General features: G+C 50.0%; 47 protein-coding genes and 1 tRNA gene (1 of these 48 only partly in view). 41 read left to right on the top strand and 7 right to left on the bottom strand.

Translation table 11 applies throughout. The annotated features are described in order from the left end of the window. The 10 genes from LA337_19655 to hybG form a co-directional block, all read left to right on the top strand. Positions 1–1,378, top strand: partial view of a methyl-accepting chemotaxis protein gene (locus tag LA337_19655; protein ID UBI15354.1) — the 3' portion only. It extends 263 nt beyond the left edge of the window; 1,378 of the gene's 1,641 nt are visible here — the last part of the coding sequence; its start codon lies off the left edge, out of view; its stop codon occupies positions 1,376–1,378. A gap of 84 nt (positions 1,379–1,462) precedes the next feature. Beyond that, positions 1,463–1,750 carry a DUF2623 domain-containing protein gene (locus LA337_19650; protein ID UBI15353.1) on the top strand — a complete coding sequence of 96 codons (288 nt, stop codon included), beginning with the start codon at positions 1,463–1,465 and terminating at the stop codon, positions 1,748–1,750. A gap of 188 nt (positions 1,751–1,938) precedes the next feature. Next, the gene (hybO, locus tag LA337_19645) at positions 1,939–3,057 is read left to right on the top strand and encodes a hydrogenase 2 small subunit (protein UBI15352.1); all 1,119 of its coding nucleotides are present in this window, start codon (positions 1,939–1,941) and stop codon (positions 3,055–3,057) included. 2 nt (positions 3,058–3,059) lie between these two features. Beyond that, entirely contained in the window at positions 3,060–4,046 is a 987-nt protein-coding gene (gene hybA / locus LA337_19640; GenBank protein UBI15351.1) for a hydrogenase 2 operon protein HybA, read from the top strand. Further along, complete coding sequence (gene hybB / locus LA337_19635; GenBank protein UBI15350.1) at positions 4,036–5,214, top strand: Ni/Fe-hydrogenase cytochrome b subunit; 1,179 nt, start codon at positions 4,036–4,038, stop codon at positions 5,212–5,214. Before hybA ends, hybB begins: the two co-directional genes overlap by 11 nt. Next, positions 5,211–6,914 (top strand): hydrogenase 2 large subunit, encoded by a 1,704-nt coding sequence (gene hybC, locus LA337_19630; protein ID UBI15349.1) that lies wholly within the window; start codon positions 5,211–5,213, stop codon positions 6,912–6,914. The genes hybB and hybC overlap by 4 nt, the downstream gene beginning before the upstream one ends. Further along, a complete protein-coding gene (locus LA337_19625) occupies positions 6,914–7,408 on the top strand; it encodes a HyaD/HybD family hydrogenase maturation endopeptidase (GenBank protein ID UBI15348.1) in 495 nt (164 codons plus the stop codon). The genes hybC and LA337_19625 overlap by 1 nt, the downstream gene beginning before the upstream one ends. After that, positions 7,401–7,889: a hydrogenase-2 assembly chaperone gene (gene hybE, locus LA337_19620; GenBank protein UBI15347.1), complete on the top strand. Its 489-nt coding sequence runs from the start codon at positions 7,401–7,403 to the stop codon at positions 7,887–7,889. Before LA337_19625 ends, hybE begins: the two co-directional genes overlap by 8 nt. Continuing rightward, positions 7,882–8,223, top strand: coding sequence for a hydrogenase maturation nickel metallochaperone HypA (hypA, locus tag LA337_19615; protein UBI15346.1), 342 nt, complete (start codon positions 7,882–7,884; stop codon positions 8,221–8,223). The genes hybE and hypA overlap by 8 nt, the downstream gene beginning before the upstream one ends. A gap of 29 nt (positions 8,224–8,252) precedes the next feature. Beyond that, complete coding sequence (gene hybG, locus LA337_19610) at positions 8,253–8,501, top strand: hydrogenase maturation factor HybG (protein UBI15345.1); 249 nt, start codon at positions 8,253–8,255, stop codon at positions 8,499–8,501. An 88-nt stretch (positions 8,502–8,589) separates the two neighbouring features. Here hybG and yghU read toward each other — a convergent pair whose 3' ends face one another. Beyond that, entirely contained in the window at positions 8,590–9,456 is an 867-nt protein-coding gene (yghU, locus tag LA337_19605) for a glutathione-dependent disulfide-bond oxidoreductase (GenBank protein UBI15344.1), read from the bottom strand. 218 nt (positions 9,457–9,674) lie between these two features. Here yghU and LA337_19600 point away from each other — a divergent pair, with 218 nt between their 5' ends. The 28 genes from LA337_19600 (at position 9,675) to LA337_19465 (ending at position 48,673) form a co-directional block, all read left to right on the top strand. Then, positions 9,675–11,963, top strand: coding sequence for an FdhF/YdeP family oxidoreductase (locus LA337_19600; GenBank protein ID UBI15343.1), 2,289 nt, complete (start codon positions 9,675–9,677; stop codon positions 11,961–11,963). Between the two features lie 153 nt (positions 11,964–12,116). Next, the gene (gene gss, locus LA337_19595; GenBank protein ID UBI15342.1) at positions 12,117–13,979 is read left to right on the top strand and encodes a bifunctional glutathionylspermidine amidase/synthase; all 1,863 of its coding nucleotides are present in this window, start codon (positions 12,117–12,119) and stop codon (positions 13,977–13,979) included. 467 nt (positions 13,980–14,446) lie between these two features. Continuing rightward, positions 14,447–14,944, top strand: coding sequence for a type VI secretion system contractile sheath small subunit (gene tssB / locus LA337_19590; protein ID UBI15341.1), 498 nt, complete (start codon positions 14,447–14,449; stop codon positions 14,942–14,944). A 65-nt stretch (positions 14,945–15,009) separates the two neighbouring features. After that, positions 15,010–16,539, top strand: coding sequence for a type VI secretion system contractile sheath large subunit (gene tssC, locus LA337_19585; GenBank protein ID UBI15340.1), 1,530 nt, complete (start codon positions 15,010–15,012; stop codon positions 16,537–16,539). A gap of 23 nt (positions 16,540–16,562) precedes the next feature. Beyond that, positions 16,563–17,900 (top strand): type VI secretion system baseplate subunit TssK, encoded by a 1,338-nt coding sequence (gene tssK / locus LA337_19580; protein UBI15339.1) that lies wholly within the window; start codon positions 16,563–16,565, stop codon positions 17,898–17,900. 1 nt (position 17,901) lies between these two features. Beyond that, on the top strand, positions 17,902–18,543 hold the full coding sequence (gene tssL / locus LA337_19575; GenBank protein ID UBI15338.1) for a type VI secretion system protein TssL, short form: 642 nt from the start codon (positions 17,902–17,904) through the stop codon (positions 18,541–18,543). A 3-nt stretch (positions 18,544–18,546) separates the two neighbouring features. Beyond that, entirely contained in the window at positions 18,547–20,211 is a 1,665-nt protein-coding gene (locus tag LA337_19570) for an OmpA family protein (protein ID UBI15337.1), read from the top strand. Positions 20,212–20,227: 16 nt separating this feature from the next. Continuing rightward, positions 20,228–20,719 carry a type VI secretion system tube protein Hcp gene (hcp, locus tag LA337_19565; GenBank protein UBI15336.1) on the top strand — a complete coding sequence of 164 codons (492 nt, stop codon included), beginning with the start codon at positions 20,228–20,230 and terminating at the stop codon, positions 20,717–20,719. Positions 20,720–20,880: 161 nt separating this feature from the next. Continuing rightward, complete coding sequence (gene tssH, locus LA337_19560; GenBank protein UBI15335.1) at positions 20,881–23,505, top strand: type VI secretion system ATPase TssH; 2,625 nt, start codon at positions 20,881–20,883, stop codon at positions 23,503–23,505. After that, positions 23,498–24,190 carry a hypothetical protein gene (locus LA337_19555; GenBank protein UBI18517.1) on the top strand — a complete coding sequence of 231 codons (693 nt, stop codon included), beginning with the start codon at positions 23,498–23,500 and terminating at the stop codon, positions 24,188–24,190. Before tssH ends, LA337_19555 begins: the two co-directional genes overlap by 8 nt. Before the next feature lie 6 nt (positions 24,191–24,196). Next, positions 24,197–24,598: a hypothetical protein gene (locus LA337_19550; GenBank protein UBI15334.1), complete on the top strand. Its 402-nt coding sequence runs from the start codon at positions 24,197–24,199 to the stop codon at positions 24,596–24,598. A gap of 56 nt (positions 24,599–24,654) precedes the next feature. Further along, positions 24,655–27,048 (top strand): type VI secretion system tip protein VgrG, encoded by a 2,394-nt coding sequence (vgrG, locus tag LA337_19545; GenBank protein ID UBI15333.1) that lies wholly within the window; start codon positions 24,655–24,657, stop codon positions 27,046–27,048. Positions 27,049–27,061: 13 nt separating this feature from the next. After that, positions 27,062–28,030, top strand: coding sequence for a DUF4123 domain-containing protein (locus tag LA337_19540; GenBank protein UBI15332.1), 969 nt, complete (start codon positions 27,062–27,064; stop codon positions 28,028–28,030). Positions 28,031–28,068: 38 nt separating this feature from the next. Further along, positions 28,069–30,774: a hypothetical protein gene (locus LA337_19535; GenBank protein ID UBI15331.1), complete on the top strand. Its 2,706-nt coding sequence runs from the start codon at positions 28,069–28,071 to the stop codon at positions 30,772–30,774. 76 nt (positions 30,775–30,850) lie between these two features. Then, positions 30,851–31,885 (top strand): hypothetical protein, encoded by a 1,035-nt coding sequence (locus LA337_19530; GenBank protein ID UBI15330.1) that lies wholly within the window; start codon positions 30,851–30,853, stop codon positions 31,883–31,885. Between the two features lie 38 nt (positions 31,886–31,923). Next, positions 31,924–32,955 carry a hypothetical protein gene (locus tag LA337_19525; GenBank protein UBI15329.1) on the top strand — a complete coding sequence of 344 codons (1,032 nt, stop codon included), beginning with the start codon at positions 31,924–31,926 and terminating at the stop codon, positions 32,953–32,955. 38 nt (positions 32,956–32,993) lie between these two features. After that, positions 32,994–33,149 (top strand): hypothetical protein, encoded by a 156-nt coding sequence (locus tag LA337_19520; GenBank protein UBI15328.1) that lies wholly within the window; start codon positions 32,994–32,996, stop codon positions 33,147–33,149. Continuing rightward, positions 33,136–35,919: a hypothetical protein gene (locus LA337_19515; protein UBI15327.1), complete on the top strand. Its 2,784-nt coding sequence runs from the start codon at positions 33,136–33,138 to the stop codon at positions 35,917–35,919. The genes LA337_19520 and LA337_19515 overlap by 14 nt, the downstream gene beginning before the upstream one ends. 20 nt (positions 35,920–35,939) lie before the next feature. Further along, complete coding sequence (locus LA337_19510) at positions 35,940–36,956, top strand: hypothetical protein (GenBank protein ID UBI15326.1); 1,017 nt, start codon at positions 35,940–35,942, stop codon at positions 36,954–36,956. Between the two features lie 157 nt (positions 36,957–37,113). Continuing rightward, positions 37,114–37,380, top strand: coding sequence for a PAAR domain-containing protein (locus tag LA337_19505; protein ID UBI15325.1), 267 nt, complete (start codon positions 37,114–37,116; stop codon positions 37,378–37,380). Positions 37,381–37,386: 6 nt separating this feature from the next. Beyond that, positions 37,387–38,538 carry a hypothetical protein gene (locus LA337_19500; protein ID UBI15324.1) on the top strand — a complete coding sequence of 384 codons (1,152 nt, stop codon included), beginning with the start codon at positions 37,387–37,389 and terminating at the stop codon, positions 38,536–38,538. Positions 38,539–38,851: 313 nt separating this feature from the next. Next, positions 38,852–41,947 carry a type VI secretion protein VasK gene (locus LA337_19495; protein ID UBI15323.1) on the top strand — a complete coding sequence of 1,032 codons (3,096 nt, stop codon included), beginning with the start codon at positions 38,852–38,854 and terminating at the stop codon, positions 41,945–41,947. After that, complete coding sequence (gene tssA / locus LA337_19490; protein UBI15322.1) at positions 41,944–43,542, top strand: type VI secretion system protein TssA; 1,599 nt, start codon at positions 41,944–41,946, stop codon at positions 43,540–43,542. The genes LA337_19495 and tssA overlap by 4 nt, the downstream gene beginning before the upstream one ends. Positions 43,543–43,564: 22 nt before the next feature. Continuing rightward, entirely contained in the window at positions 43,565–45,331 is a 1,767-nt protein-coding gene (tssF, locus tag LA337_19485; GenBank protein UBI15321.1) for a type VI secretion system baseplate subunit TssF, read from the top strand. Continuing rightward, positions 45,292–46,380, top strand: a complete 1,089-nt coding sequence (tssG, locus tag LA337_19480) for a type VI secretion system baseplate subunit TssG (protein ID UBI15320.1) — start codon at positions 45,292–45,294, stop codon at positions 46,378–46,380. Before tssF ends, tssG begins: the two co-directional genes overlap by 40 nt. After that, complete coding sequence (tssJ, locus tag LA337_19475) at positions 46,355–46,888, top strand: type VI secretion system lipoprotein TssJ (GenBank protein UBI15319.1); 534 nt, start codon at positions 46,355–46,357, stop codon at positions 46,886–46,888. The genes tssG and tssJ overlap by 26 nt, the downstream gene beginning before the upstream one ends. After that, positions 46,888–47,331: a type VI secretion system baseplate subunit TssE gene (gene tssE / locus LA337_19470; protein ID UBI15318.1), complete on the top strand. Its 444-nt coding sequence runs from the start codon at positions 46,888–46,890 to the stop codon at positions 47,329–47,331. The genes tssJ and tssE overlap by 1 nt, the downstream gene beginning before the upstream one ends. 1 nt (position 47,332) lies before the next feature. Beyond that, complete coding sequence (locus tag LA337_19465) at positions 47,333–48,673, top strand: type VI secretion system ImpA family N-terminal domain-containing protein (GenBank protein ID UBI15317.1); 1,341 nt, start codon at positions 47,333–47,335, stop codon at positions 48,671–48,673. 214 nt (positions 48,674–48,887) lie between these two features. Here LA337_19465 and LA337_19460 read toward each other — a convergent pair. After that, positions 48,888–48,963 (bottom strand) — tRNA-Phe (locus LA337_19460). A gap of 105 nt (positions 48,964–49,068) precedes the next feature. Continuing rightward, complete coding sequence (locus tag LA337_19455) at positions 49,069–49,776, bottom strand: DUF554 domain-containing protein (protein UBI15316.1); 708 nt, start codon at positions 49,774–49,776, stop codon at positions 49,069–49,071. 468 nt (positions 49,777–50,244) lie between these two features. Between LA337_19455 and LA337_19450 the strand changes: the two genes are divergently transcribed. After that, positions 50,245–52,380, top strand: a complete 2,136-nt coding sequence (locus LA337_19450) for an ornithine decarboxylase (protein UBI15315.1) — start codon at positions 50,245–50,247, stop codon at positions 52,378–52,380. 57 nt (positions 52,381–52,437) lie between these two features. On the opposite strand, the gene LA337_19445 is transcribed toward LA337_19450, so the two are convergent. From LA337_19445 to mutY, 4 genes are all read right to left on the bottom strand, one after another. Next, positions 52,438–53,694, bottom strand: a complete 1,257-nt coding sequence (locus LA337_19445; protein UBI15314.1) for a nucleoside permease — start codon at positions 53,692–53,694, stop codon at positions 52,438–52,440. Between the two features lie 210 nt (positions 53,695–53,904). Then, the gene (gene mltC / locus LA337_19440; protein UBI15313.1) at positions 53,905–54,990 is read right to left on the bottom strand and encodes a membrane-bound lytic murein transglycosylase MltC; all 1,086 of its coding nucleotides are present in this window, start codon (positions 54,988–54,990) and stop codon (positions 53,905–53,907) included. An 86-nt stretch (positions 54,991–55,076) separates the two neighbouring features. Further along, positions 55,077–55,346 (bottom strand): oxidative damage protection protein, encoded by a 270-nt coding sequence (locus tag LA337_19435; protein UBI15312.1) that lies wholly within the window; start codon positions 55,344–55,346, stop codon positions 55,077–55,079. A gap of 27 nt (positions 55,347–55,373) precedes the next feature. Then, positions 55,374–56,426 carry an A/G-specific adenine glycosylase gene (gene mutY, locus LA337_19430; GenBank protein ID UBI15311.1) on the bottom strand — a complete coding sequence of 351 codons (1,053 nt, stop codon included), beginning with the start codon at positions 56,424–56,426 and terminating at the stop codon, positions 55,374–55,376. A 160-nt stretch (positions 56,427–56,586) separates the two neighbouring features. Here mutY and trmB point away from each other — a divergent pair, with 160 nt between their 5' ends. Then, positions 56,587–57,306, top strand: coding sequence for a tRNA (guanosine(46)-N7)-methyltransferase TrmB (gene trmB, locus LA337_19425; GenBank protein ID UBI15310.1), 720 nt, complete (start codon positions 56,587–56,589; stop codon positions 57,304–57,306). Further along, a complete protein-coding gene (locus LA337_19420) occupies positions 57,306–57,632 on the top strand; it encodes a YggL family protein (protein ID UBI15309.1) in 327 nt (108 codons plus the stop codon). The genes trmB and LA337_19420 overlap by 1 nt, the downstream gene beginning before the upstream one ends. The last annotated feature ends 39 nt before the right edge of the window (positions 57,633–57,671 follow it).

Here is a 57,671-nt window from a genome sequence, read left to right as displayed (position 1 = left end):
GCAGTCCCTGGAGAACATGAGCAAAAAACTCCAGGAGATGAAAACGTTGTCTCCAGGACCAATGGATCCGGAAGTGGCCGCGGCGGTACTGACGAAGTGGCAGGCGCTGCTGGACAACGGCGTGATCCCGCAAATGCAACTGGCGCAGCAGGGCACGCTTACGGCCTTTGCGGAGCATGCCAGCACCGTTACGCCAGCGCTGAGCCGGGAGTTTGGCGCCAGTGCAGAACGCTTTAACACCACGGCAGGCGAGCGGCTTGATACCACGCGCGTCATGGTTGATGGTAAAACGTCTATCATCCGGACGCTAATCATTACCGCCGTGATCCTCGGTATTGCTCTCCTGTTTTTCACTGACCGTTACCTCGTCGCCATGATGGTGAAGCCGTTGGGACGTATCCGCCAGCAGTTCCAGCAGATTGCACAGGGCGACCTCAGCCATCCAATTGAAGATTTTGGTCGTAACTGCGTGGGCCAACTGGTGCCGTTACTATGCGCGATGCAGGACAGCCTGCGCGAAGCCGTCAGTACCATCCGTTCAGGTAGTGACAACATCTGGCGAGGTGCTACGGAAATTTCCACCGGCAACAACGATCTCTCCTCGCGAACTGAAGAACAGGCCGCTGCGCTGGAAGAGACCGCTGCCAGCATGGAGCAACTGACCGCCACGGTAAAACTGAACGCTGAAAACGCGCGTGAAGCCAGCCAGCTTGCCGACACGGCGACAGAAACGGCAGGTAAAGGGAGCACCCTGGTTTCAGAAGTGGTTGAGACGATGGATGGCATTGCCGCCAGCTCTAAACAGATCGCGGAAATTACCTCTGTTATTAATAGCATCGCTTTCCAGACCAACATTCTGGCGCTGAACGCGGCAGTTGAAGCCGCCAGAGCAGGCGAACAGGGACGTGGTTTTGCCGTCGTTGCCGGTGAAGTGCGTAACCTTGCCAGCCGCAGCGCCGGGGCGGCGAAAGAGATTGAGACGCTGATTGGCGAGTCGTCGCGTCGCGTCGATCAGGGCGCTCGTCTGGTTAAAGAGACGGGATTAACCATGGAGGCGATTCTGCGCGGCGCCACCGAAGTGACCGTCATCATGAAACAAATTGCCTCTGCCTCGGAAGAGCAGAACAAAGGCATCTCGCAGGTGAGCGTAGCGATCACCCAAATGGACAGCGTAACGCAACAGAACGCGGCGTTGGTAGAGCAGGTTTCCGCCGCGGCTGTGGCGCTGGAACGACAAACGGAAGAACTGCAACGCTCGGTGCAACAGTTCCGCCTCTCAGCGAATGATGTGCAGTACGCCGCCGCTAATACCGCTTCCCCTTCAGCAGACAGCAAAACGTCTGCGGCAGCTAAAACGGATGAATGGGTGTCCTTTTAAGCTGACATAAAAAGTTCGTGATACCTCTGGTCTTTGCTTAAAAAATCGCTATATAATTTATTATATAGCGATTGGAGGTTATGCATGGACAACCATTTTGGAAAAGGCCTGATGGCCGGATTAAACGCGTCAAGCGCGGATAGCGCGCGCTCGGTAGCCAATTTTTGTGCTGATTATAAACGCGGCTTTGTACTGGGATTTTCTCATCGAATGTTTGAAAAAACGGGCGATCGACAGCTCAGCGCCTGGGAGGCGGGGATCCTCACGCGCCGCTATGGGCTGGATAAAGAGATGGTTATGGATTTCTTTAAAGAGAACCAGTCCAGTACAACAATTCGTTTTTTCATGGCTGGCTATCGTCTCGAAGCTTGATCCGAAAGGGGTATTATCTTGCTTTAATTAATTACACTATTGACCTACGCCTTCGTTTTGTTGCTCCGCCGAAGTATTATAATGCACATAACCATATAAAAAGTGTGGTAATGGCGCGCCGATCGCAATATGCAACATGCGAATGGTGCAAAATAAAAGCCAGGTCTTCGCAACGGAATAACTATAAAATGACTGGAGATAACTCTCTCATCAATTCGAACGGCATTAATCGCCGTGATTTCATGAAGCTTTGTGCAGCACTGGCCGCTACCATGGGGCTCAGTAGCAAAGCCGCCGCAGAAATGGCCGAATCAGTTTCTCGTCCTCAGCGCCCACCGGTTATCTGGATTGGGGCTCAGGAGTGTACGGGTTGTACTGAATCGCTACTTCGCGCGACACACCCTACAGTGGAAAACCTCGTTCTGGAGACCATCTCTCTGGAATACCATGAGGTGCTCTCCGCCGCCTTCGGCCATCAGGTTGAAGAGAATAAACATAACGCTCTGGAGAAGTACAAAGGGCAATATGTTTTGGTTGTAGATGGTTCTATCCCACTGAAAGACAATGGTATTTACTGCATGGTTGCCGGTGAGCCGATCGTGGATCACATTCGTCGGGCCGCAGAAGGCGCAGCCGCTATCATTGCTATCGGCTCTTGCGCCGCATGGGGTGGTGTTGCTGCTGCTGGCGTTAACCCAACGGGTGCCGTCGGCTTGCAGGAAGTTCTGCCAGGCAAAACCATCATCAACATCCCCGGCTGTCCGCCGAACCCGCACAACTTCCTCGCCACGGTCGCGCATATCATCACCTACGGTAAGCCGCCGAAACTGGATACCAAAAACCGTCCGACATTCGCCTATGGCCGTTTGATTCACGAACACTGCGAGCGTCGCCCGCACTTTGACGCAGGCCGTTTTGCGAAAGAGTTTGGCGATGAAGGTCACCGTGAAGGTTGGTGCCTCTACCATCTCGGCTGTAAAGGACCAGAAACCTACGGCAACTGCTCAACGCTGCAATTCTGCGATGTTGGAGGCGTATGGCCGGTGGCTATCGGTCACCCTTGCTATGGCTGTAACGAAGAAGGTATCGGTTTCCATAAAGGTATTCACCAGCTTGCTCATGTGGAAAACCAAACGCCGCGTTCCGAAAAACCTGACGTCAATATGAAAGAAGGCGGCAATGTTTCTGCCGGAGCGATTGGGTTGCTTGGTGGCGTAGTAGGACTGGTTGCCGGCGTCAGCGTGATGGCGGTTCGTGAACTGGGTCGTCAGCAGAAGAAAGATAACGCTGACTCACGGGGAGAATAACCGTGAACAGACGTAACTTTATTAAAGCAGCCTCCAGCGGGGCATTGCTGTTGGGCGCTGCGCCGTCCATCAGCCATGCGGCTGCAGAAAACCGTCCGCCGATCCCAGGTTCTTTAGGGATGCTCTATGACTCAACGCTGTGTGTAGGCTGCCAGGCTTGTGTCACCAAGTGTCAGGATATCAACTTCCCTGCGCGTAATCCGGAAGGCGAGCAGACCTGGTCAAACAACGACAAACTGTCGCCGTATACCAATAACATCATTCAGGTGTGGCGTAGCGGAACAGGCGTTAACAAAGACCAGGAAGAAAATGGCTACGCATACATTAAGAAACAGTGCATGCACTGTGTCGATCCGAACTGCGTCTCCGTTTGCCCAGTCTCTGCGCTGAAGAAAGATCCAAAAACCGGCATCGTCCACTATGACAAAGATGTCTGCACAGGCTGTCGTTACTGCATGGTCGCCTGCCCATACAACGTGCCTAAGTACGACTACAACAACCCGTTTGGTGCGCTTCACAAGTGTGAACTGTGTAACCAGAAAGGGGTTGAGCGTCTGGACAAAGGCGGTTTACCGGGTTGTGTTGAAGTATGCCCTGCCGGTGCGGTGATTTTTGGTACGCGTGAAGAGCTGATGGCTGAGGCGAAAAAACGTCTCGCCCTGAAGCCGGGCAGCGAATACCACTATCCGCGTCAGACGGTGAAAGCAGGTGATACCTATCTGCATACGGTACCGAAGTATTACCCCCATTTGTACGGCGAGAAAGAGGGGGGTGGTACTCAGGTAATGGTTCTGACAGGTGTTCCTTACGAGGATTTGGATCTGCCTAAACTGGATGATCTTTCAACCGGTGCGCGTTCCGAACATGTTCAACATTCCCTGTACAAGGGCATGATATTACCCCTGGCTGCGCTGGCGGGCTTAACCGTGCTGGTTCGTCGTAATACGAAAAACGACCATCACGATGGAGGAGACGATCATGAGTCATGATCCTAAACCGCTGGGCGGAAAAATAATCAGCAAACCGGTCATTATTTTTGGGCCGCTTATCGTCCTGTGTATGCTCCTGATCGTGAAACGTCTGGTCTTCGGATTGGGCTCAGTCTCCGATCTGAACGGTGGTTTCCCATGGGGTGTATGGATCGCGTTTGACCTGTTGATTGGTACCGGCTTCGCGTGCGGCGGTTGGGCGCTGGCATGGGCGGTGTATGTTTTCAACAGAGGACAATACCATCCGCTGGTACGTCCGGCGCTGCTGGCGAGCTTGTTTGGCTACTCGCTGGGTGGTCTGTCGATCACCATTGACGTTGGTCGTTACTGGAACCTGCCGTATTTCTACATTCCGGGCCACTTCAACGTGAACTCGGTACTGTTCGAAACGGCGGTCTGTATGACCATCTATATCGGCATCATGGCGCTGGAATTTGCTCCGGCTCTGTTTGAACGTCTGGGATGGAAAGTTTCTCTCAAGCGTTTGAATAAAGTGATGTTCTTTATTATTGCCCTCGGCGCGCTGCTGCCAACCATGCACCAGTCTTCAATGGGTTCATTGATGATTTCTGCGGGTTATAAGGTGCATCCGCTCTGGCAAGCTTATGAAATGTTGCCGCTTTTCTCCGTATTAACCGCTTTTATTATGGGCTTCTCGATCGTCATCTTTGAAGGCTCGTTGGTACAAGCCGGTCTGAAAGGTAACGGTCCGGACGAGAAAAGTTTGTTCATCAAGCTGACGAATACCATCAGCGTGCTGCTGGCGATTTTCGTGGTACTGCGCTTTGGCGAACTGATCTATCGCGACAAGCTGTCCTATGCGTTCTCAGGCGATCTTTACTCCCTGATGTTCTGGCTTGAAGTCGTGCTGATGGTCTTCCCGCTGGTGGTGCTGCGCGTCACTAAGTTGCGTAATGACTCGCGCATGCTGTATCTGTCTGCGCTGAGCGCATTGCTGGGTTGTGCAACATGGCGTCTGTCCTATTCGCTGGTGGCGTTCAATCCTGGTGGTGGCTACCACTACTTCCCGACCTGGGAAGAACTGTTGATTTCTATTGGTTTTGTGGCTATTGAGATTTGTGCATACATCGTACTCATTCGTCTACTGCCGATACTTCCTCCTTTAAAACAAAACGATCAAAATCGTCATGAGGCGAGCAAAGCATGAGCCAGAGAATTACTATTGATCCGGTAACCCGTATTGAGGGTCATTTACGCATCGACTGCGAAATCGATAATGGCGTGGTATCTAAAGCATGGGCTTCCGGTACCATGTGGCGCGGCATGGAAGAGATCGTGAAAAACCGCGATCCGCGCGATGCCTGGATGATTGTGCAGCGTATCTGTGGCGTTTGTACGACCACTCACGCTATCTCTTCCGTTCGTGCAGCAGAAAGCGCGCTGAATATTGATGTTCCGGTAAACGCACAGTATATCCGTAACATCATTCTCGCTGCGCACACCACGCATGACCACATTGTTCACTTCTATCAGCTGTCTGCGCTGGACTGGGTGGATATCACCTCTGCCCTGAAAGCTGACCCTGCGAAAGCGTCTGCCATGCTGAACGGCGTGTCCTCCTGGCACCTGAACAGCGCAGAAGAGTTCACCAAGGTTCAGAACAAGATCAAAGATCTTGTCGCCAGCGGTCAGTTAGGCATTTTTGCCAACGGTTGCTGGGGTCATCCGGCAATGCAGCTGCCGCCGGAAGTAAACCTGATTGCGGTCGCTCACTACCTGCAGGCGCTGGAATGCCAGCGAGATGCCAACCGCGTTGTGGCGCTGTTGGGCGGTAAAACGCCGCACATCCAGAACCTGGCGGTAGGGGGGGTTGCTAACCCAATTAACCTCGACGGCCTCGGCGTGCTGAACCTTGAGCGCCTGATGTACATCAAGTCCTTCATCGATAAGCTGAGCGACTTCGTTGAGCAGGTTTACAAGGTAGATACCGCGGTTATTGCGGCGTTCTATCCTGAGTGGCTGGAACGTGGTCAGGGTGCGGTTAACTATCTGAGCGCGCCGGAATTCCCGACTGACGGTAAAAACGGCAGCTTCCTGTTCCCTGGCGGTTATATCACCGATGCCGATCTGTCGACCTATCGTCCGATCACCTCTCATTCCGATGAATACCTGATCAAAGGGATTCAGGAAAGCGCGAAACACGCGTGGTACAAAGACGAAGCGCCGCAGGCTCCGTGGGAAGGCACAACGGTTCCTGATTACACCGGTTGGTCAGATGACGGCAAATATTCCTGGGTTAAAGCGCCGACCTTCTACGGTAAAACGGTTGAAGTGGGGCCGCTGGCCAACATGCTGTGTAAACTGGCGGCTAAACGCGAGTCTACCCATGCCAAGCTGAATGAAATCATCGCGATTTACACCAAGCTGACCGGTAAAACTATCGAAGTGTCACAGCTGCACTCTACGCTGGGCCGTATTATTGGCCGTACCGTTCACTGCTGTGAACTGCAGAACGTTCTGCAGGATCAGTACAACGCGCTGATTGTGAACATCGGTAAAGGCGACCACACCACCTTCGTGAAACCGGATATTCCGGCAACGGGCGAATTCAAAGGTGTTGGTTTCCTCGAAGCACCGCGCGGTATGCTGTCTCACTGGATGGTGATTAAAGACGGTATTATCAGCAACTACCAGGCGGTTGTTCCGTCAACCTGGAACTCTGGCCCACGTAACTTTAATGATGAAGTGGGACCGTATGAGCGCTCGCTGGTAGGTACGCCGATTGCCGATCCAAACAAACCGCTGGAAGTGGTTCGTACCATTCACTCCTTCGACCCTTGTATGTCATGTGCGGTGCATGTGGTGGACGTTGACGGGAACGAAGTGGTCTCAGTTAAGGTTCTGTAATGCGGATATTAGTCTTAGGGGTCGGCAATATTTTGCTGACCGACGAAGCCATCGGGGTGCGTATCGTTGAGGCATTAGAGCAGCGGTACATCCTGCCAGACTTTGTTGATGTTCTGGACGGTGGTACGGCTGGGATGGAGCTTCTCGGCGATATGGCGAACAGAGATCATCTGATCATTGCTGACGCCATTGTGTCGAAGAAAAGCACGCCAGGAACGATGATGGTCCTGCGGGATGAAGAGATCCCGGCGCTGTTTACCAACAAAATCTCACCGCACCAGCTTGGCCTGGCCGACGTATTGTCGGCCCTGCGTTTTACCGGCGAGTTTCCGAAAAAGCTGACCTTAGTCGGCGTTATTCCGGAATCGCTGGAACCGCATATCGGGCTAACGCCAACGGTTGAAGCGATGATCGAACCTGCGCTTGAGCAGGTTCTTGCCGCGCTTCGCGAATCAGGCGTTGAAGCGATCCCTCGGGAGGCGGCTCATGTCTGAGGAGTTTGTCGGTTTTCAGACGGCCCCGAAGATGCAGATTCAGGCAGCGTTTGAAGAGGTTGCCCGGCGTTCAATGCACGATCTCTCTTTCCTGCATCCGAACATGCCGGTATATGTCTCTGATTTTACGCTGTTTGAAGGACAGTGGACGGGGTGTGTTATCACGCCCTGGATGCTGAGCGCACTGATTTTCCCCGGACCGGACCAGATCTGGCCGGTGCGTAAAGTCAGCGAAAAAGTCGGGTTGCGTCTGCCGTATGGCGAGATGACCTTTACCGTGGGTGAACTGGACGGCGTATCGCAATATTTCTCCTGCTCACTGATGTCGCCGCTTTCGCACAGTATGTCGGCGCAAGAAGGCGTCCGTCTGACTGACGATTGCGCGCGCATGCTGTTATCGCTGCCGGTGAGCGATCCGAATGCGCCGCAGCTAAATCGCCGCGCGCTGCTGCTGGGTCGTCGGAACTGCGAAAATGCATGAGCTGTCCCTTTGTCAGAGCGCGGTTGAGATTGTTCAACAGCAGGCAGAGCAGCACGGTGTCAAACGTGTAACCGGCGTTTGGCTGGAAATCGGGGCGCTCTCCTGCATTGAAGAGAGCGCCGTTCGGTTTAGTTTCGACATCGTCTGTCAGGGAACGCTGGCCCAGGGGTGTGAACTGCATATTGATTACAAACCAGCCCAGGCGTGGTGCTGGGATTGCAGTCAGGTTGTGGAAATCACCCAGCATGACGCGCAGTGTCCACAATGTCAGGGCGATCGTCTGCGGGTTGATGCTGGCGATTCACTGAAAGTGAAAAGTATTGAAGTCGAATAACCCATAGTTGCTATGGGGCGGAGTCAGATATGTGTATTGGAGTCCCTGGTCAGGTTCTGGCCGTTGGTGAAGATATTCACCAGCTTGCGCAGGTTGAAGTGTGCGGCATCAAACGTGATGTCAATATTGCCCTGATTTGTGAAGGTGATACGGCTGAGCTTGTCGGGCAATGGGTGCTGGTGCACGTAGGGTTCGCCATGAGCATCATTGATGAAGATGAAGCTAAAGCCACGTTAGACGCACTTCGCCGCATGGAGTACGACGTCACCAGCGCGTGATTTTATGCCGGATGGCGCAGCGCTTATCAGGCCCGCGCCTTATATGTAGGCCGGATAAGGCGTTAGCGCCGCCATCCGGCATCTTACGTTAACCTTGGCGCTTATCTTCGGTATTGGTATCGAAGTCGCTGGCGTCATGGCGTTCATGAAGTTGCTCGTTCAGCGGTCCATTAGTGCGGTTTACAATACGACCACGCTTAACCGCCGGGCGCGCTGCAATCTCTTTTGCCCAGCGCTGCACGTGCTTGTAACTTCCTGCGTCGAGGAACTCTGCCGCGTCGTACACGTTGCCCAGCACCACATTGCCAAACCACGGCCAGACCGCCATATCGGCAATGGTGTATTCATCTCCGGCCACAAACTGATGCTGTGCTAGCTGCTTATCCAGCACGTCGAGTAAGCGCTTGGCTTCCATCGTGAAGCGGTTGATCGCGTACTCGATTTTTACCGGCGCATAGTTATAGAAGTGGCCAAAACCACCGCCGAGGAACGGCGCCGCGCCTTGTAGCCAGAACAGCCAGTTCAGCGTTTCGGTACGTTTTGCCAAATCTTGCGGCAGGAAATAACCATATTTTTCCGCCAGATAGAGCAGAATTGCGCCAGATTCGAATACGCGAACCGGTGGGTTTTGCGAGTGGTCGCGCAGCGCCGGGATCTTCGAGTTCGGATTCACTTCAACAAAGCCGCTGGAAAACTGATCGCCATCGCCGATGCGGATAATCCAGGCATCGTATTCTGCGCCTTTCACGCCCTGCGCCAGCAGCTCCTCCAGCATAATCGTCACTTTCTGCCCGTTTGGCGTACCCAGCGAATAGAGCTGCAGCGGATGCTTGCCAACCGGCAGCGTTTTTTCGTGGGTGGCACCGGAAACAGGACGGTTGATATTGGCGAAAGCGCCGCCGTTCGATTTTTCCCACGTCCAGACTTTCGCGGGCTGATAGGTATTGTCTGACATATTGACCTGCCTTCTGAGTGGTTGTGTTGATGCAGTGTAGCAGTTAGGTAGAACTCAATTTAACAGATTGGGACTTTATGTCGCTTTGTGCTGAAAGGGGAAGATAAATCTAACCCGTTCATTGTACCCGGTCCGTACTCCATGAAGAGGAAATCAATGTTGGACGGAAATTGCTACCGTATTCACCATCAAAAATTGGCGGTGAATAAGCAGTAATAATGAAAAATGGTGTTCCAGGAGTAAGCGGTTATCAGGGCCCGGCGGGTGGGTGGGGCGCGGTAAAAGCCGTCACTGCTTCGGTGTTTTCGCAAAAGGCTGTCGCCCGTGACATTATCGCGATGTTCAAAATGAACCAGGTGAAAGGGTTCGATTGTCCGGGCTGTGCGTGGCCGGACCCAGGGCACCGTGCGCCAATGGAGTTGTGCGAAAACGGCGTTAAGGCGGTCTCCTGGGAGACAACCAGCAAGAAAGCGTCACCGGAATTTTTCAGCCGTCATCCGGTTTCTACACTCTGGCACTACAGCGATTATGAACTGGAAAATATCGGTCGTTTGACGCATCCAATGAAATACGATGCCTCAACAGACACCTGGCAGTCGGTGGATTGGGATATCGCCTTCCAGGAGATCGGCGAGCGTCTGCGCAGCTATGATTCAGCACAACAGGTTGAGTTTTACACCTCCGGCAGAACATCAAATGAAGCGGCGTTCTTGTATCAGCTGTTTGCCCGCGAATATGGCAGCAGCAACTTCCCTGATTGCTCAAACATGTGCCACGGACCGACCAGCGCAGGGCTAACTCCTGCCATTGGCCTTGGGAAAGGGACCGTTGAACTGGAGGATTTTGACCACTGCGATTTGGTGATTTGTATCGGGCATAACCCCGGCACTAACCATCCACGCATGCTGACCACCTTACGCGACGTTGCCAGGCGTGGCGCTAAAATTATCTCCATCAATCCCCTGGCCGAGCGGGGACTTGAGCGCTTTAGCTTCCCGCAAAGCCCGAAAGAGATGTTCACCGGTCAGGCAACGGAGCTAAGCAACGACTACTACCAGGTAAAAATGGGCGGTGACGCTTCGCTGCTCAAAGGCATCATGAAAGCGCTGATCGAAATGGACGAAGCGCGGATCTTACTGGATCAGCAGCCGACGCTCGATCATGCGTTTATCGAAGAGCATACCGCGGGATATGCAGCGCTGTATGACGACTTACGTCAGCATAACTGGGCGGAGCTGGAGCAGGACTCGGGTCTGACGCGTAGCCAGATGGAAGACCTGGCGCACAGCTACAGTAAATCCAGTGCCACTATCGTTTGTTATGGACTGGGCATCACCCAGCATAAAAACGGCACTGAGAACGTCCAGCAACTGGTAAACCTGCTGCTGCTGAAAGGCAATATGGGTAAGCCGGGCGCGGGGATCTGCCCGTTGCGCGGTCACTCTAACGTGCAGGGCGATCGTTCCGTGGGGATCAACGAAGCGGCGTCCGAAGATTTCCTGCAACGCCTTGAGACGCATTTTTCTATCCGCGTTCCGCGCAAACATGGCCGCTCCAGCGTGGAAAGTATTCGCGCCATCGAGCGGGGAGACGCAAAAGCGCTTATCTGCATGGGCGGCAATTTGGCGGTGGCGATGCCGCAGCCGCAGCGTACCTTTGCGGCGATGAAACATCTGGATCTGCAGGTCCATGTGGCGACCAAGCTGAACAGATCGCATTTGCTGCTGGCCAAACATAACTACCTGCTGCCTGCATTAGGGCGAACGGAGCGCGATATGCAGGCGACGGGGATTCAGTCAGTCACCGTCGAAGATTCGATGTCGATGGTCCACGCTTCCTGCGGCGCGCTGAAACCGGCTTCCCGCTGGTTAAAATCGGAGCCCGCGATTGTGGCAGGCATGGCGCGCGCCACGCTGCCGCTTTCGCCGGTAAACTGGGAAGCGTTAACCGGAGATTACACGTTGATCCGTGACGCCATTGAAACCGTGATCCCCGCATTCCACAACTACAACGCACGTATTGCCGAGCCGGGAGGATTTCGAATGGATACGCCCGCTTCGCGCCGTGAATGGCGAACGGCGAATGGTAAAGCCAACTTTATCGTCAGCTATCAGCGGGCGGTTGAGCGGGAAAATCAGCCTGCCGATGCATTGGTTCTGGCGACGCTGCGTAGTCACGATCAGTACAACACCACTATTTATGGTATGAACGACCGCTATCGTGGCATTGCCGGTCGTCGGGATGTGGTGTTTTTAAGCGCCGAAGAGGCGGCGAGCCGTGGCCTGGACCAGGGCGATGTGGTCAATATTCAGGCGCTGGACGACAACGGCCAGCCCTGCGCGGATCGCATCATGTACGGCTTAACAGTAGTGATTTACAACATGGCGGCGGGCTCAATAGGCGCTTATCTGCCTGAAGCGAATGTCCTGCTTTCGCTGGAAGCGGTAGACACACAAAGTTTGACTCCGGCGTATAAAAGCGTACCGGTCACCCTGACAAAAGCGTAGTTCCTGCTGTGAATTTTTCGCCTCTGAGCGCCAGTCGCTGCGTTGAGGTGTATGATGATATCGACCTCTGTCCGGTTAGTGTCGCAGAGCAGGTAATCAGAGCGAAAAATTCACGCCAACCTGCTCAGGCTGTATTGTTTTGAGGTAAGGTGCATGAGCAAAGGAACGACCAGTCAGGATGCCCCATTCGGGACATTATTGGGCTACGCCCCAGGCGGCGTAGCAATCTACTCTTCAGATTACAGCTCCCTCGACCCACGGGACTACGACGATGATGCGGCATTTCGCAGCTATATCGACGATGAATACATGGGCCACAAATGGCAGTGCGTAGAGTTCGCACGCCGTTTTCTCTTCCTTAACTATGGCGTGGTCTTCACCGATGTGGGCATGGCCTGGGAGATCTTCTCCTTACGCTTCCTGCGCGAAGTGGTGAATGACAATATCCTGCCGTTACAGGCATTTCCGAATGGTTCGCCCCGCGCGCCGGTAGCAGGCGCTCTGCTTATCTGGCAAAAAGGCGGTGAATTTAAAGATACCGGGCATGTGGCGGTCGTCACCCAGTTGCTGCAAAACAAAATTCGTATTGCCGAACAGAACGTGCTCCATACGCCGCTTCCTCCCGGACAGCAGTGGACCCGCGAACTGGAGATGGTGGTTGAAAACGGGTGTTACACCCTGCGTGATACCTTTGACGACACCACCATTCTTGGTTGGATGATCCAGACCGATGATACCCGAGACAGTTTGCCGCAGCCGGAGATCGCCAATGACTCGCTGAAAATTGGCGGCGCCCGACTGGAAGATAACGGGCAGTTTGACGGTAAATGGCTGGATGAGCAGGATCCGCTGCAAAAAGCCTACGTGCTGGCGAACGGCCACGTTATTAATCAGGATCCGCATCAGTACTTCACTATTACCGAGAGTGCCGAACAAGAACTGATCAAAGCCACCAACGAACTGCACCTGATGTATCTGCACGCGACCGACAAGGTGCTGAAAGACGATAACCTGCTGGCGCTGTTTGACATCCCGAAAATCCTTTGGCCGCGCCTGCGCCTTTCCTGGCAGCGTCGTCGGCATCATATGATTACGGGGCGTATGGATTTCTGTATGGATGAACGCGGACTGAAGGTGTATGAGTACAACGCCGATTCCGCATCGTGCCATACTGAAGCCGGTTTGATCCTCGAAAGATGGGCCGAGCGAGGCTACACAGGGCAGGGACACAACCCGGCAGAAGGATTGATCAACGAACTGGCGGGGGCCTGGAAGCACAGCCGCGCGCGACCTTTTGTCCACATCATGCAGGATAAGGATATCGAGGAAAACTATCACGCGCAGTTTATGCAGCAGGCGCTGCGTCAGGCCGGGTTTGACAGCAAAATTCTGCGTGGCCTCGATGAGCTACGTTGGGATGACGCCGGTCAGTTGATTGACGGTGACGGTCGCCTGGTGAACTGCGTCTGGAAAACCTGGGCATGGGAAACCGCGATTGAGCAGGTGCGAGAGGTCAGCGAAACGGAGTACGCCGCGGTGCCAATTCGTACCGGGCATACGAATCAGGAAGTGCGTTTAATCGACGTGCTGTTGCGCCCGGAAGTGTTGGTCTTCGAACCTCTGTGGACGGTGATCCCTGGCAACAAAGCGATTCTGCCTATTCTGTGGCAACTGTTCCCACATCACCGCTATCTGCTTGATACAGATTTCACTGTTAATGAAGAGCTGGCGAAAACCGGTTATGCGGTGAAACCTATTGCAGGACGTTGTGGCAGCAACATCGATCTGGTGAGCCACCAGGAAGAGCTCCTGGATAAAACCAGCGGTAAGTTTGCCGAGCAGAAGAACATTTATCAGCAGCTTTGGTGTCTGCCAAAAGTTGCCGGTAAATATATTCAGGTTTGTACCTTCACCGTAGGCGGTAACTACGGCGGTACCTGCCTGCGCGGCGACGAGTCGCTGGTAATTAAAAAAGAGAGCGATATTGAACCGCTGATTGTGGTGAAGGAAGAGTAATCTTTTTGCGTATTCTCAATTAAATTGTAAAAAGCCGGAGTATATCTCCGGCTTTTATTATTTATAGTTAAATTGGCTGTAATTATAAATTAATAATCAATATTGTTTATGCATATGGCTGTAAATATATTTTGCAATTATGTGTTTTAATTTAAAGGTATTTATTTGATGAATGTATTTAAGGTTAATTAATTCCTGTCGCTTGTATTAGATAAATGATTTCTTGATTTTATTTTTAAATAAGTAATGCTAATGTATTATTTGGTGTATTAGTGATATTGATCATGTTTTCTCTCCGGGAATATATCGGATTACGTCGGCATACTAATTATAATCATTAATTGTCATTAACATTCATTGTTGACGGCTCACAGAAATGACGTTGTAAGAAACACGTTGAGCGATTGGAAAATGCTCCGTTAGGAAACGCAAAATATCGGCTGGAATCGCCGGTCTGAGAGGGACGTATGGGTGACAGTTTTCAGAATGAAGTGCCGACGGCACGCGTTAATATCAAGTTAGATTTACATACCGGAGGCGTTCAAAAAAAGGTTGAATTGCCGTTAAAACTTTTGACCGTAGGTGATTTCAGTAATGGTAGAGAACAACGACCACTATCTGAACGTGAAAAGGTTGATATTAATAAGAATAATTTCAATGATGTGTTAGCTAAGTTCTCACCAGTGGTTAATCTGAGTGTTAAAAATACGTTGGCTGGTGATGACAGAAAGGACGATATTAACCTTACCTTTAAAAATATCCGCGATTTTGAACCCGAGCAGGTCGCACGAAATATCCCCCAATTACGCGTTCTGTTGGCTATGCGTAACCTACTTCGTGACCTGAAATCAAACTTACTTGATAACGCTGCTTTTCGTCGCGAGCTGGAAATTATCCTTAAAGATCCAGCCCTGAGTCAGGAACTGCGTGATGAACTGGCAACCATGATGCCAGAAGAGATTTAACGCTATACAGGGTTTCCTCCGCTCAATTGGCAGGAATAGTAAAGGATCATAAAAGGAATATGTTGATGTCTGTTCAGGAACATACCTCTTCAGTCGCGACCACCACGACCAGTGAACGCAGCGTTTATCAATCCCTCTTTGACAAAATTAATCTTTCCCCGGTTTCGACATTAAAAAATGTTGATGCATGGCAGAGCGATGAAGCGCTTTCTGACGCCGCTCCCGCTGAACGCGTGACTGCTGCTATTCAGGTTCTGGTTTCATGTCTGGCGGATGCTGCGCAGCCCGTAGAGCGCCTGGATAAAACGCTGCTCGATGAGCAAATTGCTCGTCTTGATAAGCAGATTAGCGATCAGGTCAATGAAGTTATGCACCATGCTGAATTTCAGAAGCAAGAATCGCTCTGGCGTGGTTTGCATTCGATGATCACCGGCATTGATTTTCGCCGAAATGTCCGTGTAGAAATGATGGATATCAGCAAGGATGCGCTGCGTGATGACTTTGACGATGCGCCGGAGCTTATCCAGAGCGGGTTATACCGCCATGTTTATATTGAAGAATACGATCAGCCTGGCGGCGAACCCATTGCGGCAATGATTTCAGCGTACGAATTTGATAACAGTCCGCAGGATATTGCACTGCTGCGCAATATTTCTGGCGTGTCGGCGGCCTGTCATATGCCGTTCATTGGTTCCGTTGGGCCGAAATTCTTCTTGAAAGAAAATATGGAAGAAGTCGCAGCTATAAAAGATATCAATGATTATTTCGAACGTGCTGAATACATCAAGTGGAAAGCATTTCGTGATAGCGACGATTCACGCTATATCGGGCTAACTATGCCGCGTGTCCTGGGTCGTTTACCGTATGGCCCTGATACCGTGCCGGTACGCAGTTTTAACTATGTTGAAGAAGTTAAGGGTCCGGATCACGAAAAGTATCTATGGACCAGCGCCTCTTTCTCTTTCGCTGTGAATATGGTGAAAAGTTTTATCAAGAATGGCTGGTGCGTCCAGATCCGTGGGCCACAGGCAGGCGGCGCGGTGAAAGATTTGCCTATCCATTTGTACGATCTGGGTACCGGTAATCAGGTGAAGATCCCGTCTGAGGTGATGATTCCGGAAACCCGGGAGTTTGAATTTGCCAACCTCGGTTTTATTCCGCTTTCTTATTATAAGAATCGTGATTACGCCTGTTTCTTCTCTGCTAACTCGGCTCAAAAACCTGCTCAGTTTGATACTCCGGAAGCGACGGCTAACAGTCGGATTAACTCTCGTTTGCCGTATATCTTCTTGCTTTCTCGTATCGCTCATTACCTGAAAATACTGCAGCGAGAAAATATTGGAACGACCAAAGATCGCCGCCTGCTTGAGCTTGAACTTAATAACTGGCTGCGCAGTCTGGTAACCGAAATGACCGATCCTGGCGATGACTTGCAGGCATCACACCCGCTGCGTGATGGGCGTGTCGTGGTGGAGGATATTGAGGATAACCCAGGTTTCTTCCGTGTGCGCCTGTATGCCATTCCGCATTTCCAGGTTGAAGGTATGGACGTCAGCTTGTCGTTAGTTTCACAAATGCCTAAGTCGAAATCTTAACGACGCAGCGCACAGGAGGTGCGATGAAGATCTATCGTCCGTTATGGAGCGAGGGGGCCTTTCTGGCTCCCCAGCAGTTTCAGCAACAGACACGTTGGGATGCCTATGTAGCTGACGTTGTTGCTCACATGTCGCTTTCATCACCGTGGGGCGTCATCAGCGCGGAGTTTGATGAAAGTGCGCTAACGGTTTCCCGTTTGAATCCCGTTAATCTGGTTGTGCGCTTTCCTGACGGTACGTTAGTGGATACAGGTATTTCAGATAACCTGCCTCCGGCGTGTGATTTATCGCATCTTACTGGTTACAGCAGCGTTGATATCGTCCTCGCGTTGCCGCTGCTTTCGGCTAATGGCGGCAATCTTTCATCAGGCAACGGCGTTAGCCGTCCGTGTCGCTGGCAGCAGGAGTGGCTGCCAGTACAGGATCTCGCAGGTCAGGAACGGACTGATATGGCAGTGCTGCGGCATGCTATCACCCTCCGCTATGCCCATGACGATAACAGCGCTTACCTGACTTGCCCGGTAGCTTGCCTTATTCGTAATGCTCAGGGGCAATGGGAGCTGGGACGCGATTTTTTACCCCCATCGCTTTCACTCTCTGCCAGCCCCTCATTAATCAATTCGCTCAGTGATTTGGTGCATCGTATCCAGGCTCGTTGTCGACGCCTGATGGCCTTGCGCCGCGAAAGTAACGAACGAATGGCGGATTTTGCGGTAGCAGATGTTTCGTTGTTTTGGTTGCTGAATGCGCTTAATAGCTCAGAGCCCGTTCTGAAAGAAATGCTGCAAAACCCAGGCCGTCATCCCGAACTTTTGTGGCGTGAGCTCGCGCGGTTAGCGGGCAGTCTGCTGACCTTTTCATTAGAAAATGATGTCAGCGTTGTGCCTCCATACCAGCACGCCAATCTGCAGCAGGTATTCCCACCCCTGTTTGCACTCCTGGTGGAACTGCTGGAGGCCAGCCTGCCATCTCGCGTTGTCGCTATTGAACTGACGCAGGAGAGACAGTTCTGGTATGGCGCATTGTCGGATGCTCGACTGCGTGAAGGCGCTGATTTTTACCTTTCCGTTCGTTCGGATCTTCCTGCGCATGTCCTCCTAACGCAATTTCCACAGCTCTGTAAAGCAGGGAGCCGGGCAGATGTATCTGATGTCGTCAATGTGGCACTTAGCGGTATTCCATTAAAACCGCTGACGCATGTACCTGCAGCCATCCCGTTACGACTGGAAAATCAATACTTTGCTCTTGAGATTAATCATCCAGCAGCCCAGGCCATGCTGGACGCCGGTAATTGCGCTTTCTATGTGCCGGGAACACTGGGAGAGATTCAACTTGAGTTATTCGCTGTATTAAGGGATTGAAATGTATAAGGATATTGATCAGGTATTCTGGCCAACCTGGCTTGCTGTCAGCCAGTTACGCGGCGGATCGGAAGTCGACGATGGGGCGGCTTTCTATCGCCGGGCCTGCCAATGGGTTGATTCTGCGCGTGAGACATTGCGTGACATGGGGTACAGCGAACACAGCGTTGAACACATGCTCTACACGCAATGTGCGTTACTGGATGAAAGCGTGTTGAACCGCAACCGGCAGGATAGCGGTTATATTACCTGGCTTGCGACACCTTTACAGGCCCGCTTTTTCAACACCACCAATGCCGGGGAAGAACTCTGGGAGCGCATCCGTACCGTTCTGCGCGAGCCCGTTCCTGATACCGCCGTATTAACCTGCTTTTATCGCGCAATCACGCTCGGTTTTGTGGGGCGCTATCGCGAGCAAGGTGACGAACGTCGTGAAGATGTTCTTGAAGCGCTGGCGACTCAGGCGATGCCTTTTAAATTAAAGCACGATGCGCCGGTAATTATGCGGGCTTCCGGCTTTTCTGGCGGTAAGCGCCGCTGGTGGCTGGCATGGATTGTCGGCGCGGTGGCGCTGGGTGCTTTGTGGTTAACATTTTCTCATGTCTTACAAGGGCAGATTGCTCAGCTTATTGGGCAGGGTTAAGACATGGCTCAGTTGCGAGGGATCGTTAACTATGTGCTGGCAACCGTCCTGGCTTTGTTGCTTGTCTGGGGATTCAGTCCGTTAAGTGCGGGTGTCCGGGGCGGCCTTACCGTCTTTATTTTACTGTTTTCCATTCCGGGGATCGTTTATGGCTGGCGTCAATATGGTCGGTTGAAGTCTGCTCATTCGGCTCATGAAGTTCCGCTCCCTCCGGAGAGTTTCAGTGGGCCTGTTGTGCTGGTGTGTGGAGATAATGCCCCTTTGTTTGCCGGACGCGGCGATTCTTGCGAGAGTTCGCAGGGCTGGTATTTATCTGTCCAGTCCCCGGAGCATTATATTGCTCTGGTTCGTCAGATAGCTGTGCAGCGTCCGGGGCTTCTTATGCGCGTTTCCGTGATGCTGGCATTGATCCCGGAACGGCATAATGATGAAGACGCGCTTAAGCACATGCTGCTCAGTTGGCGGCGTGTGGTGACCCAGAGTCGGCGTTGGTTATCAGGTATACCGCCGTTTTGGCTGTGCTGTTGGTTGAATTCGCCTCAATGCAATGAGGCTGTACGTTGGTTTATTCGAACGCCCCAGGATGCAGAAGTGCAGTCGGCTACGGGATTAGACGATTTTGTTCCTTTCTCTTCGCAAGAGCGCCCGGCTCGCCATTCTCATCTTACACATGCAGTGTGGTTAGATAATTTACTCGGCTGGCTGAAGAAGGTGCAAGGTGATACGGAGCGCCACGCTCCACCTCTTTTTTCTGCTTTACGGGTGGTATGTTTCACCTCATTAGCGGTCTGCGAAAATAATCTGTGGCAACGGCATATCACTGCGCAAACAACACTTTCCCCTGCGACGTCAGCAGTGTCCGAGCTGCTGCCTTTTCCTGATTTAGCGCTGCCTTTTTTATCTCGCCGTCGGGCGCTGACAGCATTTCAACGTACGGTGGGCGTAAGTGGTCTGCTATGCGGTATTTTTGTCGGACTGGCGATGACGTGCAGCTTTATCAATAACCAACATCTCATCAGGATCACAAACGATCATCTGACGTTATACCGCCATCTTACCGGTAATCCTGTTGAGCCAAAGGTTCAGGCACAGGATCAGCTTCGTCGTGATGCGCAGCGTCTCGATCGCTGGTATCAGCGCGGTGAACCCCTTTCTCTTTCAATGGGATTGTATCAGGGGATGAGATTGATCCCGCCTTTGCTGGCCGCCATCAGCGACTGGCTGCCACCTGAAAAACCAAAAGTGACCTCTCCGCAAACCGTACGCCTGGACAGTATGTCGCTGTTTGATACGGGCAAATGGGCGTTAAAAGCAGGCTCAACAAAAGTACTCATTGGGGCTTTGGTCAATATCAAAGCCAAGCCCGGTTGGCTGATAGTCATCGCCGGACATACCGATGATGTGGGTGACGATAAATCTAATCAGCAACTCTCTCTCAAACGCGCGGAATCTGTTCGCGACTGGATGCGTGATACCGGTGACGTCGCGGAGAGTTGTTTTGCCGTTCAGGGTTACGGCGAATTACGTCCCTACAAAAACAACGATACGCCGGAGGGTCGGGCTGCCAACCGCCGTGTAGAGATCAGTCTGGTACCGCAGGCTGATGCCTGTCGGGTGCCGGGCATGAAGGAACCGTCACCGCAAAGCGGTGACGCATTAGCGAAGTAAAAATGGAGAAAGAGTTATGGCAATTCCAGTCTACCTTTGGCTGAAAGATGACGGCGGCGCGGATATTAAAGGCTCTGTTGATGTAAAAGATCGTGTGGGCAGTATCGAAGTAGTAGCTCAGGAACATAACCTGTACATCCCTACCGATAACAACACCGGTAAGTTGACCGGGACGCGCATTCATACCCCGTTCCTTTTCACTAAGGAAATCGATGCCTCCAGCCCGTATCTGTACAAGGCTGTAACTACCGGTCAGACCCTGCGCCAGGCCGAGTTTAAATGGTATCGCATCAATGATGCGGGTCAGGAAGTGGAATACTTCAACACCACTCTGCACAACGTGAAAGTGGTGAAAGTAAACCCTGTGATGTACGACATCAAAGATCCCGCTAAAGAGAAGCATAACCACCTGGAACAGATTGAACTGCGCTACGAGAAGATCGTCTGGACGTATAAGGATGGCAACATTATCCATTCTGACGCCTGGAACGAGCGTACCACCGCGTAATGCACTAACGGATGAGGATTTCCTCATCCGTTTTTTTTATGCCCTCTGCTAAGCGTCCGGGGCGGGGTTTAGCAGAGAGTATCAACGTCACTATTACCTTATGGGCATTGGATTACGGCCACGGGCGGTAGCGTGCCTGAATACAGGGAGCCAGGAAGCAAATGGAACACCAGTCAGCAGTGTTATTACGACGTCTCAACCCCTATTGCGCCCAGGCGCTCGAAGCGGCAGCATCGTTATGTCAGACGCGCGCGCATGCAGAAATCACTCCCGAACACTGGTTACTGAAGCTGTTGGAGCAGGGGGAGGGCGATATTACTGTCATTGCTCGTCGTTATGAATGGGATATCGACAATCTCTGGCAATCGCTGCTGACGCATCTGGATGTTCAGCCTCGTTCCGTGAAAAGCCGCCCGCAGTTGTCTGATGCGCTCCTTTCTTTAATGCAACAAGCGTGGCTGTGTGCCGCAACGGATGAAAATTCGCAGATACGTGGTGTGCATCTACTGATGGCCCTGGTGGGAAAGCATTCGCTACTGAAGTGTGATGGCCTGTGGCCTCTTCTGAGCGCCGGACATACTCAACTGGAACGCCTCCTGCCGCTATTAAATGTCCAGTCGGATGAACGTCCTGAGAGACAGCAAGAAGCCGCTCTGGCACAGGTTTCTCCTGATGATGAACCGCGTCCTGGCCTGGCTGAATCGACGTTATCGCCAGCATTACAAGGCGTTCTCGATAAATTTACGCTGGACGTGACCGCGAAAGCGCGTGCCGGCGATATCGACCCGGTATTTGGTCGCGATAATGAAATCCGGCAAATGGTGGATGTGTTGTCCCGTCGGCGAAAAAATAATCCCATTCTGGTCGGGGAACCCGGTGTCGGCAAAACCGCTCTGGTGGAAGGTCTGGCGCTGCGTATTGCTGAAGGTAACGTGCCGGATAGCCTGAAATCAGTAACATTACGCACGCTGGATCTTGGGCTGTTACAAGCAGGTGCCGGGGTGAAAGGTGAGTTTGAGCAGCGGTTAAAAAATATCATTGATGCCGTTCAGCAATCGCCAACGCCTGTTCTGCTCTTTATCGATGAAGCACACACCATCATTGGGGCCGGTAATCAGGCGGGAGGCGCTGATGCAGCCAATCTGCTAAAGCCCGCTCTGGCCAGAGGTGAACTACGAACTATCGCGGCGACCACATGGAGTGAATATAAACAGTATTTTGAGCGCGATGCTGCGCTGGAGCGGCGTTTTCAGATGGTTAAAGTGGATGAGCCGGATGATGACACTGCTTGCTTAATGCTGCGTGGTCTGAAATCACGCTATGCAGAACACCATGGCGTTCACATCACCGACGAAGCGGTTAAAACTGCTGTTACGCTCTCTCGCCGCTATCTTACCGGGCGACAATTACCCGACAAAGCCGTCGATCTGCTGGACACCGCAGGTGCAAGAGTGCGGATGAGCCTTGATACTGTTCCGGAACCACTGACGCGTTTGAAGTCGGAGATCACCGCGCTTGAAATTGAAAAGCAGGCGTTGCTTGCAGACCTCGCGGTAGGAAATGGTCAGCATGGTGAAAGGCTGGCCACCATTGAACAGCGTGAAAATCGTCTGCTTGTCGAACTGGATGAACGCGAAACCCAGTATGGTCAGGAATTAACGCTCACTGAGCAACTGCTGGCCAGCCGCCGTGATATTTCTCGTCAGGCGGAAACGGTTGAATTGCAACTGCAGCTAAGTATGCTTCAGCAGGGCCATCCTTTGCTGTTTCCGGATGTAGACGCGCGCACCGTTGCTACGGTAATTGCCGACTGGACCGGTGTACCATTGTCATCATTAATGAAGGACTCCCAGGCAGACTTGCTGACGCTTGAAACCCAGATGGGAGAACGCGTTGTTGGCCAGAATTACGCGCTGAATGCGATCGCACAGCGGTTGCGGGCATCAAAAACAGGACTGACGCCGGAAAACGGCCCGCAGGGTGTGTTCCTGCTTACTGGACCAAGTGGAACCGGCAAAACGGAGACGGCGCTGGCCCTGGCTGACATTCTGTTTGGTGGTGAAAAATCGCTGATCACGATTAATTTGTCTGAATATCAGGAGCCGCACACCGTGAGCCAGCTAAAAGGCTCACCTCCGGGATATGTGGGTTATGGTCAGGGAGGGATCCTGACCGAGGCGGTGCGAAAACGCCCCTATAGCGTGGTACTGTTGGATGAAGTAGAAAAAGCGCATCGCGACGTCATGAATCTGTTTTACCAGGTATTTGACCGTGGTTTCATGCGTGACGGCGAAGGCCGTGAAATTGATTTTCGCAATACCGTTATTTTGATGACCTCCAATCTTGGCGGCGACGCTGTAATGCAGATGCTGGAAGAACAGCCGGAAACCACAGAGTCTGAGTTGCACGAACTGCTGCGCCCACTTTTGCGCGATCACTTCCAGCCAGCGCTACTGGCCCGCTTCCAGACGATTATCTACCATCCGCTCAGTGAATCTGCGCTACGTACGATTGTACAAATGAAACTGGATCAGGTTAGCCAGCGATTACTGCGTCACTACGGCATCACCACGACGATATCCGAGAGCCTTTTTGATGCCCTGACCGCCGCTTGCCTGCTACCGGATACGGGGGCGAGGAATATTGATAGTCTGCTCAATCAACAAATCTTACCTGTGCTTAGCCAGCAGTTGTTAACGTATCTTTCCCGGCAGCAAAAACCTCAGCAGCTTACTTTGAGTTGGCATGATGAAGAGGGAATGATGCTGGAGTTTAATGATGAGTAAACGTAACGATATTATTGAACCTTCCGAGTGGACATCGGATCGTAAAACAGGGCTTGTTTATAGCGAAATATTGGGATGGATAGATATAGGCCATGCACAGGGAAGTGATATTAAAAACCTACTGATAGATATAAAACGAGGTGAATCAGGCCGTGATGGTTATTATGAAGTCATTTATAGCCAAAAGATGTTTGTATATCATCGCCAGTTTGGTACAGGAAAGTTTGTTAAGTGGCGTATCAAACAAGGTTTATCTGCATGTGAGAAAAACAGCGTTGCGTTAGCCATGATGATGACGACTGCACGCTTGTTTGAAAGTTTGCAATCTAATTTGTGTTTTAGTTGGTATACCGACAGTGGTTTTAGCGGAGAGGACCTTACCTCCGATCTTTTAGGCTTCTATCGGGCAATTCTTCCCTCAGACTACCAGTCAAGACTGAGGCTCGTCAGTAAAGAGCAGGCCCTGAGTAGATGGGATTTTTATGGGCCGATAGGCAATTATAAGAATAAAGGCTTTTTACCATTACTGTTTCCAGAACCCATGGATAACTGTGCTGTGCATAAACCCTATAAGGGAAGCTTACCTTCGTTTATGACATGGGTGCAACCGTGGAGTGATTTCACTTCTGGTCGGGTAGAAGTTATCACCGGGGATGGCGGTTATTATTCATTTTTGTCGAGGTGAATGGTAATGAGCTACTTTAAAATAATACTGGTGACGATTGTTTTGATTTTCTTGTCACCGATGTTAATACCCTGGCCAGATAAATTAGAATATCGGGAAAGCGATCTTTTTGACTACTATTTCTATACTGACGTTGATATCAAGCAGGCTCCAAGGATATCAAATAATTATTGCTTTGAATATATTTCTCCTGATGGAAGTACACGGGAAACAAATCTTATTGTTTTTCGCGGTGGTGATGTAGGCATTATTCGTAATTATCTAACAGGTCTTGGCTTTCATCTTTATGATTATAGTAATAATGGAAGGGAAGAGCTTTGGATATCAAATGATAATCGTCAATTTACATTTTCTATTGTCACTAATGAGAAAACGGATTTGGTTAGTCTGATAAAAACAATGCGTTGAGCGCAGTTTTTATTATCTGAAAAATAGCTCTTTATAAAATAACAAGGGTTAAATATATGGGAATGTCTGAATCACTGGGTGGCGGGATTTCATTTATAAATGAAAATACATTAAACCGTTATCAATTGTATATCCCTTCATGCAAATCTGTACTGGATGTTATTAGCTTTAATGGTACAGAGGAAATGAGTTCATTGTATCGATACGTAGTAAATTTTTCCAGCCATGATAAAGACATTGCAGCAGAGTCGATACTTAGAAAATCAACAACATTGACCATGGGAATGGGGAAGTTAAGTGAGTTAACTGCCCGCAAAATGGTACATGGTATTGTAACATCTTTCCATCGTATCAGTGGTTCAAAAGACCAGGCAACCTATCAGTTAATCATTGAACCCTTTGTCGCGTTGCTGAAAAACCAATTTCGTACACATCGTTTCTTTATTAATATGTCAGTTCCGGAAGTTGTTACTCAAATTTTACAGGAACATGGTTTAAAAGACTGGGAATATAATTTTGATTTGGTAATGGAATATCCAAAAAGAGAGCAAATTAATCAGTATCAGGAGAGTGATCTGGTTTTTATTGAACGCCTGCTCTCTGAAGTTGGGATTTTCTTCTTCTTTAGGCTTCAGCCTGATGCTGGCACTGAGGTGATCTATTTTGCTGACAAACAAAGCGCATGGGAGTTTGGCAAAACATTACCGCTGAATAGTCCCTCCGGAATGAATGACAATGGCATCGACTCAGTCTGGGATATACAGTTCCAACAGTCTGCGGTGCAGGCATCGGTTACTGCCGGGGATTATAACCATCGCCAGGCTCAGAAAATATTATTTTCTGCACAAACCGATATGACTTACGGTGAAGGTGACGAGGTGACTTATGGGGATGTTTACCACTATCGCCCACGCCATCTTGAAACGGGTGATAAGGTTTCGCCGGCGCCTGAGACAGGAAATTTTTGGGCGCGTCTGGAACATGAGCGTTATCTCTCCTCACAAGCGACAATCTCTGGATTATCAACCGATGTAAGCCTCAGCCCGGCTCAGGTCCTGAATATTACGGAATCCACACCTGTCCCAACGCTTCCTGTCAGTGTGCGTAACAGCTTGCTGGTTACGGCGGTTTCATTCAGCGCAAGCCGCAAGGAAGCGCTACAAGTGGTGTTGATGGCGACCATTTACAGTGAAACGCGCTGTTGGAGACCTCCACTCAAACCGCGACCAGTAATTAGCGGTACGCTAATGGCACGTGTTTCAAGCCCGAAAAAGAATGATGAATATGCTCATTTAAATCAGAGCGGGCTTTATTGGGTTAAGTTTGATGCGGACCGCGATGCTAAACAACAGGGCTACGAAAGTATGCCAGTACGCCTTGCCAAACCCTACGGCGGCGACACTTACGGTATTCACTTCCCGCTGATACAGGGCACAGAAGTGGCGGTGGCGTTCCATGAAGGGGACCCGGACCGGCCCTATATCGCCCATGCGCTGCATGACTCCCGGCATCCGGACCACGTGACACAGGCAAACCATACCCGCAACGTCATCCGCACGCCCGCGAACAACAAGCTGCGCATGGAAGACAAACGGGGTGAGGAGCACGTCAAACTCAGTACCGAGTATGGCGGGAAAACGCAGCTTAACCTGGGGCATAACGTTGATGCGGGGCGTGCGCTGCGGGGAGAGGGCTTTGAACTGCGTACAGACCAGTGGGGAGCTATTCGGGCTGGGAAGGGGATCTTTATCAGTGCCGATCGTCAGGAACTGGCTGGAGGTTTGCAGTTAGATATGCATGAAGCAGTAGCTAACTTACAAGCTGCGCTTCAGGATGCGAAAGGTATTCGCTCTGCGGCAGAAAAAGCGAAAGCAGAACTGGCTGATATAGAGAGGCAAAAAGCGTTGTTAATGGAGTCTATGACAGACCTCAAGAAACAGGCTTTACTTTTCTCTGCCCCTGCTGGTATAGCGCAGGTAACGCCCGCCAGTATCCAACTCTCATCGGGTGATAATGTCATTGTGACCTCTGGAGCGGACACCGATGTCAGTGTCGCTAAAAAATTCCGCCTTGGTGTGAAAGAAACAATAAGTCTTTTCGCTCAGTGGATGGGGATTAAGATTTTCGCCAGCAAAGGAAAAGTGGAAATTCAGGCGCAGGGAGATGCAATGGATCTGCTGGCAAAGAAAACGCTGAGTATAGCCAGCAAGGATGAGCAGGTGATCATTACCGCAGCGACAGAGTTAGTGCTCAGTTGTGGTGGAGCATATATCAGGCTTAAAGATGGCGAAATAGAAGTCGGGACGCCTGGCAACGTTCGCGTAAAGAGTATTGGAATTCAGAAAATGGCACCTGCAACATTGAATGCCAGCATAGAGTTACCGGATCCTTGCGCTACTGCCATTGACGCTGCTGGTGGAACGCAAAGCCCCACAGTGACGCTGGGCTGATGGAGGGCCAATAATGAAGGAATCTTTCATAACTTATGATTACTCTTTACAGGCAATGCAAAATCAGGGGGGGGATATTGGTGAGGAAATATTTAATCATTTCAGAACGCTAAATAGAAATTGTATATTAATGATTGACGCTGCAATTATAAGATTAAGAAATCAAGATTCATCATTCTACAACCAAATAATAGATAGAGGGGTTGTGAGGGTGCCAGTTGCTAATCGTTATCTAACCTCAGAATTTGAGCCATGTTTGGTATCACTGGATTTATCTTTACCTGAAGATTGTAAAATACTACATGAAAGTATTATGCAAGCCCTGAAAGAGATCGAACCTAATGAGATACTGCTGGGTAAGGGTAGGATGATTTGCGGTTGGCTCACTTGCGAAGAAGATATTATCAATCTCGCTGCTTACCTGGGAAAAGTTGCTATCCAACAACGTGATGGTAAAGATGTTTTGCTTCGGTATTATGACCCTGCAATTATGATCTCTCTATTATCTATTCTGGATGATTGGCAACAACAACGTTTGTTAGGACCAGTTGAAGTGTGGAGTTTTATTGATGGCGATGGGCAGTTTATTAATAAAATAAATCAGACTGACAATCAACCTCGGCTTTCATATACGCTCTCGCTGAGTGCTGATAATTGGCATGATATGAATTTTATAGGTATAAAAAATAGGATTATCTGTAATTATCGCTTGGCGCATTTGAGCAGTAAACGTTTCACGGAATCAGCAGTGTTTAAACTATTGCAGCAGTCACTTAAAAGAGCCGGGTTGTGCGCTTTTTCTGATGAAGAAGATCTTATTAAGTGGGGCGAGTGTTCAATTAATATTGCTCCAGAGTTTTATAATCATAGTTTTATAAAAAAATTGCTTGAAATAAACAGCCTAAGTGAGAAGAGAAATTTTACTCAAATCATATCCCATGTCACAGAACAGCAATGGAATGAAATTCGCGCAGATCATTAATTAAGCGATTTACAGTTCGAATATGCAGGAGAACAGGGATGAAAAATCATAAATGTGACTGTATGTCACAGGGACCGGCATTACTGCCCGTACGTTATGCGGTGGTTCCTGAATATATTCAGGAAGCGCTGCCGGCGTGGGCAAAACCAGGAGCGTCGTCTTATCCGGCAGAAAGTGAAAATTATCACTATGCGCTGCGTGCGATGCGCAGGGGCTATATCTATATCTACTATCCATACCTGACGGACTGGGAAGCATGGTCGGTGTGTGATGACGGCAGTTTATGGAAGCAACTGTCGGCGAAAAATGTTCTGGAGAAATCAGAGCCTGACTGTAGGCAGGGAACCTACAGTAACGGCGGAAAGGATTTTCTGACACTGCCATATGAAGTGCTGGAGAATGATATCTGGATAGCATTCACACAGTGTCGCTGGACGGAAAAAACGATGGAGCGTTACGCGGGCGATGACGGGCAACGGCAGAGCAGAATGCAGCGTCTGAGTGCATCAAACTGGACGTCACCACAGACTTCAGAGCAAACGACAGAAGCCACGACAGGCAATCTTGCAGGGGTTCTGGATTACATCGCGCCGCAGGGAAACCAGCTGAGTCCGGCAATGCTGTTACCGTATGGCACCCAGACTAAAATCCGCGTCAGCCAGTGTGCGAGTGAACGCTATGCAATAGTCAAAGAGCCAGCGCCGCAGGAGACATTGTATCCGTGGAAGAGCGGAGTGGCCGGAAACACAATCCGGCAGATGAAGGAACGGGGAGTGAAGGCAGATGGTTCCCCTGTCACGCCGTTGCTGATGGCGCTGCATGATGCAACAGGGATAACGCATGAGCTGACGGGATGGACGAATGATGTCCTGGCGATGGCGAAGATATTTGGTGAAGAACGCGCCCTGGAGTTCTGCACCCAGAGTCTGATTAACGGTGTTGAGAATATTATAAAAAAGAGTGCTGAGCAGAATGTGGAACAGCAGCTCGCGACAATGGGTGGCTCACTTTCAACATCTCGTGATATGGATTACGCATATGGAATGTATGTCTGGAACGAGGGGCGGAAAGGCAATACGAATATTATAAGCCGGGAAGAATTCGAGCGTCAGGCGAAGAAAAGACAGGAGCAGAGCCTGAAAAGTTCGCGGGTGGCAAATAGCCTGCGCAGATATAAAAGAAAGATAAAGCAAGAGCGTCTGGATTCGTTTATTAAATGTGGTGAGGACCTGACGCACAAAATCGATAAACAACTCGAAGTAATAATTGGTTTCCGCTGCCAATGGCTTAAATTTTCAGGTTTTATTCGTACACTGCAGGACTTTTATTCTGACCTTCCACAGGATAATTTGCATTTTCGTGAGATAGCAGCTTTTGCAATGTCTGGGTTAGGTGCGGCGAAATCTGGTGTGAGTTTACTGGATGACTGGATAAAAGATTATTCTACTACTGATGAAAACAACCTCGTCTGGCGTACTCATTTTTATAATGCACCTGAATTAATGACTGTTGCCGAGTCTTTGCTTGCCAGTGTGCGCAAAGGGGTGAGTCAGCCGATTACAGAACAAAGTTTGTTGGCATTTTTTGAGTCAAAATCCGGCGACCTGGTTAAATTATTCGAAGGGTTTAGTAAAGCAACAGCTGCGCTGGATGAGCCACCTGGAAATGATGCAGTCTGGTCAAAGCGGGTGCTGTATCAAGTTGATCAACATATGGCAACCCTGGGTTCCCGTTTATTCTCCGTTTCGGGTGTGGGACCGAAACTGGACACTATAAACGATCTTGTTGTTAAAACACTCTGTTCTCTTTCGGCAGGTAAAACAGTAGCGGAGATAAAGTCATTTTCGAGTAAATATTTTGGCTGGGCGACCGAGCGTAGTTACTATATAAACGAAATGCTCTTTATTAATCCTCAGAAAGACAGAGTGTCAGGGCGTTTAAAAGTTGCTCAGGTGCGGTTTTCCGATCTGGAAAAGGCGACTGCGGACTTCAGTATCACGGGAGCGAAAAAAAATGCTTATCGTGCGACAAGTATCAATTTTCTGGTGCTTTTTTTTAATATGACGGAGCTATATAACCAGGTAGATCATTTTAAACGTGATGACTTTTCCAGTTATGCCAAACTGGTCGCTGCGGGATTTGCCACCACGGGAGGCGCGATTGATATTGTCAGTAAAATGATGGATGTCATAAAAAAGGATGATAAATCATTTCCGAAACTGAAATGGGTAGGTGCCAGTTGTGCGATGCTCAATGCTATTGCATCGTTGGGGGCTGATTTTTCAGACATCTATCTTTTGCAGGATGAAAATTCAGTAAATAAACGCTGGTCATATGGAATGTTATATTTTGGGAAAATACTGAATGATATAACAACCATTATTTCAGTCAGCGGCAAAGTCTTGCCTGCTTTAATGTCAAAATTTGGCTGGAGTACGGCTGTCGGTAGTATGGAGGTGTGGCTGGGGCGTGCAGCGATACCTACGGTGTATGCGCTGGGAATTGAGTGGATTGGTGCCCTCTCGTCCTGGCAGTTCGCTTTGCTTCTGGTGGTCGCAGAGTATGCCCTGAAAGAGTACTTTTTTGAAGATGAAATTCAAATCTGGTTGCAGAACACGCTGTTTGGTGAAAAATTTTCGATAGATATTGATAGCTGTTCTGAAGAAAAAAAAGCAGAACTTATAGTGAAATGCGGAAAATCACTGACGGAATGTTTACGTAAAATAGAATCTTCCAGCAAATAAGAGTGAATTGTATTTTCCAATAAAGCTATTCAAGAAATATCAACGTGGTCGTATTCACATATTGTAAGAATAAATTATGAAAAAAGAACTGAAATTCTCGGACGGGTTGCGAAGAAGCCTCGAAGGCAGCAATAAAAAATATCCGCTTCATAACTACCTGCAGCAAAAAAGTGAGCTGGCGCGAACGCAGGAAATTCTGCGCAATATTGAGGCCAGAAATGAAAAAGGAAAATGGCTGGCACATTTTCGCCTGAAAGAGAAAGAACTGCTGGACGCGCTGAAAAACGCCCCGCCGGACCCGGTGCTGCCGCCTCCGGCACCGCTGATTAAGGTTCGGGGCGTCATTGAAAAACTGACGCAGCGGCGGGTGGTGCAGCATTTCGACGTTCTGTCCTATCCGGAAGGAAGCGCCTACTACGCCCGGTATAAAAAGAAGATGGCGGCATCGGCGGTGGTCTGGGCGGCCAGCGGCTCGGGAGGGACGGCCTCAGCCCTGCTGCAGGACTATGACAGGCCGTTGTGCGGGGCCTGGTATCTGACCGGGCGCATTAACGGCAGGCGTTTTTCCGGCTGGCTGGGATGTCACTGGTGCTATGAAGGGGAGGAGGTGGAGCTGCTGGCGGCCCCGGTCGGCGAGGAGTATCTGGTGTATGCCATCCACAAGCCGGAGGAGCAGTCCCTGTGCATGACGCCGGGGTGTTACCGGGGAAAGAACCAGGCGCGCCGGGCGGCAGTGCGTATCCCGCTACGGGTTTGCTATCTGAGCCTGGCAGTAGTGACTCCTGCAGTTATACATATTCATAATGGATGGGAGGCATTTTCTGATCCGGAATTTTACATGATGCTGGCTGTGTTTTGTTTTATGTCATTGGGGTTGTGCCTGCTTCCTGCGGCGTGGTCAATTTACAAACATAAACCGTTACCGGAAGAAACGCTGTCAGAGGAGATATTCACCCTGTTGGGCTGGGAAAACGTGGCGGATATTAATCTGGATACGCTCCATAAACGGCGAAAAAAAGAGTGGAAGCGAACGGGGAACCCGCCAAACCCTCTGCGTAAAGGTACCCCCTTTGATTATTCAGGGGGGACACATTGTTTTTTTTATTATTAATACGGATGTTGAATGGTTCTTAACGGCATGGATAACGTATGAAAAAAGAACTGAAATTCTCGGACGGGTTACGAAGAAGCCTTGAAGGCAGCAATAAAAAATATCCGCTTCATAACTATCTGCAGCAAAAAAGTGAGCTGGCGCGAACGCAGGAAATTCTGCGCAATATTGAGGCCAGAAATGAAAAAGGAAAATGGCTGGCACATTTTCGCCTGAAAGAGAAAGAACTGCTGGACGCGCTGAAAAACGCCCCGCCGGACCCGGTGCTGCCGCCTCCGGCGCCGCTGATTAAGGTTCGGGGCGTCATTGAAAAACTGACGCAGCGGCGGGTGGTGCAGTATTTCGACGTTCTGTCCTATCCGGAAGGAAGCGCTTACTACGCCCGGTATAAAAAGAAGATGGCGGCGTCGGCGGTGGTCTGGGCGGCCAGCGGCTCGGGAGGGACGGCCTCGGCCCTGCTGCAGGACTATGACAGGGCACTGTGCGGGGCCTGGTATCTGACCGGGCGTATTAACGGCAGGCGTTTTTCCGGCTGGCTGGGGTATCACTGGTGCTATGAAGGGGAGGAGGTGGAACTGCTGGCGGCCCCGGTTGGCGAGGAGTATCTGGTGTATGCCATCCACAAGCCGGAGGAGCAGTCCCTGTGCATGACGCCGGGGTGTTACCGGGGAAAGAACCAGGCGCGCCGGGCGGCAGTGCGTATCCCGTTGCGGGTTTGTTACTTATGTTTTGCCATTTCCATCGCTGCGCTGCTATGTGGTGATGGTTTAGCATCATTTTATGATCCTATGTTCTATTTATTTATAGTTGAAGCAATAATTTTTCTGCTGGTGATGTGTCTGCTTCCTGCGGCGTGGTCAATTTACAAACATAAACCGTTACCGGAAGAAACGCTGTCAGAGGAGATATTCACCCTGCTGGGCTGGGAAAACGTGGCGGATATTAACCTGGATACGCGCCATAAACGGCGAAAAAAAGAGTGGAAGCGAACGGGGATCCCGCCAAATCCTCTGCGCAAAGGTACCCCCTTTGATCATTCAGGAATAAGAGCAGGAATTTTTTATTATTAATACGGATGTTGAATGGTTCTTAACGGCATGGATAACGTATGAAAAAAGAACTGAAATTTTCGGACGGGTTGCGAAGAAGCCTTGAAGGCAGCAATAAAAAATATCCGCTTCATAACTATCTGCAGCAAAAAAGTGAGCTGGCGCGAACGCAGGAAATTCTGCGCAATATTGAGGCCAGAAATGAAAAATCATAAATGTGACTGTATGTCACAGGGACCGACATTACTGCCCGTACGTTATGCGGTGGTTCCTGAATATATTCAGGAAGCGCTGCCGGCGTGGGCAAAACCAGGAGCGTCGTCTTATCCGGCAGAAAGTGAAAATTATCACTATGCGCTGCGTGCGATGCGCAGGGGCTATATCTATATCTACTATCCATACCTGACGGACTGGGAAGCATGGTCGGTGTGTGATGACGGCAGTTTATGGAAACAACTGTCGGCGAAAAATGTTCTGGAGAAATCAGAGCCTGACTGTCGGCAGGGAACCTACAGTAATGGCGGAAAGGATTTTCTGACGCTGCCATATGAAGTGCTGGAGAATGATATCTGGATAGCATTCACACAGTGTCGCTGGACGGAAAAAACGATGGAGCGTTACGCGGGCGATGACGGGCAACGGCAGAGCAGAATGCAGCGCCTGAGTGCATCAAACTGGACGTCACCACAGACTTCAGAGCAAACGACAGAAGCCACGACAGGCAATCTTGCAGGGGTTCTGGATTACATCGCGCCGCAGGGAAGCCAGCTGAGTCCGGCAATGCTGTTACCGTATGGCACCCAGACTAAAATCCGCGTCAGCCAGTGTGTGAGTGAACGCTATGCAATAGTCAAAGAGCCAGGGCCGCAGGAGACATTGTATCCGTGGAAGAGCGGAGTGGCCGGAAACACAATCCGGCAGATGAAGGAACGGGGAGTGAAGGCAGATGGTTCCCCTGTCACGCCGTTGCTGATGGCGCTGCATGATGCAACAGGGATAACGCATGAGCTGACGGGATGGACGAATGATGTCCTGGCGATGGCGAAGATATTTGGTGAAGAACGCGCTCTGGAGTTCTGCACCCAGAGTCTGATAAACGGAGTTAAGGAGATTGTTAACAAAAGCTCGGAACAGAATGTTGCAGCTCAACTTTCTGTATTACCCCAGGAAACATATATTTCCCCTCCTGCAATGGATTATTCTTATGATATGTATGTCCAGAATGAGAAATCTAGAGGTACAGATTCGAAGGATATACTAACTCGTGAAGAATTCGAAAAGCAGGTAAAAGGAAAACAAAACGAAGTTTATAAAAAAAGCCAGGTAGCTAATGATTGGTCTAAATATGCCCGAATGATCAATCAGAATAAATGGGAGTCTTTTAATAAATGTTGTGCTGATCTAACACAAAAAATTGATGAACAGCTCGCTAAACTGATTAGCTATCGTTGTGAATGGTTACAGACTTCTTTATTTATAACAATGCTACAGGATTTTTTCTCTAACGATCCTGTTGATAACGCGTACTATCGTGAAATAGCTGCCTTCGCGATGGCTGGTCTTGGTGAGTCGTCATCAGGTGTAAAATTGCTGGATGACTGGATAGACGCATATACTACGACAAGTGAAAAGAATCTTGTCTGGAGAACACATTTTTATAATAATCCAGAGATCATGGCAGATGCGGAGTCATTATTGGCTAGCTTGCGTCAGTGTAGCATAGCGCCGGTTTCTGAAAATGATGTGCTCTACTTTTTTGAGAAGAATGGCGCTAAACTTAATAAAATATTTAAAGGTTTTGAAAAAGCAACGAGTGAAATTTCAAAACCTCTGGCTGGCAATGCCGTATTCTCGAAAAGAGTTCTGTATCAAATGGACCAGCACATGGCAACCGTAGGGGCCAGGTTTTTTTCCGTATCACGGATTGGACCTGTTCTCAACACCATGAATGACCTCATTGTTCGAACCCTTTTCTCGCTGTCTGCTGGAAAGTCAGAGTTAGAAACCAAAATATTGTTCAGTAAATATTTTGGCTGGGCCACGGAACGCAGGGCTTACATTACCGGCACTGTTTTTTACAGCCCGCAAAGAGCAATTCGGGCTGATCTTCTCCGGGGGGCGGGTAAGAAATATGCCGCACTTGAAAAATCTTATGCAGATTATCTAAGCCAGCCAGCGGGACATTCTGGTTATGCGGTGACAAGTATTAGAATTTTTGTTTTATTTTTCAATGTTACTGAGTTGTATAACCAACTCGATAATTTTAAAAATGAACCTGCTAACTACGCGAAGGTAGTCAGCGCAATATCGGCAACGGCGAGCGGGATGATTGATATTGCAACCCCTGCAATGGAGGTCATTCTTAAAGATAAAAATAGTCTCCACTATATGAAAATGTTTGGTGCAGGATGTTCGCTGATAAGTGCAGGTATTTCGCTGGGATTAGATTTTGCCACATTATTGAATAAAGTTAGTTTACCGAATTCCAGTAAAAAATGGGCATTTACGGGATTATATTTAGTCAAGACCCTTAGCGATGTTGCCATTATTGCTAAAGCGGAAGGGAAATTAATGTCAGTGCTGATTGAACGCTTTGGCTGGAAGACTCCTGAAGGGGAATTAGCCGTATGGCTGGGGAGGGCAGCTGCGCCTCAATTCACAAAGCTAGGCGTCGAATGGGTGGGGCTGTTGGCTTCCTGGGAGGTAGCCCTGTTATTGATGGTCGCTGAATATATTCTGACGGAATATTATTCACGTGATGCCTTACAGTCGTGGATTGAGAATAGCTTGTTTGGTGATGATTGTTCGATTGATATCGATAGTTGTACACCGGAAAAAATCAATATATTTATTGATGAGACCAGAAATTCACTGCAAGAAAGCTTACGTCAATTATCTTCAGGTAAAGAGCAACAACGTGGAAAACCAATAATTTACTGGCCATTTATTATCTATGATGAGCCGGAAGTTCCTGTTGTGGTTTAATTTTGGAGCAACGAAATACTATGACAGAAGATGACGAACTGTTCGCCGAGATGCCCAAGGCCTATATCCGGGGTCTGGAGAAGGGTAAGGGGTATATTGAAGAAAACTATCTCCGGGAGCGCAGGGAATGGATAAAATTAAGACAAACCATTGCGCACTATGAATCGGAAGGCAAGAAGGAGTATAAAAAACGGCTGGGGGAACTGTATCGTGAAGAAAAGCAGCTGGCAAAAGCGCTGGCCGATATGCCACCGGACCCGGTACTGCCCCCGCCAGCCCCGCTGATAAAGGTCAGTGGCGTGGTGACAAACTACCACCAGCGCTGCCTGACGCACTATTTTGACACCAAAGCCTATCCGCAGACGTGGGAATATTTCAGCAGGCAGGATGAGAACATGGCGTCTGCCGCGATGGTGCTGGCCTCGACGGGGTCAGCGGCAACAGCACAGGGCATGGTGGTGAGCAATGAAGACAGGGTTCCTTCTTCGGCATGGTACGTTACGGGCGAAATCAATGGCCGGCAGTTTTCAGGGTGGCTGGGCGCCCCCTATTGCCGGGAAGGTGAGGAAGTGGAACTGATTGCCGCGCCGGTGGGAGAGGAGTACCTGGTATATGCCATTGTCCGGCCGCATGCGCGCTCGCTGACCATGCCGCCGTGGTGCTACCAGGGAATACGACGGGCACGAATAGACGCGATGAAAGTCCCCATTTCGATCGTTATTTTGTTAATTATTACGATGTTGGTAGTGTTTATTTACCAGGATGGCTGGGTTGTTACTGAAAAAATAGTGAGCGGGGTTACGATGTTTCTGACCATGGGAACCTTTCTGTATATCCTGCCCGCAATATGGACGATCTGGCGACGACATCCTTTCCCGAAAGAACAGCTGACGGAAGAGATATTGACTGTTGCTGGCTGGGATAATGTGACCAATATTGATTTGCGAAGATTAAAACGCAGAAGAATAAAAGAATTCAAAAAAAATGGAAAATCTGTGCGGGTAATGACATCAGGATGGTGGTTTTATTACTATTAGACGAATTTTATTTGTGGGTTTAATTTTAAAGCTAATATTTATTACCAGGTAGTATGTTATTATCTGATCTTTATCTGATTATATAAATGTGTTAGATAATCTTTTGTTTTTTCAAAGGATTATATCTGAGTGGTTATATTTTTTATAGTGAGGATTTATGTTTCTAGGCTTAGTCAGACTCAATGATCCATTAAGTAGTGGTGGTAAAGTAATTTCAGTTTCGTCAACGATAATTGTCGATGGTTTAGGTGTCGCATTGCTTGATGATACTGTTATATGTCCAATTCCATTTCATGGAGTAAATAAAATAATCCAGGGGTCTACAGAGTGGATCTCAGATGGAAAACCAGTAGCTGTGCATAAATGCATGTGTCAATGCGGTTGTTATGTCATCTCAACTCTTCCCTGTAGCGGGATTTGGTAAGTTAAAATGAGTTGGAATATTCCAGGTAAAAAGAAAATACAACCCGTACCTTCTATAAGGTGGGGGCGTGATAGTGGTGTTTTTTTCTCATTGTTAATAACTATTATTCTGCTATTCACTTTTTTTTATTATATTACTCATAATAGTGATTATTTTTATTATGCTTTTGCAATATCGCTAAGTGTTTTTTTAGTATTCATTATATACTTAGGACTTAGGTTATTTCAACTCGGTGTATCCCTTGAAAAAAATGAAATGATATCAACGGAAAATTCTAATATTGATTATGAGTGGTCTGAATGGGCGTCTGATTATATAAGTATTGTAGATTACAGTTATCTCTTTCCAGAAGAATCGCAGATACCTCATTTACTTGAAGTCAATGAGTTCAATGCCATTGGAGCCAGGGCGTTACATTTTCCAGAATCGATTAATTCTACTGTTTTATTCCATGAGTTATTGGCTCCCATGAGAGCTAGATTAATTGATATTACTTCTGAAAAAGGTCTGGTTATTAGCTTTATTGTTGGTCAGATGTCAGGGAATTCAGCATGGCAGTCTTTTTTATTGGCATGGAAACGACTTGGGCTCTCTGATGATATAATTAAAAATAGTGAATTTATCTTGCATGATTATGTATTAAATATTAATGAATGGCTAAGTGTTACAGAGGATAAATTCAGATTAATTATTGTAGGGGAAAAATCAACGGAAATCAAAGATAATCACCATAGAACGGGTGATGGGATGTGTGCTTTTCTTTTTGCTCCGCCGATGTTAGTTAATCAGAATAATATTTTCGAGAAAGCAAGATTGTATAGGTCTATCTCTACGAATGAAGATGAATTGCTCAAAGACCTTAACGATCTTATTTTTTATCAGGCCAAGGCTGGGATAATTGACAATTTATTGATAGGCAAACATAACAATAAAAAAGATGTGGCTAAGGTGGCAGTTCTTCTTAATGAATATAATAACAACCTTGAGCAATATTATGCAGAGTTATATATCGGCATTCACGGAGAGTTTGATATATGGATGATGTTAATGTTCTCTTTGTTAAATGGACAAAATGTGAGTGCTGTTGATCTAATATTATCGGAATCGGATGGAAGAATTATATTGTCGAGGGTTAAACAAATTAGAAATCAGGAATAGATATATGAAGAAGTCCACCTTGTTGCTGCTATTTGGTCGGTTATGTATTTTAGTTGTCGTTGGTTTGATATGCTATGTAGTTCTTTTTTACTACGGAGAGTATTTGGAGGTGAGGGCCCAATCAACAAGGATAATAGTCGTTACAACTGTTTTAATAGCACTATGTTATATTTTTAAATTATGGCAGTTGAATGCGCTGAAATCAGTGTTGATATCGTATGTTCCATTTTTAAAATATAAATCAATTGTTTATTCTTTTTTGCCATGGAAATCAGCTGATAAGACAAATGTTGGAGATAATATAACCACCACATTGGATAGTAATATATTCATTAACTTCCATACTACACTTAAAGATAATTATGGCCGCCTCTGGCGCGCCAAAACGCGTATCCTGCTGGTGATGGGAGATGCCTCTCAGGTTGAGCAACTGGTGTCAAAACTCACCACTCAGCGCTGGGTTGAAGGGGATGGCGTGGTGTTAATCTGGGGAGGTACGCTCACTGAAACGCCAGATGCCTCGTTGTTTGATGCGATACGCAAGCTGCATCGGCGTCCGCTGGATGGGATTGTATGGGTAACCCCCACTTTTCAGCACCAGGATACACTGGTTCAATCGGCACCTGTTGTCTCTTTAACCGCAGAACAAATAGATAATGCCGCCCGCCATCTTCAGGCTGTTTTTACCACGCTCCGCTGGCGAGTACCGTTATACCTTTGGTCGCTGTATGGCGCTCAATTCGTCCGGGATGACGTAACCTTGCACTCTGCGACATGTTTGTTCCCTGCAGGATGCACCACGGCTTTATGTCGTTCGCAGTTGACCTCGCTGGCAATGCAGATGGCGGAGCAGGGTACGCAGCAGGTTACGCGCAATATCCGCGATAATTTCTTACTGAAAATGGCTAATTTGCTGATGCCTGGCGCAGAAGCCATCAGCGAATCGTTGTCCACTTTTTTCAGCCCGCATCGGCCTCTGCCGCTGGCGGCGGTAATCATGAGCCAGTATGCGGAAGATACTTCATCGCTCATCGCGCATGCCTGGATGCGTGATGAGCGCTGGCGTGCGCTGCTTGATTCACTCCCTGCGTTACCTGCTGAACTAAAGGCACAGCGTACAGGCCGTTCAGGGATGCGCGTGTTGGCCGTCTGTACAGCCGGTTTGATGCTGCTATGGGGGGCGGGAATGGTGGTATCTTTTCTGGCTAATCGCAATCTGATTGGCGAAAGTCTGGACCAGGCGAGCCTGGCAGGCGGTGCGGATAAACCGCTCGCCGAGCGTCTTACGGCGCTGTCTGCTCTGCAGCAAACGCCAGGCATGCTTCGCTGGCGTCAGCAGAATGGGACGCCGTGGTACTACCGTTTCGGCTTAAGCCAAAATGATGCTCTGCTGGATGCACTATGGCCGCGCTATACGCGTATCGCTATTCCGCTCCTGCGTGATGAAGCCGCCCAACATCTTACCCAGGAATTAACGGCTTTAACCCGACTGGCTCCAGACAGCCCGCAGTTTGCCGCCCAGGCAAAGATCGCCTACAACCAGTTGAAAATGTATCTGATGCTTTCGCGGCCTGAGCAGATGGAGGCGTCATTTTTTAGTCAGGCGCTGATGCAAGACTGGCCGGAGCGAGCGGGTATTTCGCGCGCATCATGGCAGGGCGTTGGCCCTGGGCTCTGGCAATTCTGGGGAGAGAACCTTCAGGCGCATCCTGAATGGAAGATAGCAGCCGATAAAAATCTTATTAGCCAGGTGCGAACGCTGTTAATTCGTCAGATGGGGATCCGCAATGGCGAAGCTGCCCTGTATCAGAAAATCATTGAACAGGTAACGCCGCATTACACAGATCTTCGTCTGGAAGACATGACCGGCGATACCCGGGCAGAGCACGTATTTTATACCCGCAGTTCGGTTGCTGGCGTGTATACCCGCAAAGCCTGGGAAGAGGAGGTTTTGCCCGCCATTGAGAAAATCGTCAACAACCGTCGGGAAGAAATGGATCAGGTGCTGGGAGATGATACGCATTCTGCAAGTGACCCTCTCTCTCCACAGGCCTTAAAGGTGCGTCTTAGCGAGCGTTACTTCACAGATTTTGCCGACAACTGGCTGGATTTTCTCAACAGTATTCGCTGGAAGCGCACCCAGACGCTAAGTGATGCTATCGATCAACTCACGTTGATTGCAGATATCCGTCAGTCTCCTCTGGTTGCGTTAATGAATACGCTCGCCGTTCAGGGACGCACAGGGTTAACCGGAGAAGCGCTGTCGGATTCGCTGGTGAAGTCGGCAAAGGATCTATTTAACACCAAAGAAAATCAAATCATTGACCAACATGCGCGGGAAGAAGGCCCTATGGCGAGTACCTTCTCGCCAATCCATGAACAATCGGCTGGGCAGGATATCAGTCATCTGAGTCTGCAAACCTACCTGACCCGGGTAACGCAGGTCAGGCTGAAACTCCAGCAGATTACTAACGCTGCCGATCCGCAAGGCATGAGCCAGGCCCTGGCGCAAACGGTGTTTCAGGGTAAAACCATCGATCTCACCACCACGCGTGACTATGGCAATCTGGTGGCTGCCAGTCTGGGGCAAGCATGGAGTGGATTTGGTCAAACTATGTTTGTTCAGCCACTGGAGCAGTCATGGCAGCAGGTGTTGCAACCCACCGCGGCGGGCCTGAATGCGCAATGGAAGGCGCTGATTGTGAATGACTGGAACACCGCGTTCGGCGGACGTTATCCGTTTCGCGATGTTGGCAGCGAGGCTTCTCTGCCGCTGCTGGCGCAATATCTGCGAAGCGATAACGGGCGAATCCCGCATTTTCTCGAAAGTCATTTAAGCGGTGTGCTGCATAAACAGGGAAGTCACTGGGTTGCCGACACGGTGAATGCTCAGGGGCTGGAGTTTAATCCGGCGTTTCTCGAGGCGATGGACCAACTCAGTCAAATTGCGGATGTCGCATTTATTCGTGGAGAAGCCGGGATGCGTTTTGAACTGCGTCCCGGAACGGCGCGGGACGTGATGCAGACTGACCTCGTGCTGGATGGGCAGAAACTCACTTACGTTAATCAGATGCCAGCGTGGAAAAACGTTGTCTGGCCTGCTGATACGCAAGCGTCAGGGGCAACCCTAAGCTGGGTGAGCACCAATTCGGGAACCCGAATCTACTCAGATAACCCCGGTACCTGGGGGTGGATCCGACTGCTTGAGAAAGCGGAGATAACCGATAACGCTGGCGTGAGTAGCGGTTTTAACCTGCGCTGGACTGCGCAGGATGGATTGCCGCTGAACTACACCCTGCGAACTGAAGCCGGTGAAGGTCCGCTCGCATTACTCAAACTCCGCGACTTTGAACTACCAGAAGCAATTTTTGTTGTTAGCGGCAAGATTTCCTCAGAGGAAGAAGAATGAGCGCTCTGAAACGTCTATTGGCTGCCAGCACGGCTTCGCCAGATGAACAACAGCAACTAATGGAACAGGCGCAAACGCAGACTGCGCTATGGCAAAACTGGCTATTGCCCATTTCAGCAGCCAACCCCGGTGGTGAAGATCCAGGCTATGACGATGATTTTCAGCATATGCGAGAGGAGGTGAATAAACTTTCTGGCGCACAAACGGATCTCATCATTGAGCTTGCGGAAAAAATCCTGACCCACACCTGTAAGGATGTCCGTGTTGTCACGTACTACACATGGGCGCGTTTGCATCAGGATGGTGAGTCCGGCCTGGCGGATGGTCTGATTTTGCTGGCTGGCCTGATGCAGCAATATGGCGATTCTCTCCATCCTTTAAGAGCCAACAGCTATAAGGCCGCCCTTGAATGGCTGGCAGGCGGGAGGATGCTGGATAGTCTGGCGCGTTTTCCCGAAGTTTCACGACCTGACGCGCAACGGATCGCCGGTGCGCTGATGCTGCTTGAGCAGCAGTTTAGCCAGCGAGAGGAGAGTATTCGTCCTGGGCTTGGGGCGCTCTATAGCGCGCTGGAGAACCGTCTGGCCCAATCTGGCGGGGCTCAGGCATTGGTACCGCAAAATATCAGTGCTCAACCCAGTCGGCACAGCGCAGAAACCCCCGTCCTCAAAGGTATTGCCTCTGGTCGTGAGCTGCTGGAACAGGCACGGGTGTTGGCAAAATACTTAAGCGATCAGCCGGATGGCTGGCTGGCGGCGCATCATTTGATGAAAAGCGTGCGGCTCGATACGGTCAGCCAGCTTCCTCCGCCAGATGGCGCCGGACGTACGCGCCTGGTGCCGCCCAAGAGTGATTATCGCGCGCAGCTCAAACGTCTGTATTTGCAGCAAAGTTGGACTGAACTGATTGAGTTAACGGACAGCTTATTTGTTGAGGGAGTGAATCATTTCTGGCTGGACGTGCAGTGGTACCTTCATCAGGCATTAATGAGGGCGGGATCGCCTTGGGATAAAAATGCCGCGATTATCATCAGCGATCTGAAAATGCTGCTACATCGGATGCCGGGTCTGGAAACGCTGGCTTTTAACGATGGAACCCCCTTTGCTGACGATGTCACCCGTGAGTGGATAGCCCGTGATGTGCAACAGCAAAGTGACTGGCAGACTGAAAAAGTCGCCGCGGCTAGTGCAGGAGCGGACGACGATATTCTGCTACTTGAAAGTGAGGCCCTGGTGCTGGCGGATAGCGAAGGCGTTGAAGCCGCGCTCGCCTGGGTTCAGGCACGTCCTGGCATTGTTTCAGGTCGACAGCGTTGGTTACGCCAACTGTTGATGGCCCGTCTGACGGAACAATGTGGGTGCAACGATCTCGCGCTGCATTTGCTTGGGGAATTGAATACCACAGCACACTCCCTCACTCTCAAACAATGGGAGCCTGAGCTACTGTTTGAAGTTAAAGCGCGACGGCTGAAACTTCTGCGTTTAAAAGCCAACCGCAGTGAAAGCGACAAAGCGCGTCTGGCGCCAGAGATGGACTCACTTTTGTCCGGCTTGGTCGCCATTGATCCTGCCAGAGCCGCCGTTTTGTGCGGCTAAAACAAAATAAGCGAACTATAAAATGGAAGATTTAACTCTGCGTTATTATGACGCGGAAATGCGTTATTTAAGGGAAGCGGCAAAAGAGTTTGCGCAGGCGCATCCGGATCGTGCAGCGATGCTGGATCTGGATAAAGCCGGCATACCCGATCCTTATGTGGAACGGTTATTTGAAGGTTTTGCATTTTCGATGGGGCGATTGCGCGCTAAAATTGACGATCATCTCCCTGAATTTACCGAAGGCTTGATGAGTCTGCTGTGGCCGCATTATTTACGTACCATTCCCTCCTTAAGTGTTGTCGAGCTTTTACCAGATATTGATGTGCTAAAAATGAGCGAGCAGATTAACGCGAGATTTGGCGTATTGTCACAGCCCGTTGGCCCTAAAAAAACGGTATGTCAGTATCGTACTACTCAGCCCGTCACACTTAATCCGCTGTCTGTCACGGCGGTGAATATCGATGCCGAACCTGACGGACGCTCGGTCATCCGTATGCGAATAAAGTGCAATCCACAGATGGACTGGTCGCAAACCGATCTGACGCACCTCAGCCTTTACCTCAGCGGTGACGCGCCGGTGACCCACGCGCTGCACCTTGCTTTGACAAAGCGTCTGGCTTCTCTTTATTTGAGACTCCCCAACAGCGTAGAACGTATTCGACTGGAGGGTTACTTTTCCCCGGGCGGATTTGCCGATGAAGACAGTTTGTGGCCAAAAGGCGATACGGCGTTTGGCGGCTGGCAATTGTTGCTTGAGTATTTTACGTTCCGCGAAAAATTTATGTTTGTCCATCTTAACGGTCTGGAAAAGATATCGTTTCCTGCGGGTATAGACTGCTTTGAAATAGAAGCGGTACTGACTCAACAGTGGAGTTCTGAGCTTCCTGTGGGGAGTGAAAACATCCGTCTTCATTGCGTTCCGGTTATTAATCTTTTCACGATTGAGGCCGATCCGCTGGTAGTTAATGGTCTGGAAAGCGAATATTTGCTGCGTCCGCGAAGGTTGCAGGATGGCCACACGGAAATATATGCAGTCGATGCAGTTTCAGGTTCACAGCGAACGCGTAATGCTGTTTATGCTCCTTTTACCAGCTTTCGCCATAAGGGAGGCATGATGCGCCGGAACGCGCCCGAGCGTTATTACCATACTCGCGTCAGACGCGGCGTATCCGGATTATATGATACATGGCTGATCCTCGGAGGAGATGCCTGGGAACGGGATCGTCTTGCTGAGTATGAAACCTTGTCTTTGAAAGTGACCGGCACAAACGGTCAGCTACCGCGGCGAGCTTTGCAAAGTACATTGCTCAATCGTTGTGAGCAGATCCTCCAGACGCCCCTTGCCGTGCGCAATCTGTGTAAACCGACGCTACCTGCTTACCCTCCCGCTGAGGATCGTTTTCACTGGCGAGTGTTGAGCCACCTGGGATCCAGCTTTCTGAATATGATGGCCAGCGCTGAAGTGCTCAAAGGAACGTTGTCTCTCTATAACTGGCAGGATGATGAGCTTAATTATCGTCGCCTGGATGCGATCATGAATGTTCAACAACATGAAATACAGCGCTTTGAAAAAGGATTTCTACTTCGTGGGGTGGACATCGAAATAACGCTTGATGAGAACGGATTTACAGGTGAAGGCGATATTCATCTGTTTGGTGAAATGCTTAATCGCTTTTTTGCATTGTATGCGGATATTCATTTGTTTAATCAGCTTACTTTAATCATACAGCCGGCAGGGAAAAGCTTGCGATGGAAAGAGAATCACAATCAGCGGCTACCCGGCTGCTAAATAGCCTTGGCGAAAACCTGCCACGTACCAATTTTTATCGTTTCTGTCAGTTGTTGGAACAAGGGAACCCGCAAGCGCCAGGTCCTGGGAGCCAACAAAGTCCGCGCTTCGATGCCATTCGTTTTCGCCCTCATCCGGGGATGGGGTTTCCGGCGGGTGAGCTTAAAAGTGCAGAATATGATCCGCAGCAACCCACACTGCCGCCAACGGTTCGTGTCACTTTTATGGGGTTGTATGGCGTGGAGTCGCCGCTGCCGACGACCTATCAGGATGATATTGCCCAGCGCCAGGAAGGTTCGGACGTTGCCGCTGAGTTTCTGGATATTTTTAACCATCGCTTAATTACGCAGTTTTACCGAATCTGGCGAAAATACAGCTATCCAGCGACCTTTCGACCAGGCGGAACAGATGAAACATCACAATATTTACTGGGGTTGACCGGATTGGGGATTCCGGGATGCGGCAAACAAACCGAGACCCCGTTATCGCGTTTTTTGGCGCTGCTGGGAATAATGAGAATGCCAACGCGTACGGCGGAAGGTATATCCGCGCTGGTTTCTTTATTATCGCCAACAACAAATACTACCGTGACTCCTCATGATAAACGCTTAATCCTGCTGGATAAGGCGTTAAAAATGAGCACGCGGCAACCTGTTAGCCTCCACTCTCGTCCGGTGATGGGACGCAGCGCCGTAGATATTAACAGTCAGGTACTCATTACGCTTACAACGAGCGTTACCGATGAGGTTCGTGACTGGTTACCGGGCGGCCAGCTTTATCATGATTTTCTCGCGCTGATGCACGTTTATTTAGGTGCCAGAGTGAATGCCAGGTTGCAACTACGTATTCCTCGCTCGGCGCTTCCGCATGCTCAACTTACCAGTAATAAAAGCGAACGTGCAGTTCAGCTTGGCCGTACGGCCGTTATGCGTCTGGATAACCCGGAAACGAAGAATCAACATATAACAATTAAACTTGGGCTTTGGCAGAGCCTTAGTCAACATGATCAGCGGAGGGAAGCCGATGAGACTGGCGATTATCGCTATTAATTTTGCCGTAATAACCGGAATGACCAGTCTGGTCACCGGATGTGGTCTGACGCAAAAAGTATCTGAAGGTACCGTGTCATTAACAAAGTCGATCTTTTATAAGGAAATTAAAACGCTGCATTTGGATCTTTCCGCCAGAGAAGCTGCTAATAAAAATGCACAGGGCATCGCGCTTTCGACGGTCGTACGTATTTACCAACTCAAAGATCGTAAAGCATTTGACTCGGCTAATTATCAGTCTTTATTTGCACAAGACAGCACGGTGGTTAAAGCAGATTTATTGGCTCAGAGAGATGTTCGGGTACGACCAGGTGAAAGCGTAGCTGTCGATATTCCATTCGAAAACGAAGCGCAATATGTTGCCGTGGCGGGAATGTTTATTTCTCCCGATCTGTCTGAAGATTCTTGGCGCGTGGTATTACGTCGTGAAGATCTCGATCCTGATAATGCGCGAGTGATCGAATTAAATACCCAGACTCTGGCACTCATGGCGCAGGAGGGCGAGTAATGGTCAAGCAGCCTTCACTTTATGACATCTTGCTGGGTAATTTTTCCGGTGGTTTTCCTTTGCACGCAGTCAGCGAAAACACGCAGGTCATCTTATCCGTCCTCGATAATATGCAGCGCATTTTGAATACTCGTGCAGGTAGTCTCAAACATATACCCGATTATGGTTTGCCTGATATGACCAAAATCCTCCAGGGTATGCCAGGTACGGCACATCAGCTTATTAGCACGCTTTCTCAGGTTTTGTTGAAGTATGAACCGCGGCTAAAAGGAATTCAGGTAACGATGCAGCAGCAGGAAACACCGGGACATTTGCGTTATTCCATTGATGCTGAACTGCAAGACCTAGGCATTGTTCGCTATGGCACTGATTTTACCCCTGAGGGGCGGGTTCTGATTCGGCACCTCAAGAGGCAGGGTTGGCTTGAGACTGGAGTGTACTGACATGGAAAAGAATCGCATCAGCACCGGGGGAGATCCACGTGCTTTCATGGAGTTTGGGCAATTACGCGATGAAATTAGCAAGCTGACTCACCCTGCGCGTCCGGACGTTGACTGGCAAAAGGTTGAACAGTTAAGCCTGGCGCTGTTTCGTCATAACGGAGTCGAACTGCAAACACTTGCCTGGTACACCGTCGCCAGAATACGTAATGCGGGACTGGAGGGACTTGCCGAAAGCACGGAACTTCTGGAAGCATTACTGACGCATCACTGGAGTGCAATATGGCCACAGCAAACCCATGCCCGCGTTGAGATCCTGGCATGGTTGTCTGTCCGCTTACAGCAAGAATTGCGTACCCTAACGCTGTCATATGCTGATTTATCAAAAGTGTATCGGGTTGAACAAAGTTTAAAACATGCCTGCGCAGTGCTGCAACGGCTTGAATTGAAAGCGCTTAGTAAAATGGAGGCTGTTGTTACCTGGATGCACAATGCCGCTTTGCGTCTGGAGAAGTCTGAAGCGGATTCGGGATCGGCCGTTGTGATAATACCGGCTTCAGGTACGACTAATAATGTTGAGACGTCTTCGCCACAGTTGGTATTTGTGGTCAATGAACCCGCATCACCCGGGCAATCAAGCGCAGCGGTTTTTACTACTCAAATCGAGGGGGGAACCAGACGGATGTGGCTGGGGTTTGCTATCGGTTTTATCGTTGCTGCGGCAGCGAGCGCAGGCGCTTTTCTTGGCACCAGTCATATGCGGGCTGACGGATATGATCTGATCAAGCCATTGCCTCAGGTGCTGACGCCTGAACAATTATCCGCGTTGAAGCAGTCCTCAGATTTGAAGGATCAGAAGCAGGAAATAATCGCTGCAACGCAAGGGCAATTGGATATTTTATATCGCCTGTCACCTTTGTGGTCGCGAGAATATGCCGCATCATTAGCGCAGCAGGTAGTTACCCTGTGGCCTGAAGAATCGCAGACTACAGTATTTGAAAGCGGGTTACAAAAACAGTTAGCTACCGAAGCGTTGCCGGAAAGCGCTCTGCAAAACTGGCATAATGCTCAGCAGGGGCTGGAAGCGTTAACCGCCCAGCTAAATGCGCTTGATGAACGTAAAGGTAAATATCTGACAGGGTCGGAGCTGAAATCAGCCATTTTCACTATCCGCCGCCAGCTTGACGAAACGCCGCCGACAGAAGAGTTGTTACGTCAAATAGATGAAGAGTTCAAAGTGCAGGGGAGTGTATCACCCGCTTTGTATCAGCAGCTTGATATGCGGATTAATCAGCTTCTTAATCGTTATGCGCTGTTGAAACAAAATTCGGTGAGGAGAGAATAGTCACTATTCTCCAAAAGCAAAAACCCGCCTTTTGGGCGGGTTCTTTAAATAGTGGTGCCCGGACTCGGACTAACGCCGTAGGCGTTGAACAGCGCGCTTGTCGCGCTGGCCCCGCAGGGGTGAGCCGCTGGCGGCGAATAATCGAACGAAGTTCGATGGAGAGTCCGTTTCTCCAAAAGCAAAAACCCAGCCATAGGCTGGGTTCTTTAAATAGTGGTGCCCGGACTCGGAATCGAACCAAGGACACGGGGATTTTCAATCCCCTGCTCTACCGACTGAGCTATCCGGGCAACGAGGCGCATTAAACCCGATTCGCTTCGCTTCGTCAACGAAATTTCTTCAATTCAATGCAGACTGCACAATCTATCACCACATTGCTGCAATTGCACGCATTCTCAGGCAAAAAATGCCGTCCACGCGGCGGAAAGCGGCATTGCCAGCAGCAGAGCAGGAAGCATATTCACAACCGCAAACATCTTGATGCCGCAAATACGTAAACCGGTTGCCAGCAGCAATAGCCCGCCTACGGCGCTGAAATCGGCCATCATAGCTGGCGTTGTCAGGGGTAAAATCAGTGCTGCACAGGTAGCAAGCGTTAACTGGATTGTCAGCATCGGTACGCAAATGGCGGATACCGCAATTCCCAGCGAACAGGCAAAGATGATAGCCGTGAAGAAATCGAGAAACGACTTTGCGATTAAAATATTAGGATCGCCGGTCATCCCTTCATGTATCGCACCGAAGATCCCGGTACCGCTGGCGCAAAACAGCACGATGATAGCTACATAGCTTTGAATAAAAGATTCGTGCGTTGCATTGGCATCCGAACGGGTGAAAACCTGCTGCGCTTTGGCGACCGCAGCATTGATCCCTTTCTCCAGATGACAGAATTCGCCAATTAAGGCGCCTACCAGCGTTGCCAGAACCATCACCGGTAGGTTGGCGCATTTGATAACCAGCAAGATACCAATCCCTAGCGAAGCCAGTCCGAAAATAGAGGTCATGGAGACCCGAATGCGTTCTGGTATATGCTGGCTAAGCAGCGCGCCGAGAACGCCACCACATAAAATGGCGCTGGCATTAATAAAGGGTCCGATTACCACATTTGCTCCTGCATACCCATTATCGTCTTGATGCTAAAGGCAATTAGCTGGGTAAAATTATGTTTCAGATTGCATTATTATGCCGCTATTTTCAGACGAAATGCTTGTTTATCTGTGAGGTTTTGGCACCGGATTTTATCTTGCGCCTGTAAGTGAAAGGTGCCATGATTGCGCGAATTTTCTCCTGTCTGAATGGGGCTGCCTGGGATGATATTACTCCCCCTACATCGCCTTCAATATCGCCTTTTTGCGCGACGTTTACCCCTTCCTGCGACTTATCTTTATGCACTCACCATGCGGTGAGGGCAGCGCACGCTCACTGCAGGATAACAGTAAAATCAGAGGCTATCTGCTTTTACTGATGTCTGGCGGTCGGGGCTGGTAACCAGTTTGACCTGTCATTTCGTGGGCAAAGCAATGCGGCTTTGTCCGGGACTTTTGTTTTTCCCGAAACGGGTTATTGCGCTTATGAAATCAATGAAAATTGCCGCCAGTGGTGAACTGGTTTCTCGTCTGTCCAGTCATCGTCAGGTGGTGTCGCTGGATGGTACCGATTTTACTGACGTTGCGGCAGTCGTCATTACCGTTGCGGACAGCCGCAGTGGGATCCTGGCTTTGTTGAAACGCACCGGTTTTCATATACCGGTGTTTTTGTTCGCAGAATCTGATGTCGATGTGCCTGCGGGTATAAATGCGGTCATTTGCGGTCAGGCTCAGGACTGGCTGGAGCTGGAGTCTGCTGCCTGCCAGTATGAGGAAGAGCTGCTGCCGCCGTTCTATGACACGCTCACCCAGTATGTCGAAATGGGGAACAGCACGTTTGCCTGCCCGGGGCACCAACACGGTGAGTTTTTTAAGAAGCATCCGGCGGGCCGGCATTTCTACGAGTTCTTTGGCGAGAATCTGTTTCGCGCGGATATGTGCAACGCCGACGTTAAGCTTGGCGATCTGCTGATTCATGAAGGATCAGCGAAACATGCACAGAAATTTGCTGCGAAAGTTTTCCACGCGGATAAAACCTACTTTGTGCTGAACGGGACCTCGGCGGCCAATAAAGTGGTGACCAATGCGCTGCTGACGCGCGGCGATCTGGTGCTGTTTGACCGCAACAACCATAAGTCGAACCATCACGGCGCGCTGATCCAGGCGGGCGCCACGCCGGTTTATCTGGAGGCGGCGCGTAATCCGTTTGGCTTTATCGGCGGCATTGATGAGCACTGCTTTGATGAGCAGTACCTGCGTCAGCAGATCCGTGAAGTTGCGCCACAAAAGGCTGACCAGCCGCGTCCGTTCCGTCTGGCGATCATTCAGCTCGGCACTTATGACGGGACGATCTACAACGCCCGGCAGGTGATCGACAAGATCGGTCAACTGTGCGATTACATCCTGTTTGATTCTGCATGGGTTGGATACGAGCAATTTATCCCGATGATGGCCGATGGCTCACCACTGCTGTTGGAGCTTAATGCTAACGATCCGGGGATCTTTGTCACTCAGTCAGTACACAAACAACAGGCCGGGTTCTCGCAAACCTCGCAGATCCACAAAAAGGATAACCATATTCGCGGCCAGGCGCGATTCTGCCCGCATAAGCGTCTGAACAATGCGTTTATGCTGCATGCTTCCACCAGTCCGTTTTACCCGCTGTTTGCGGCGCTGGACGTTAACGCCAAAATCCACGAAGGGGAGAGTGGCCGTCGGCTATGGGCGGAGTGTGTGGCACTGGGGATTGAGGCCCGTAAAGCGATTCTTACCCGCTGCAAGATGATTCAGCCGTTTATTCCTCCGGTAGTTGATGGCAAACCGTGGGAAAGCTATCCGACGCAGGTGATTGCCAGCGAGCGTCGTTTCTTTAGCTTTGAACCTGGCGCTAAATGGCATGGTTTTTCCGGCTACGCGCGCGACCAGTATTTTGTCGACCCCTGCAAGCTGCTGTTAACCACTCCGGGTATTGATGCGCAAACCGGGCAATATACCGACTTTGGTATTCCGGCGACGATTCTGGCGCATTACCTGCGGGAAAACGGCATAGTGCCGGAGAAATGCGATCTTAACTCGATTCTGTTCCTGCTGACCCCGGCAGAAAGCGCGGAGAAACTGGCACAACTGGTGGCGATGCTGGCGCAGTTTGAGCAGCATATTGAAGACGATACGCCGCTGGCAGATGTGCTACCCACCATCTTCAATAAGTATCCGGTACGTTACCGGGATTACACGCTGCGTGAACTGTGTCAGGAGATGCACTCACTGTACGTTAGCTTTGATGTGAAAGATCTGCAAAAAGCGATGTTCCGTCAGGAGAGTTTACCTGCCGTGGCGATGAACCCGCAGGATGCCAACAGCGCTTTTATCCGCGGTGATGTTGAACTGGTGCGTATTTGTGATGCCGCTGGGCGCATTGCGGCGGAAGGTGCGCTGCCTTATCCTCCGGGCGTGCTCTGTGTGGTACCAGGTGAAGTCTGGGGCGGGGCGGTGCAACGTTACTTCCTGGCGCTGGAAGAGGGCGTAAACTTGCTGCCGGGCTTCTCGCCGGAGCTGCAAGGGGTTTACAGTGAGACAGATGCAGACGGCATTAAACGTCTGTATGGATATGTTTTGAAGTAAGCGCCATCTGGACAAAAAGAAGGTCACCATCTGGTGACCTTCTTTCATCAATAAAGATTAGTGCGCGATAGTCTGGGTGCCAGCCGGAACGCGTACGTGTTTGTATTTAAACAGCGCAACGAAGGCAAAAGCCAGAACCAGCGAGTAACCTGCGAAGATTAGCCACACGGTCTGCCAGTCGGTAATACCGTTCAGCGTATAGTATTCAACGACTTTACCGCTCACCAGACCGCCCAGAATACAACCGAAGCCGTTGGTCATCATCAGGAACATACCCTGTGCGCTGGCGCGGATTTCAGGGCGAACTTCTTTCTCTACGAATACAGAGCCAGAGATGTTGAAGAAGTCGAAGGCGCAGCCGTAAACAATCATCGACAGCACCAGCAGCACGGTACCGAACGGTGTCGGATCGCCGTAGGCAAACAGGCCGAAGCGCAGCATCCACGCCACAATACTGATAAGCATCACGTTCTTAATGCCGTAACGGCTTAAGAAGAACGGGATGGTCAGGATAAACAGGGTCTCGGAAATCTGCGAAATCGACATCATCACCGATGCGTGTTCAACGATGAAGCTGCCGGAGAACAGCGGGTTGTTATCGAAGCTGTGCAGGAAGGTATTACCGAACATATTGGTAATTTGCAGCTCTGCGCCCAGCATCATCGAGAAGATAAAGAAAATCGCCATACGCTTGTTTTTAAACAGCGCGAAGGCATCCAGGCCGAGCATAGACGTCCAGCTCTGGTTTTTCTGCTGGTTAGCGACCGGAATATGCGGCAGCGTCAGGGTGAACAGCGCCAGTACCACGGACAGCGTCGCACCGATATACAGCTGCATATGGCTCAGTTCAAAGCCGGAGAAGCTTACGGCCCACATTGCCATAATAAAACCGATGGTGCCCCAGATACGGATTGGCGGGAAGTCCGTAACGATATCCATCCCGGCTGACTGCAGGCGGTAGTAAGAGATAGTGTTGATTAACCCCAACGTTGGCATATAGGCCAGGGAGTTAAGCAAGATCACAAAGAACATGGCGCCTGGCGTGGTGACCTCGGCTGCGGCGAACAGCGTTGCAGCGCCGACCAGGTGGCAAATAGTATAAACCCATTTCGCACTGATCCATTTGTCAGCCACGATCCCTAACAGTGTAGGCATAAACACGGCGGCGATCCCCAGCGAGCTATATACTGCGCCAATGGATGCACCATCGAATTTAAGGGTGACAAACATATAGGAGCCGAGGGTAGTGAGCCAACTACCCCATAAGCAGAACTGCAGAAACGAGAGAACTTTCAGCTGCAGCTTAAGATTCATGTTAATTTCCTCACACCGTAATGCGGATGAATGTTTTAAAAGGCACATTTGCCGTGGCTATATGATGTGATTCTATCAACGAGAGGCACTCTTTTTTTGTTACCTGTGACAAATATTTGCAAACAATTTCTGATTGCAAAGCAAAAGAGTGATGGGGTTAACGTTTTTGGCTCTTCTGGCCCCCGTTTCAGGGGGCAGAAGAGGGATACATTAGTGGCGTCGATATGATTTTTGTGCGGAATTGACCTTGTAAAGGTATCGACGTGATTCAGCAGAAGGGTGTCGGGTGGTCAGCGTTTGATAAACGTCTCCCGGGGACATGCTGTTAATAATATTCGCGGCCTGAATTTTATCGTTCGAGAATACGCGCAGCACGCTGCCCGCGCCGCCGTTATACGCGGTGATCACCGCATAGCGACGCGAGGTTGGATTATCGATGCCGCCCAAATAGACATTGTTGAGCATTGCCAGATAGGCGGTACCGGTATCAATGTTGCTGGCTGGGTCAAACAGGAAACTACGGCTTGGCGTGCCTGAGCGACCTTGCGAGCGGAACACATCTTTCCCGGCGCTGTGCTGTACCACCTGCATCAGCCCCAGCGCATCGGCATGGCTGACCGCATAGGGGTTAAACGAGGATTCGGTTTGCATGATGGCCAGAATCAGCGACTCGTCGACGCCATACTTACGAGAAGCCTGGCGCACCATGCCGACGTACTTATGCGCGCGCTTATCAAGGTGGTTCGGCACCAGATTGATCGTTACGCTATAGATGATACGCAGGCCATTGCTGCGGCTTTTAAGTCGCGTTTGCAGCAGATAGTTGGCAAAGTTGGTAGCTCGTCCCTCCCAACGAATGGGCTGGCCGGTATTATCAACCACCTGTCCGTACAGGAACGGCTCTTTGGAAATCTTAATGTCATCGACATCGGAATAGAGGTCGATAGAACCCGGATCATCGCCCATCAGCAACGTCTTGATAATCGCCCGGCGCAGGTGTCCGGCGGGATCTGTCCCGGCAATGGTCTCGACGGTTATCGTACCGTCATCAAAGTTGATATGGCTGCGGGTTTGGTACTGATCGGTATACTTGACGTAGTCCTTCGGACCCGCAATCAGCACTTCCTTAAATCCCCACAGGTTCTCAATGTTATGGGCAAATTGCCCCATCAGAATATCAAAACCGTTGGTATCCTTGACCCAGGCTTCGTTATAGGAATCGCCTTTTTTGGTCGAACTGGAACAGGAGATGAGCAACGGCGCAATAACGGTAAGCGCGAGAAATTTTTTCATCATTCCGGGAGTGCGTGTTGTGTTTGTTATTTGCAAGGACCAGATTAAATCGTAGGCCGGATCAGCGCAGCGCCATCCGGCAACGGTTCTTATGACTCTGGCGTATAGCCTTCAATATGCACATCCTTACCTTCAAACAGGAAGTTAATCATTTCCTGTTCCAGTAACTTACGGTGTTCGACGTTCATCATATTGAGTTTTTTCTCGTTAATCAGCATGGTTTGCTTATGCTGCCATTGCGCCCATGCTTCTTTAGAAATTTCGTTATAGATACGTTTTCCCAGATCGCCCGGGTACAGCTGAAAATCCTGTCCTTCTGCTTCGCGTTGCAGGAAAGTGCAAAAAATCGTTCTGCTCATAAAAAATCCTCTCTATCGACCGGTACGTTAAACCTGGGTGCCGGCACGTAATTGCTGTAACAAACGCTCCACGGGGGCCGCCAGTCCGACCGACGGCGGTTGCGCTAAGTTATACCAGAGCGCGTTGCCTTCATCCATGCATGAGCTGAATGAAGACACGGGAAGCCACATAGGCACAATATCTAAGTGGAAATGGCTAAAGGTATGGCGAAACGCATTAAGTTGGGTCAGATTATCTGCGTTAATTTGTCGTTGCGCCAGCCAGTTGCGTAGCCCATCTTCATCGTCAAACTGCGGAAAACAGTATAAACCACCCCATAAGCCGCTGGGTGGCCGCTGCGCGAGCAACACCTCTTCATCATGCTGCATCAGTAAAAAATAGCCCGTCCGTTCCGGTAGCGTCTGTTTGGGTTTTTTACCTGGGTACTGCGCCCAGCTTGCATTGGCGCTTGCCACACAGCCATTTTCCAACGGACACAGGGAACATTTAGGTTTTGAGCGCGTACAGACCATGGCGCCTAAATCCATCATCGCCTGATTAAATCGCTCAACGCCGTGGGCAGGCGTAACCCGCTCGCTCAACTCCCACAGTTTCTTTTCAACCTCTTTTTTACCCGGCCAACCGCTTACAGCATAACAGCGAGCCAGCACACGTTTGACGTTACCGTCGAGAATCGGAAAATGCTGACCCAGAGAGAGAGAAAGGATCGCGCCTGCGGTTGAACGCCCGACGCCAGGCAGGGCGGCCACCTCTTCAAAGGTTTGCGGGAATATGCCGCCATGCAGCGTCACAACCTGCTGCGCCGCTTTATGCAGATTTCGCGCACGGGCGTAATAGCCCAGCCCGGTCCATAAATGCAGGACTTCATCCAGCGGCGCATGGGCTAAATCCGTTACCGTTGGGAAGCGCGCCATAAAGCGCTCAAAATAGGGGATGACGGTGGCAACCTGAGTTTGTTGCAGCATCACCTCAGAGAGCCATACTTTGTAAGGCGTCTTGTCAATTTGCCAGGGCAGCGTTTTCCGCCCGTATTTGTCGTACCAGCTCAAAACCTGAGCCGAGAATTGAGACGCTTGCATGATTACCGTTTCATTATTGCCGGGGGCAAGATTGCAGCACAGCGGCAACGGGGTGTAAACCGGAACTTTCCGCTGCTCACTTTCTTCCTTTACTTGCATCCGGCAACTAACTTTGGATAATGCCCGTTTTCAGAACTCAATCACAGCAGACTAAACTTTTATGAAGAACGACGTCATTTCACCGGAATTTGATGAAAACGGCCGCCCGCTGCGCCGGATTCGTAGTTTTGTTCGTCGCCAGGGGCGACTGACGAAAGGGCAGGAACACGCGCTGGAAAACTACTGGCCGGTGATGGGCGTTGAGTTCAGCGAAGAGCCTGTGGATTTCGCAGTATTGTTTGGTCGCGACGCGCCAGTCACGCTGGAAATCGGTTTTGGTATGGGGGCTTCGCTGGTGGCGATGGCGAAAGCGTGCCCGGAACAAAATTTCCTCGGCATTGAGGTTCACTCGCCGGGTGTTGGCGCGTGTCTGGCTTCAGCCCATGAAGAGGGCGTCGAGAATCTGCGCGTCATGTGCCATGATGCCGTTGAAGTCCTGCATAAAATGATTCCTGACAATTCTTTATCTATGGTTCAGCTGTTTTTCCCTGACCCGTGGCATAAAGCACGTCATAATAAACGCCGTATCGTTCAGGTACCGTTTGCTGAGCATATCTTAAGCAAGCTGAAGCTGGGCGGCGTGTTCCACATGGCAACCGACTGGGAAGCCTACGCGGAGCACATGCTGGAAGTAATGTCCTCAATTGACGGGTATAAAAACCAGTCAGAGAGTAACGATTATGTACCGCGCCCACAATCGCGCCCGGTAACCAAATTTGAACAACGTGGTCATCGTCTTGGCCACGGCGTATGGGACTTAATGTTCGAGAGGGTGAAATAATGGCAAAGAACCGTAGCCGTCGTCTGCGTAAAAAGATGCACATCGACGAATTCCAGGAAATAGGATTTTCGGTTGCATGGCGTTTTCCGGAAGGTACATCCGGAGAGCAGGTCGATCAAATCGTTGATGACTTTATCAATGAAGTTATCGAACCGAACAAACTGGCCTTTGACGGCAGCGGCTATCTGGCCTGGGAAGGTCTGATCTGTCTGCAGGAAATCGGCAAATGCACCGAAGAACATCAGGCTATCGTGCGTAAGTGGCTGGAAGAACACAAACTTGAAGAAGTGCGTACCAGCGAACTTTTCGATATTTGGTGGGACTAAGTAGCACAGGGTCGGCAAATGCCGGCCCGATTTGTATTG

Source organism: Citrobacter europaeus (assembly GCA_020099315.1).
Classification (GTDB): Bacteria; Pseudomonadota; Gammaproteobacteria; order Enterobacterales; family Enterobacteriaceae; genus Citrobacter; species Citrobacter europaeus.
This window is presented reverse-complemented; position numbering and strand designations above follow the sequence as displayed.

Coding starts and splice junctions, on each gene's coding strand:
- LA337_19555 (UBI18517.1), top strand. CDS start 23,498: ATGAGTAAACGTAACGATATTATTGAACCTTCCGAGTGGACATCGGAT.
- LA337_19550 (UBI15334.1), top strand. CDS start 24,197: ATGAGCTACTTTAAAATAATACTGGTGACGATTGTTTTGATTTTCTTG.
- mltC (UBI15313.1), bottom strand. CDS start 54,990: ATGATGAAAAAATTTCTCGCGCTTACCGTTATTGCGCCGTTGCTCATC.
- tssB (UBI15341.1), top strand. CDS start 14,447: ATGGGTGACAGTTTTCAGAATGAAGTGCCGACGGCACGCGTTAATATC.
- tssA (UBI15322.1), top strand. CDS start 41,944: ATGAGCGCTCTGAAACGTCTATTGGCTGCCAGCACGGCTTCGCCAGAT.
- LA337_19515 (UBI15327.1), top strand. CDS start 33,136: ATGAAAAATCATAAATGTGACTGTATGTCACAGGGACCGACATTACTG.
- LA337_19445 (UBI15314.1), bottom strand. CDS start 53,694: ATGAATCTTAAGCTGCAGCTGAAAGTTCTCTCGTTTCTGCAGTTCTGC.
- tssF (UBI15321.1), top strand. CDS start 43,565: ATGGAAGATTTAACTCTGCGTTATTATGACGCGGAAATGCGTTATTTA.
- LA337_19420 (UBI15309.1), top strand. CDS start 57,306: ATGGCAAAGAACCGTAGCCGTCGTCTGCGTAAAAAGATGCACATCGAC.
- LA337_19650 (UBI15353.1), top strand. CDS start 1,463: ATGGACAACCATTTTGGAAAAGGCCTGATGGCCGGATTAAACGCGTCA.
- LA337_19625 (UBI15348.1), top strand. CDS start 6,914: ATGCGGATATTAGTCTTAGGGGTCGGCAATATTTTGCTGACCGACGAA.
- LA337_19510 (UBI15326.1), top strand. CDS start 35,940: ATGACAGAAGATGACGAACTGTTCGCCGAGATGCCCAAGGCCTATATC.
- hcp (UBI15336.1), top strand. CDS start 20,228: ATGGCAATTCCAGTCTACCTTTGGCTGAAAGATGACGGCGGCGCGGAT.
- hybE (UBI15347.1), top strand. CDS start 7,401: ATGTCTGAGGAGTTTGTCGGTTTTCAGACGGCCCCGAAGATGCAGATT.
- mutY (UBI15311.1), bottom strand. CDS start 56,426: ATGCAAGCGTCTCAATTCTCGGCTCAGGTTTTGAGCTGGTACGACAAA.
- LA337_19520 (UBI15328.1), top strand. CDS start 32,994: ATGAAAAAAGAACTGAAATTTTCGGACGGGTTGCGAAGAAGCCTTGAA.
- tssK (UBI15339.1), top strand. CDS start 16,563: ATGAAGATCTATCGTCCGTTATGGAGCGAGGGGGCCTTTCTGGCTCCC.
- hypA (UBI15346.1), top strand. CDS start 7,882: ATGCATGAGCTGTCCCTTTGTCAGAGCGCGGTTGAGATTGTTCAACAG.
- LA337_19600 (UBI15343.1), top strand. CDS start 9,675: ATGAAAAATGGTGTTCCAGGAGTAAGCGGTTATCAGGGCCCGGCGGGT.
- trmB (UBI15310.1), top strand. CDS start 56,587: ATGAAGAACGACGTCATTTCACCGGAATTTGATGAAAACGGCCGCCCG.
- tssJ (UBI15319.1), top strand. CDS start 46,355: ATGAGACTGGCGATTATCGCTATTAATTTTGCCGTAATAACCGGAATG.
- LA337_19505 (UBI15325.1), top strand. CDS start 37,114: ATGTTTCTAGGCTTAGTCAGACTCAATGATCCATTAAGTAGTGGTGGT.
- yghU (UBI15344.1), bottom strand. CDS start 9,456: ATGTCAGACAATACCTATCAGCCCGCGAAAGTCTGGACGTGGGAAAAA.
- LA337_19435 (UBI15312.1), bottom strand. CDS start 55,346: ATGAGCAGAACGATTTTTTGCACTTTCCTGCAACGCGAAGCAGAAGGA.
- gss (UBI15342.1), top strand. CDS start 12,117: ATGAGCAAAGGAACGACCAGTCAGGATGCCCCATTCGGGACATTATTG.
- tssL (UBI15338.1), top strand. CDS start 17,902: ATGTATAAGGATATTGATCAGGTATTCTGGCCAACCTGGCTTGCTGTC.
- vgrG (UBI15333.1), top strand. CDS start 24,655: ATGGGAATGTCTGAATCACTGGGTGGCGGGATTTCATTTATAAATGAA.
- tssG (UBI15320.1), top strand. CDS start 45,292: ATGGAAAGAGAATCACAATCAGCGGCTACCCGGCTGCTAAATAGCCTT.
- LA337_19465 (UBI15317.1), top strand. CDS start 47,333: ATGGAAAAGAATCGCATCAGCACCGGGGGAGATCCACGTGCTTTCATG.
- hybC (UBI15349.1), top strand. CDS start 5,211: ATGAGCCAGAGAATTACTATTGATCCGGTAACCCGTATTGAGGGTCAT.
- tssH (UBI15335.1), top strand. CDS start 20,881: ATGGAACACCAGTCAGCAGTGTTATTACGACGTCTCAACCCCTATTGC.
- hybB (UBI15350.1), top strand. CDS start 4,036: ATGAGTCATGATCCTAAACCGCTGGGCGGAAAAATAATCAGCAAACCG.
- LA337_19535 (UBI15331.1), top strand. CDS start 28,069: ATGAAAAATCATAAATGTGACTGTATGTCACAGGGACCGGCATTACTG.
- tssC (UBI15340.1), top strand. CDS start 15,010: ATGTCTGTTCAGGAACATACCTCTTCAGTCGCGACCACCACGACCAGT.
- LA337_19530 (UBI15330.1), top strand. CDS start 30,851: ATGAAAAAAGAACTGAAATTCTCGGACGGGTTGCGAAGAAGCCTCGAA.
- hybG (UBI15345.1), top strand. CDS start 8,253: ATGTGTATTGGAGTCCCTGGTCAGGTTCTGGCCGTTGGTGAAGATATT.
- LA337_19500 (UBI15324.1), top strand. CDS start 37,387: ATGAGTTGGAATATTCCAGGTAAAAAGAAAATACAACCCGTACCTTCT.
- LA337_19570 (UBI15337.1), top strand. CDS start 18,547: ATGGCTCAGTTGCGAGGGATCGTTAACTATGTGCTGGCAACCGTCCTG.
- tssE (UBI15318.1), top strand. CDS start 46,888: ATGGTCAAGCAGCCTTCACTTTATGACATCTTGCTGGGTAATTTTTCC.
- LA337_19450 (UBI15315.1), top strand. CDS start 50,245: ATGAAATCAATGAAAATTGCCGCCAGTGGTGAACTGGTTTCTCGTCTG.
- LA337_19525 (UBI15329.1), top strand. CDS start 31,924: ATGAAAAAAGAACTGAAATTCTCGGACGGGTTACGAAGAAGCCTTGAA.
- hybO (UBI15352.1), top strand. CDS start 1,939: ATGACTGGAGATAACTCTCTCATCAATTCGAACGGCATTAATCGCCGT.
- LA337_19540 (UBI15332.1), top strand. CDS start 27,062: ATGAAGGAATCTTTCATAACTTATGATTACTCTTTACAGGCAATGCAA.